Annotated in this window: 41 protein-coding genes, 2 tRNA genes and 2 other RNA genes; 25 read left to right on the forward strand and 20 right to left on the reverse strand. The window is 49.4% G+C overall.

What is annotated here, in order from left to right; translation table 11 throughout:
- Nucleotides 1–447 precede the first annotated feature (447 nt).
- The 3 genes from HMPREF0658_RS05475 to HMPREF0658_RS05485 all read right to left on the reverse strand — a co-directional run bounded on the left by HMPREF0658_RS05475 (nt 448) and on the right by HMPREF0658_RS05485 (nt 3,030).
- Nucleotides 448–834 carry an HU family DNA-binding protein gene (locus HMPREF0658_RS05475; protein WP_006949230.1) on the reverse strand — a complete coding sequence of 129 codons (387 nt, stop codon included), beginning with the start codon at nt 832–834 and terminating at the stop codon, nt 448–450.
- Between the two features lie 266 nt (nt 835–1,100).
- Nucleotides 1,101–2,780 carry a hypothetical protein gene (locus HMPREF0658_RS05480; RefSeq protein WP_006949231.1) on the reverse strand — a complete coding sequence of 560 codons (1,680 nt, stop codon included), beginning with the start codon at nt 2,778–2,780 and terminating at the stop codon, nt 1,101–1,103.
- Nucleotides 2,781–2,799: 19 nt separating this feature from the next.
- Entirely contained in the window at nt 2,800–3,030 is a 231-nt protein-coding gene (locus HMPREF0658_RS05485) for a hypothetical protein (protein ID WP_006949232.1), read from the reverse strand.
- 688 nt (nt 3,031–3,718) lie between these two features.
- Between HMPREF0658_RS05485 and HMPREF0658_RS05490 the strand changes: the two genes are divergently transcribed.
- The 6 genes from HMPREF0658_RS05490 (at nt 3,719) to HMPREF0658_RS05515 (ending at nt 10,616) form a co-directional block, all read left to right on the forward strand.
- Nucleotides 3,719–4,150, forward strand: coding sequence for a plasmid mobilization protein (locus tag HMPREF0658_RS05490; RefSeq protein WP_006949234.1), 432 nt, complete (start codon nt 3,719–3,721; stop codon nt 4,148–4,150).
- Nucleotides 4,134–5,213, forward strand: a complete 1,080-nt coding sequence (locus tag HMPREF0658_RS05495) for a relaxase/mobilization nuclease domain-containing protein (protein WP_006949235.1) — start codon at nt 4,134–4,136, stop codon at nt 5,211–5,213. The genes HMPREF0658_RS05490 and HMPREF0658_RS05495 overlap by 17 nt, the downstream gene beginning before the upstream one ends.
- Before the next feature lie 449 nt (nt 5,214–5,662).
- Entirely contained in the window at nt 5,663–8,269 is a 2,607-nt protein-coding gene (locus tag HMPREF0658_RS05500; protein WP_006949236.1) for a calcium-translocating P-type ATPase, PMCA-type, read from the forward strand.
- The gene (locus HMPREF0658_RS05505) at nt 8,262–8,891 is read left to right on the forward strand and encodes an HAD family hydrolase (protein WP_006949237.1); all 630 of its coding nucleotides are present in this window, start codon (nt 8,262–8,264) and stop codon (nt 8,889–8,891) included. Before HMPREF0658_RS05500 ends, HMPREF0658_RS05505 begins: the two co-directional genes overlap by 8 nt.
- Nucleotides 8,888–9,820: a riboflavin biosynthesis protein RibF gene (gene ribF / locus HMPREF0658_RS05510; RefSeq protein WP_006949238.1), complete on the forward strand. Its 933-nt coding sequence runs from the start codon at nt 8,888–8,890 to the stop codon at nt 9,818–9,820. Before HMPREF0658_RS05505 ends, ribF begins: the two co-directional genes overlap by 4 nt.
- 10 nt (nt 9,821–9,830) lie before the next feature.
- Nucleotides 9,831–10,616, forward strand: coding sequence for a CPBP family intramembrane glutamic endopeptidase (locus HMPREF0658_RS05515; RefSeq protein WP_006949239.1), 786 nt, complete (start codon nt 9,831–9,833; stop codon nt 10,614–10,616).
- Between the two features lie 404 nt (nt 10,617–11,020).
- Here HMPREF0658_RS05515 and HMPREF0658_RS05520 read toward each other — a convergent pair whose 3' ends face one another.
- From HMPREF0658_RS05520 to HMPREF0658_RS05555, 8 genes are read right to left on the reverse strand one after another with little or no spacing between them, the layout of a single operon-like run.
- On the reverse strand, nt 11,021–11,779 hold the full coding sequence (locus HMPREF0658_RS05520; protein WP_006949240.1) for a metal ABC transporter ATP-binding protein: 759 nt from the start codon (nt 11,777–11,779) through the stop codon (nt 11,021–11,023).
- A 3-nt stretch (nt 11,780–11,782) separates the two neighbouring features.
- Nucleotides 11,783–12,613, reverse strand: a complete 831-nt coding sequence (locus tag HMPREF0658_RS11850) for a metal ABC transporter solute-binding protein, Zn/Mn family (protein WP_006949241.1) — start codon at nt 12,611–12,613, stop codon at nt 11,783–11,785.
- 41 nt (nt 12,614–12,654) lie between these two features.
- Nucleotides 12,655–13,107, reverse strand: coding sequence for a YqaA family protein (locus HMPREF0658_RS11855; RefSeq protein WP_006949242.1), 453 nt, complete (start codon nt 13,105–13,107; stop codon nt 12,655–12,657).
- Nucleotides 13,095–14,024, reverse strand: a complete 930-nt coding sequence (locus tag HMPREF0658_RS05535; protein ID WP_006949243.1) for a hypothetical protein — start codon at nt 14,022–14,024, stop codon at nt 13,095–13,097. Before HMPREF0658_RS05535 ends, HMPREF0658_RS11855 begins: the two co-directional genes overlap by 13 nt.
- 47 nt (nt 14,025–14,071) lie before the next feature.
- Complete coding sequence (gene purD / locus HMPREF0658_RS05540) at nt 14,072–15,340, reverse strand: phosphoribosylamine--glycine ligase (RefSeq protein WP_024990850.1); 1,269 nt, start codon at nt 15,338–15,340, stop codon at nt 14,072–14,074.
- Between the two features lie 16 nt (nt 15,341–15,356).
- A complete protein-coding gene (locus tag HMPREF0658_RS05545) occupies nt 15,357–17,552 on the reverse strand; it encodes a S9 family peptidase (RefSeq protein WP_006949245.1) in 2,196 nt (731 codons plus the stop codon).
- Nucleotides 17,542–19,041, reverse strand: a complete 1,500-nt coding sequence (locus HMPREF0658_RS05550; protein WP_139047728.1) for a THUMP domain-containing class I SAM-dependent RNA methyltransferase — start codon at nt 19,039–19,041, stop codon at nt 17,542–17,544. Before HMPREF0658_RS05550 ends, HMPREF0658_RS05545 begins: the two co-directional genes overlap by 11 nt.
- A gap of 28 nt (nt 19,042–19,069) precedes the next feature.
- The gene (locus HMPREF0658_RS05555) at nt 19,070–19,948 is read right to left on the reverse strand and encodes a serine O-acetyltransferase (protein ID WP_244860907.1); all 879 of its coding nucleotides are present in this window, start codon (nt 19,946–19,948) and stop codon (nt 19,070–19,072) included.
- A 283-nt stretch (nt 19,949–20,231) separates the two neighbouring features.
- On the opposite strand from HMPREF0658_RS05555, the gene rnpB reads away from it, so the two are divergent.
- The 7 genes from rnpB (at nt 20,232) to HMPREF0658_RS05580 (ending at nt 23,601) form a co-directional block, all read left to right on the forward strand.
- Nucleotides 20,232–20,603: RNase P RNA component class A (rnpB, locus tag HMPREF0658_RS10725), an RNA gene on the forward strand.
- A gap of 22 nt (nt 20,604–20,625) precedes the next feature.
- A complete protein-coding gene (locus HMPREF0658_RS05560; protein WP_081439466.1) occupies nt 20,626–21,867 on the forward strand; it encodes a YihY/virulence factor BrkB family protein in 1,242 nt (413 codons plus the stop codon).
- A 19-nt stretch (nt 21,868–21,886) separates the two neighbouring features.
- On the forward strand, nt 21,887–22,267 hold the full coding sequence (locus HMPREF0658_RS05565; protein WP_006949248.1) for a hypothetical protein: 381 nt from the start codon (nt 21,887–21,889) through the stop codon (nt 22,265–22,267).
- An 89-nt stretch (nt 22,268–22,356) separates the two neighbouring features.
- On the forward strand, nt 22,357–22,740 hold the full coding sequence (locus HMPREF0658_RS05570; protein ID WP_006949249.1) for a YkvA family protein: 384 nt from the start codon (nt 22,357–22,359) through the stop codon (nt 22,738–22,740).
- Nucleotides 22,741–22,911: 171 nt separating this feature from the next.
- Nucleotides 22,912–23,292 (forward strand): fluoride efflux transporter CrcB, encoded by a 381-nt coding sequence (gene crcB / locus HMPREF0658_RS05575; RefSeq protein WP_006949250.1) that lies wholly within the window; start codon nt 22,912–22,914, stop codon nt 23,290–23,292.
- A 134-nt stretch (nt 23,293–23,426) separates the two neighbouring features.
- An RNA gene (gene ffs / locus HMPREF0658_RS10990) (signal recognition particle sRNA small type) lies at nt 23,427–23,519 on the forward strand.
- 8 nt (nt 23,520–23,527) lie between these two features.
- Nucleotides 23,528–23,601, forward strand: a tRNA-Thr gene (locus HMPREF0658_RS05580).
- A 159-nt stretch (nt 23,602–23,760) separates the two neighbouring features.
- Here the strand turns inward: HMPREF0658_RS05580 and HMPREF0658_RS05585 are convergent.
- A complete protein-coding gene (locus HMPREF0658_RS05585) occupies nt 23,761–26,295 on the reverse strand; it encodes an endonuclease MutS2 (protein ID WP_006949251.1) in 2,535 nt (844 codons plus the stop codon).
- 149 nt (nt 26,296–26,444) lie between these two features.
- Here HMPREF0658_RS05585 and HMPREF0658_RS05590 point away from each other — a divergent pair.
- A tRNA-Ser gene (locus tag HMPREF0658_RS05590) sits at nt 26,445–26,529 on the forward strand.
- A 353-nt stretch (nt 26,530–26,882) separates the two neighbouring features.
- Here the strand turns inward: HMPREF0658_RS05590 and HMPREF0658_RS05595 are convergent.
- Nucleotides 26,883–27,608, reverse strand: coding sequence for an RDD family protein (locus HMPREF0658_RS05595; protein ID WP_006949252.1), 726 nt, complete (start codon nt 27,606–27,608; stop codon nt 26,883–26,885).
- A gap of 102 nt (nt 27,609–27,710) precedes the next feature.
- On the opposite strand from HMPREF0658_RS05595, the gene HMPREF0658_RS05600 reads away from it, so the two are divergent.
- The 11 genes from HMPREF0658_RS05600 (at nt 27,711) to aspA (ending at nt 44,253) form a co-directional block, all read left to right on the forward strand.
- Nucleotides 27,711–28,718, forward strand: a complete 1,008-nt coding sequence (locus HMPREF0658_RS05600) for a stage II sporulation protein M (RefSeq protein WP_006949253.1) — start codon at nt 27,711–27,713, stop codon at nt 28,716–28,718.
- The gene (locus HMPREF0658_RS05605; protein WP_006949254.1) at nt 28,657–29,685 is read left to right on the forward strand and encodes a hypothetical protein; all 1,029 of its coding nucleotides are present in this window, start codon (nt 28,657–28,659) and stop codon (nt 29,683–29,685) included. Before HMPREF0658_RS05600 ends, HMPREF0658_RS05605 begins: the two co-directional genes overlap by 62 nt.
- A gap of 11 nt (nt 29,686–29,696) precedes the next feature.
- Nucleotides 29,697–30,311: a DUF4129 domain-containing protein gene (locus HMPREF0658_RS05610; RefSeq protein WP_006949255.1), complete on the forward strand. Its 615-nt coding sequence runs from the start codon at nt 29,697–29,699 to the stop codon at nt 30,309–30,311.
- The gene (locus HMPREF0658_RS05615) at nt 30,308–31,546 is read left to right on the forward strand and encodes a DUF4350 domain-containing protein (RefSeq protein ID WP_006949256.1); all 1,239 of its coding nucleotides are present in this window, start codon (nt 30,308–30,310) and stop codon (nt 31,544–31,546) included. The genes HMPREF0658_RS05610 and HMPREF0658_RS05615 overlap by 4 nt, the downstream gene beginning before the upstream one ends.
- A gap of 6 nt (nt 31,547–31,552) precedes the next feature.
- The gene (locus tag HMPREF0658_RS05620) at nt 31,553–32,527 is read left to right on the forward strand and encodes an AAA family ATPase (protein WP_006949257.1); all 975 of its coding nucleotides are present in this window, start codon (nt 31,553–31,555) and stop codon (nt 32,525–32,527) included.
- Nucleotides 32,528–32,539: 12 nt separating this feature from the next.
- Complete coding sequence (locus HMPREF0658_RS05625) at nt 32,540–33,850, forward strand: DUF58 domain-containing protein (protein WP_006949258.1); 1,311 nt, start codon at nt 32,540–32,542, stop codon at nt 33,848–33,850.
- A gap of 836 nt (nt 33,851–34,686) precedes the next feature.
- Nucleotides 34,687–37,977 (forward strand): SusC/RagA family TonB-linked outer membrane protein, encoded by a 3,291-nt coding sequence (locus tag HMPREF0658_RS05630; RefSeq protein WP_006949259.1) that lies wholly within the window; start codon nt 34,687–34,689, stop codon nt 37,975–37,977.
- 17 nt (nt 37,978–37,994) lie between these two features.
- Nucleotides 37,995–39,605, forward strand: coding sequence for a RagB/SusD family nutrient uptake outer membrane protein (locus HMPREF0658_RS05635; RefSeq protein WP_006949260.1), 1,611 nt, complete (start codon nt 37,995–37,997; stop codon nt 39,603–39,605).
- 25 nt (nt 39,606–39,630) lie between these two features.
- On the forward strand, nt 39,631–40,461 hold the full coding sequence (locus HMPREF0658_RS05640; RefSeq protein ID WP_006949261.1) for a hypothetical protein: 831 nt from the start codon (nt 39,631–39,633) through the stop codon (nt 40,459–40,461).
- 5 nt (nt 40,462–40,466) lie between these two features.
- Nucleotides 40,467–42,164, forward strand: coding sequence for a C10 family peptidase (locus HMPREF0658_RS05645; RefSeq protein WP_006949262.1), 1,698 nt, complete (start codon nt 40,467–40,469; stop codon nt 42,162–42,164).
- 682 nt (nt 42,165–42,846) lie between these two features.
- Nucleotides 42,847–44,253, forward strand: coding sequence for an aspartate ammonia-lyase (aspA, locus tag HMPREF0658_RS05650; RefSeq protein WP_006949264.1), 1,407 nt, complete (start codon nt 42,847–42,849; stop codon nt 44,251–44,253).
- Between the two features lie 139 nt (nt 44,254–44,392).
- Here aspA and HMPREF0658_RS05655 read toward each other — a convergent pair whose 3' ends face one another.
- From HMPREF0658_RS05655 to nifJ, 7 genes are all read right to left on the reverse strand, one after another.
- Entirely contained in the window at nt 44,393–45,250 is an 858-nt protein-coding gene (locus HMPREF0658_RS05655; RefSeq protein WP_024990845.1) for an enoyl-ACP reductase FabI, read from the reverse strand.
- Nucleotides 45,251–45,366: 116 nt separating this feature from the next.
- Nucleotides 45,367–46,401 carry a YeiH family protein gene (locus HMPREF0658_RS05660; protein WP_006949266.1) on the reverse strand — a complete coding sequence of 345 codons (1,035 nt, stop codon included), beginning with the start codon at nt 46,399–46,401 and terminating at the stop codon, nt 45,367–45,369.
- Between the two features lie 17 nt (nt 46,402–46,418).
- Complete coding sequence (locus HMPREF0658_RS05665; RefSeq protein WP_006949267.1) at nt 46,419–47,105, reverse strand: phosphatase PAP2 family protein; 687 nt, start codon at nt 47,103–47,105, stop codon at nt 46,419–46,421.
- Nucleotides 47,106–47,125: 20 nt separating this feature from the next.
- Nucleotides 47,126–48,961, reverse strand: coding sequence for an LTA synthase family protein (locus tag HMPREF0658_RS05670; protein WP_006949268.1), 1,836 nt, complete (start codon nt 48,959–48,961; stop codon nt 47,126–47,128).
- Nucleotides 48,962–49,465: 504 nt separating this feature from the next.
- Nucleotides 49,466–51,646, reverse strand: a complete 2,181-nt coding sequence (locus HMPREF0658_RS05675; protein ID WP_006949269.1) for a DUF3857 domain-containing protein — start codon at nt 51,644–51,646, stop codon at nt 49,466–49,468.
- Between the two features lie 8 nt (nt 51,647–51,654).
- Nucleotides 51,655–53,490, reverse strand: a complete 1,836-nt coding sequence (locus HMPREF0658_RS05680; protein WP_006949270.1) for a transglutaminase domain-containing protein — start codon at nt 53,488–53,490, stop codon at nt 51,655–51,657.
- 534 nt (nt 53,491–54,024) lie between these two features.
- Nucleotides 54,025–57,597: a pyruvate:ferredoxin (flavodoxin) oxidoreductase gene (gene nifJ, locus HMPREF0658_RS05690; protein ID WP_006949271.1), complete on the reverse strand. Its 3,573-nt coding sequence runs from the start codon at nt 57,595–57,597 to the stop codon at nt 54,025–54,027.
- Nucleotides 57,598–57,671 lie beyond the last annotated feature (74 nt).

A 57,671-nucleotide genomic window follows, 5' to 3' on the forward strand; every position in this document is an offset into this window, starting at 1 on the left:
GAATTAAGATAATATAACGCTAACATGGCGTTTGTTGTTAATTACTGTTTACAGATAGCAACCGTGCGATGTCGCCACAACCCGTTTTCTGGGCAGAAAAGGCAGCGAAAAAGCTACTTGGCAAGCTGTTGGTTTTCAGGGTGTTGGAAAAGCGTTATAAAAAGACCATCTTTTTATCGTAAAGAGACGGTCTTTTTACGATAAGGAGACCGTCTCCTTACACGCAAAAGACCATCTTTTCAGGTTGCGAAGCTTGTTTTTCTCTTTTAGGGGCATTTTCCCGACATTTAAAAAGTTCTAACGCTTATACAGGTATTCCAATTGTTTCGAAAACCGATAACAGGCTACTTGTATATCCCGCCCGCCTTGCGTTGCTCGGCAGCAATACCCCGAAAACGGTTTCGAAGGATTCTGCCCTCGCCCGAAACAACAAGCATAACGCCCATCTTACGGCTTTTTGGGGACTTTCGTTACCTCGTAGGAGGTTTCTTTGAGTTGGTGTTTCAGCTCCACGCCCGGCGTAAAGACGATGCGGGGTTTGATACCTTCGGTGTTAAAAGCTTTTTCGGTGTCCGAGCCTTTCGACGAGAGGGAGAGGCGCACCGTTCCGAACTCGCCCAGCTGAATGCTGAACCCGTCCATCAAATACGCCGGCAGGCGGTCTACGAAATTAGAGAGCACATTCTCAATATCGCCCCGCGTGAGCGACGAACGCCCGGCAATATCTCTTGCCACATCGCGCAACGTCTTGCGACCCGCGTTTACGGCATTGGCATAAAACTTCGACTTTGTTTTGTCTTGCGGATTTTTCCGCTTCACCAATTTTACTTTCATACGCTTTTCCTTTCTTTATTTTTTAGTTGATAAACGTTTTTCTGCTGTCTTTGAGCTGACGGTGTACGGCAGTCGGCATATTTTATTTGCTCATGAAAAAACAGCATACGGTTGCAAGTTTATTTCTTTCCGCTTGCGCAGAAATTTCTTCCCGTAAAGAAAATTATTTTCTCCCGCAAAGAAATAAATTTATATACGGGAAGAAATTTGTATACATACGTATGTGGGTTTTATTATTGTTTAAAACGGGATAGGCAAATTCTATGTTAATAGGCTACGACTGCACGTACTGTGGGAGCTTGACTAACGCCTTGGGTTTTCCAGTTTTTGCCGCCACCGGTCCGTGTCAGACTTGCACGAATGCCATACACAATATAGGCACTGCCATTATTGGTGTTTTCGGTACTTGCCCAATAGTTTGTGCCATTACGTGCTATCGAGCCGCCATCCGCAGCCGCGAAGGCATAATTTATCAAGCTGCCTTTCCACACCCCAAAGGCTTGGCTCTCATTACCAAGCCCTAATTTTACATACACTTGGTGCCAATCGTACATACTTGGTAAATACCATACGCCGTCTCTGTTGAGGTTGGGGGTTAATGTTTTTCCCTTAGGTGTTAGCATGCGCGTTAATTCGTTGCTCGTATAAAACTTACCGGCATGAGCGAATGCGGGATATTTGGTTGGGTTATAGGCTTTGCCGTCGCCATCTTTACTGCCGCTGGCATCCCACGTCCAATGCCTGCCTTGATCGGCTGAGGGGGCAATAGCATCATTCTCATTGTTATACCCTACATCGTTATGCTGTCTTTGCCAATCGGTCTGCCCATACCATGGCGAGGCATAATAGGCATTCCACAAGGCGATGGCTTTTCTGCCCGCCACATCGTACACAAGAGCGATGGGCACATGGTCTTTACGCCCGGCATCGCTTAAATAGCCCGTCTGCCCGTCTTCGTAAAGGTAGAGGTAGCGGGGCATCAGTTTGATACAAACTGTGTATGAACCATTTGCCACAAAGCCGTTTTTAGTGCCTATGTTGAGGGTTTGTGAAAACGATACGGGTTTGCCATAAAGTGTACCGCCACAAGAGAACCTCGTAGTTTGCCCTTTGACGGGTAAATAGTGGTCGTATTCTTTGGCGGTTACAGTATAGAGATCGTCGCTTAATCTGTTATTATGGATGGTTCCACTACTGGTATATGTTTGCTCGATTGTAGGCGTAGGTGCCGGATCAGCAAAGACTGATTCACCGGTAAGAATATCATAGCTCACATTTCGATTTTTCAGGTAGTCCCCTAAGCTTACGCCTGTAACAGACGTTGCATATTCTTGTAACGTTATGAGCTTGGTGCGCACGCGAAAGTCGGCATGCTTCATTTCAAAGGTGAGCGTTTGGTCGGCACCATTAATGGTGATGGTTTTTCTTCCAATCAAACCCTCTGCCGCACCTGTTGGGAAAAGAATAGTAGTGAGCTTGTCGCCGCTATCGGATACCTTTTCATTATAACATATAAAGGTGTAAGTGGCATTCGACACCCAGCTGTATTTGGCTTTGGGACTCGTAATGGTGGTTACGCCGCCTGTAACCTTAAAAGTTATCTGTTGGCTTAACCGCTGGGTGCCTTTGTAGGCAATGATGGTGTAAGTGCCATCAGGAATGGGTTTAGAGGCACGCGTGGCAGTGGGTGCGGGGTCAGGCTCAACGCTGATTTGGGCTTCAAACCCGTTACCGAGGTCTACCACTTCTTCTTTGGGTAATTGTGCTGCACGCGTTTTTTCTACGTCTGCCCCGAAAGGCACTTCGACAAAGTTGAATTTCAACGACCTGGCATTGAGACTTGTGGCGTTTTCTTCTTTTTCTATTTCGCCCGGTATGTCGTTGCTGCAACCAGCCCATAGGGTTGCTGCAAATAGCATTGCTGCAAATGTGATTTGTTTTTTCATACTGATTTCTTTTTATGAGTTAAAAACCGATGTTAATATCGCTTGTTCCTCCATCTTTCTCTTCGTCTTCGTCATAATCGTCCGGTCCTCCTCCCGACATGTCGTCTTTGTTGAAAGGAATAGACGTACAAACGAAACTTACCTGTCCAATAGGTATTACCTCGCATTGCGGAGCGATGTAAGGCAGTTTGCCTTTTAGAGATTGCGCGAGCACGTCGGCAACTTTCTTTTCTTTGAATTGTCTGTTCATAATTATCCTAATTTGGTAATAAATTTGTCAGTATCTTTTCTTTCGCCACGGGGCAAAGGAAACGAAAAAACCTGCAAGGATATTCCGCAGAATACCTTTGCAGGCTATTGTTTTCGTTATATTTTGTATATATTACGCGCGCGTAGGCGCGAACATTAATTATATCTCGCTCTTGTGTGTGTTAGCAAATTATTTGAATCAGCCAAATATAAAGCACTAAAAGATGCAAAGAAACTCGTATTTCCTTGCATTGTGCTTACACCATTATTATATATTGTCGGCTGTTTCACTCTTGCTAATCCTTAACTTGATATTCGCTCGTCTTTACAACTCACGCCGGCAAAGGTAATTATTTTATTTTAAACAGACAAATAAAATGTAAAATTCGACAGTTACCGAAATTGAAATGGCATCGATTTTTACTGAACACATTGAACGGTGGGAATGCCACGAACGCAGTTAATCTTCTGAATGCATAGCATTCATTTTTGGACGACAAAACGCTTTATGCGTAAACGTTTCGTTAGCTGACATTGCAAGACGTCAGTTTGTACCCACAAACAGCGCTTGCTCCCCTCATTCTGTTACCGGGGAGATTAGGCCGTAATCACTTCGTTCTCATCGGTCAGTGTTCAGAAATTAAGCAATAACAAATCATCTACAATGATTAACTTTCAAAGAAACTTATATGGACAGATATAATAGAAAGCCAGCCAAGTGGCAGCAACAGAATAAGGAAGAGCAGAAGATGAACAAGACAGAGTTCATCAAGGTAAGATGCACCTTAGAGGAAAAGCAGCGCATCAAGTCAAAGGCGGAAAGCACAAGACGGAAGTTCTCAGACTACTGCCGTGAAATACTCCTTAATGGCGAAGTGGTTGCCATTCCTAAGATGACGGACAATGAGAGAGAAGCCATTGCCATTCTCCAGCATACGGGCAGGTTCTATGGGCAGATTTCCAACCTTATTAAAGTCAAGGATGAGAGATGGGTACATATTACACAGAACCTTTCGCTATGTGCCAAAGAAGCATTTAAGCGATTTTACGACCCGCATTTTCGTGTGGACGACGAAATATATAAGGTCTTAAATATGTCGAGAGATGATAGGAAAATGTAAGGCGATAGCGCATGGCAGCACGGCTTTGGATTATATTTTCAGAGAGGGAAAGCTCGGTAATCGGCTTGCCTTCCACAATCTTTGCAGCAGAGAACCGAAAGCAATCTATGAGGAAATGAAAGTGGTCAGCGATTATAACAGTCGTTGCAGAAACAAGTTCCTCCGCATTGAAATCGGTATAGCACCTCAGGATGAGAAGAAACTACCCGTATCTGAACTCATGCGGATAGCCCATCTGTTTGCCAAACAAATGGGACTTAACAACCACCAATGGGTAGCAGTAACGCACAAGGACACCGATAACAGGCATATCCATATCATTGCCAACCGCATCAGCCTGTATGGGGAGGTCTATGACACCACTTTTGTAAGCAACAGGGCAGCAAGAGTGGCGGAGGAAATAAGTCGCTCGAAAGGCTTGACCATTGCAAAGGAAGTAAAGGCTGAAAGGATGTATCAGAAAGCAAAATCCAATCCTACGAGAGAGCAAACGAAGCAGCAGGTACAAAAGATTTGCTACACCTTGCTTGAAAAGTATAAAGGAACAGGCATCACAGGGCATTCAATGTTTCTTTACGACCTAAATAAGAACGACATCGCCATAGAGCGCATGAAGAACAAGCAGGGCAAAGTATATGGTTTGAAGTTCTCATACGGGGAACATACGTTCAAAGCTTCCGAAATCGGCAGAGAGTTCGGATACCACTCTTTGCAAAAGAACTTTGAAGCAGGCAATAAAGCCGAAACAAAGGAGATAATGACAAAAGCTCAAATAATGGCGCACGAGCAGGAAAAGAGCAAACCCCAACCGGATACAGCCTATCAACTTGTTCCTCCCAGTCGTTCATACATACCGCCTACAAAAACAAACGAAAGTTCATCTATTGCACAAGCCGTAGGAAATGTAGCAAGCACAGCCTTGAATGCAGCCGAAGAAATGATTTCGGGAGCAGGTGGACTTATCAATCCACAGACACATGGCGATGATTATGCTGAGACGGTATGGCAACGAAAACTCAGAAACCAAGCCAAGAAAAAGAAGAAACGAGGAAGAGGAATATAACCATTCTCCTCATTTTTCAATCTTTCCAAACAACAGATGACGCAAAAGAGTGAAAATCTTATCAAAAACGCTTGTTATTCAAAGCAAATGATTATCTTTGCAAATAGAATAACAAGCGTTCTTTGTTGATGTAGAAATATGCGATAGAAAGTACTTCGCTCGTTTCCAAATCGTTACCTGTTTAGTTTTTACAGCGAGGTAACTTCTTCTTTCTCAATTAGATACGTTTTAGAAATCATCTTGACTTGTATAACAAATTATACAAACGTGTATAACATTATTGGCTACATGCAGTTCTCATCCGACACCGCTTTCGCCCTCTCCCATCCGCATTCCCGACACTTCTTAACAAGAACGCTGCAAGCAGCTGCACCCTATTAGTTAAATAATATTGATTGCCCCGTTTTCCTTACCCTTTTCGCTACCTTTGCACCCAAAACAAAAACAGCATGAGTACTGAAACGAGAGCACCTGAAATACAACTCGACGGGCTGACCGAAACGCAGGTGAAAGAGAGTAGGATACAACACGGTGAAAACCTTCTGACACCTCCGCCGCACACATCGCTATGGCGGTTATATATAGAAAAGTTTCGCGACCCCATTATTCGCATCCTATTGGTAGCGGCTTTCGTATCGCTCATCTTTGCTTTTATCGAAGGACAATATGCCGAAACCATCGGCATTTTCCTTGCCATCATCCTCGCCACATCCATTGGCTTTTATTTCGAACGCGATGCTGCCCGCAAGTTCAATGTACTGACGGCATTGGGCGAAGAGGAGCCGGTGAAGGTGAGACGCAACGGCGTGATGTGCGAAATACCGAGACATGAGGTGGGCGTAGGTGATGTAGTCATCGTTGAGGTGGGCGATGAGATTCCCGCCGATGGTGAACTCTTACTCTCTACAGACCTACAGATAGACGAATCTTCGCTTACGGGCGAACCTATCATTACGAAGCACGCCGACCCTCAACACGTGGCACACGAGGCGGCCTATCCCGAAGATACGGTGCTCAGGTCTACGATGGTGATGAACGGTAGCGGCACATTCCGCGTCACAGCGGTGGGCAATGCGACGGAGATAGGCCAGGTGGCGCGGCATTCGACAGAAGCAACCGGCACGCAGACACCGCTCAACAGGCAGCTCGACAGATTGGCCAAACTCATCAGTAAAATCGGTGTCAGCGTAGCCGTAGTAGTATTCGTGGGCTTCCTTGCACACGATGTGCTGACCAATCCGTTGTGGCAGGGAGACAACTACTTGCGCATGGCAGAAACGGTGCTCAGGTATTTCATGATGTCTGTTACGCTTATTGTCATGGCGGTACCCGAGGGATTGCCTATGGCGGTGACGTTGAGCCTTGCGCTGAACATGCGACGTATGCTCAAGAGCAACAATCTGGTGCGTAAACTTCACGCCTGCGAGACGATGGGAGCTGTGACCGTTATCTGCACAGACAAGACAGGTACACTGACGCAGAACCGTATGCAGGTGCATGAAATGCTCCGTTACGAGGACAACGACGAACTGCTCTCACGTGCTATCGCAATGAATACCACAGCGCATATCGACGGCAACGACGCAACACACGGCATCGGAAATCCTACGGAAGTAGCGCTTTTGCTGTGGATGCAGTGCGAAGGGCACGACACGGAACGGCTTCGCGCCGAAAGCAACATACTCGACAGATTGCCATTCTCCACACAAAACAAGTTCATGGCTACGGTGGCAGACGTTGGCGGTAAGCCTTATCTCTTTGTAAAAGGTGCTCCGGAAATCGTGACGACATATTGCCGGCTGACAGACGCAGAGCAAACCGACGTAACAACACAGCTGCGGAGTTTCCAAAACAAAGCAATGCGCACATTGGCCTTTGCTTATAAACCATTGGATAGTGCACCCGTATCAACCGACAATATTCTCTCCATCATGCAAGGGCTCACGCTTCAGGCTGTAGCTGCCATCGAAGACCCTGTACGCGAAGATGTGCCGGGGGCTGTGAAGCAGTGCACCGATGCAGGCATAGAAATCAAAATGGTGACAGGCGACACGTCGGCCACGGCAATAGAGATTGCCCGACGCATCGGCATCTGGGACGAAACAACTCCCGATGAGGCGCAGATTACGGGTAGCGACTTTGCAGCCTTGAGCGACAAGGAGGCCTTCGACCGCGTGAAAATTATCCGCGTAATGTCCCGTGCACGTCCTACCGACAAACAACGCTTAGTGGAAATGCTGCAAAAGCATGGTGAGGTGGTGGCCGTAACAGGCGATGGAACGAACGATGCACCGGCTTTGCACCACGCCCATGTGGGCTTATCGCTCGGAACAGGCACGAGCGTAGCGAAAGATGCTTCAGACATGACCTTGCTCGACGACTCCTTCCGCAGCATCGAAAACGCCGTGTTGTGGGGCAGATCGCTGTATAAGAATATCCAACGGTTCCTCGTCTTCCAACTCATCGTCAACGTATCGGCACTTCTGTTAGTGCTGGCCGGCTCATTCATCGGCACGGAGATGCCCCTCACCGTGACCCAGATACTGTGGGTAAACTTAATTATGGACACGTTTGCAGCCATGGCCTTGGCCTCATTGCCACCCTCTCGCGAGGTGATGATAGAGAAACCGCGCAATAAAGACGAGTTCATCATCACCCGACCGATGCTCAACAGTATCATCGGTATCGGCCTTTGCTTCGCTGCGGTGTTGTTCTCAATGCTCGCATGTTGCCAAAATGCAGTCGCCGACACAAAGGTTCACCAGCTCACCCTCTTCTTCACGACCTTCGTGATGCTGCAATTTTGGAACCTGCTCAACGCTAAAACACTTGGTTCCACCCATTCCGCTTTTCATCATTTCTGGTGGAATCGCGGCCTACTCCTTGTCCTTTTCTTCATTTTAGCGGGACAATGGATCATCGTAACCTTTGGCGGCGAGATGTTCCGCACCGTGCCTTTGTCGCTTTCCGAATGGGTCATCATCATCGCATCCACATCCGCCGTACTGTGGATTGGCGAACTCTATCGCTGGATAAAAAGACTTCGCCATGCTTGATAAAACTGTCCGCAACATCGTGTTCGACTTCGGTTGCGTGCTCGTAGACCTCGACAAAGCGCGTTGTCTCGAAGCTTTCGACCGCTTGGGAGCCCACGCCTTGGCGCAATACGTGAACGAATGCCGACAGGAAGACCTCTTCCGCGAACTCGAATTGGGACATACCACGCCTGAAGAATTCTGCAACGAGGCGCGGCGGAAAGCCCACATCACGGCTACCGACCAGCAACTCTGCGACGCATGGTGCGCTTTGCTCGTGGGAATTCCCGTGCGCCGCATCCAAGCACTTCTGCATTTGCGCCACCACTACCGATTGGCCGTGCTCAGCAACACCAATATCATCCATTGGAAGCAGGCCGTGGACGACTTCTTTCCTTACCGTGGCATGAACGTAAGCGATTATTTCGACCACATCTTCCTTTCTTTTGAGATGCACAAGACGAAACCCGACCGCGCCATCTTCGAGCAAATGCTCCATGAAGCCGATATGGAAGCCGGCGAAACACTTTTCATCGACGATTCGGAAGCCAACTGTGCCGCAGCCCGAAGCATCGGCATCCACACCTTGCATGTATCGCACGGCGACGAGTGGCTCGACCTGCTGAAAGACGAACTCAAATGAAAATCATCCACTTCAACGAACAGATGCCACCCCAGACGCGACCTGCCATGGCTACGATAGGCTTCTTCGACGGCGTACACACCGGCCATCGCTTCCTCATCGACGAGTTGGCACGACAGGCACACGCAGAGAAGATGGACGCAATGGTGGTTACCTTCGACCGACACCCAAGGGAAGTGCTGCACAGCGATTACCAACCGCGCCTGCTCTCCTCGCTCGACGAGAAATTAGAGTTGATGACCCACACCGAAGCAGATACTTGCGCCGTGCTCGCCTTTACGCCCGAGATGGCAGCTCGCTCGGCGTTCGACTTCATGCGCACCGTGTTGCGCGACAAACTCTGCGTGAAACGCCTCTTTATCGGCTACGACAACCGCTTCGGGCACAACCGCTCCGAGGGCTTTGCCGACTATCTCGCGTATGGTCGCCGCCTGCATATCGATGTGAAAGAGAGTACCGCCTTCACGCTTGGCGACATCCGTGTCAGCTCCTCCGCTATCCGTTCGTTGCTCAATGAGGGAGATGTTATCACGTCCAACCGCTGCTTGGGTTATGCCTACACACTCTCCGGAACCGTGGTCGGCGGCTTTCGTGAAGGCAGAAAGATAGGCTTTCCCACCGCCAACCTGCACCCGTTCGATGCTCGCAAGCTCATTCCCCACGACGGGGTCTATGCCGTGGAAGCCACCGTTGAGGGCTTCGACCGCGCAATGCCCGCCATGATGAACATCGGCCGACGACCTACTTACGGTTCGTTCGATCGCTCGCTCGAAGTACACATCCTTGACTTTCATGCTGACATCTACGACAGAAAAATGTCCGTAGCATTCGTTCAACGGCTCAGAGACGAACAAACTTTTGCCGACCCCGCAGCCCTCGCCGCGCAACTCACCCGCGATGAAGCCGCCACCCGTGCCCTCCTAACATAGAGAATCTATTATGAAACAAGCCATTCAATATCTCGTAGCCTTTGTGCTCATACAAGTAGTTGCTGCACTTGGATGTCGTGGCGCGTGGATGCTATTCAACCATGGTTCCACCGACCTCACACCCACGCAAATCATCGTGATTTCCTCCCTTTCGAGCCTGTCCGCCATCGCGCTGTTTACATGGCGGCGATGGTACGACCGCTCACGTGCCTACCTGCAATCGCGCCCATGGAGTGTCGTCTTTTGGTGTGTTCTGCTCGCACTCGGCACACTGCTGCCCTCGCAGTGGCTTGCCGAACAGATGCCGGAATCATGGATGAAAAATCTATATGAGAATGAGTTCGATATGGTGCTGCGCCATCCTTTCGGGTATGTAACTGTAGGACTGCTGGCTTCCGTAGCCGAGGAAATCGTGTTCCGAGGCGCTATTCTGCGCGCGTTGCTCTCCTCTTTCAACCATCGCTGGGCGGGTATCGTCCTCTCGTCTCTGCTCTTCGCCATTATCCACGGCAATCCCGCACAGATGCCCCACGCCTTTCTGGCCGGCCTCATCTTAGGGTGGATGTACAGCAAGACGCGTAGCATCGTACCCGGCATCGTGTTTCATTGGACGAACAACACAGCCGCCTATATACTCTACAACCTCATTCCCAACGCGGCCGATGCCCGATTATCCGACTTCTTCGGTGACAACAAATTCTCACTGTATCTATCGCTCGCTTTCTCTTGCCTCATCTTCTTACCAGCCCTTTTCCAACTTTACCTGAGGATGAAGCCGGCCGATGCGCCGAAGTAATCTTTTGCTGTCCGCTAACTTTCTTTTCATCCGTTGTAAGATGATTTTTATAACAGCGAATTTTTTGCTGTTACATCCGCACATGATTTTATAACAGCGGATTTTCCGCTGTTACATCTGCACTTCATTTTATAACGGCGGATTTTCCGCTGTTACATCTGCACTTCATTTTATAACGGCGGAATCTCCGCCGTTACATCCGCACTTCATTTTATAACAGAAAAATTTTCGCTGTTACATCTGCAATTGAAAATGTAACAGAAAATTTTATTTTGTTACTTTTGCAATAAAAAACACGAAAGAAATCAATCTATGCCTGCGCCACCGATAAATAAAGGTTGATAGAAACGTTCATCACTTCTTACCGAACAGCCATATAAAAGTATAAGAGTGATCATTCGGCGTCAATCACTATGTTTTTTTAGTACTCTGTGCGGCATATCGCCGTGCGTAAGCAGTTCCATGGGGCAACCGAAATGCTTTTCTATCCACGTGCTGTCTATTTCCATACTCGGATGGTAGTGGAGCGTCTCGTTTACACAGGCCACGTTTTTCACGCTCTGGAGCACCATGCCCACATCGTGGCTTACCATGATAATGGCGCAACGGCTGTTGATGCGTGTCAGCATACGATACATCTGGTCTTGCGAACGCTTATCGATATAGGTATCCGGCTCGTCGAGCACCACGACTTCGGGATGCGAAACGATGGCTCGGGAGAGGAGTACGCGTTGCAGCTGCCCACCGCTCAGGGTTCCGATGGGTCGGCGTTCTAAACCGTCGAGTTCCATCTCGTGCAGTGTTTCGCGCACTTGCGCGTGTTGGGCTTGTGTGTAAGGACGCAGGAAACGCTTCTGTCGGGTGAGACCGGAGAGCACCACCTCATAGACGGAGATAGGGAACTTGCGGTCGATCGCAGTATATTGAGGCAGATAACCCATGGTGAGCGTGTCGACAGGGCTGCCGTCGCGAAAATAGGAAACCGTGCCGCTGCGGGGTTTCATCAATCCTAAGAGAATGCGTACGAGCGTGGTTTTACCCCCGCCATTCGGCCCGATGATGCCGAGGAAATCACGCTCAAAGACATCGAGCGATACGTCTCGCAGAACGGTCTTTCCGTCGTATCCCGCCATCACATGGGCAATGCTGATAATGGGCTTCATGAGTTACTTTAGTTTCTTTGCTATCGTCGTCATCTCCTGCTCCCAATTGTAATTCAGCACGTCTATCTCTTGCTGTTCCGCTCCTGTACTTTGAGCTATGACGGCGGTGTTTCTGTTGCTGAATTGCTTTTGAACAAAGATGGTCTTTACTCGCTTCAGCCGTGCTTCGGCAATGAGCGCACGCAATTGAGCTGCGGATGGTTCACGTCCTTCCTCTTCGATGGGCAATTGGGTGAGTGAATAGTCGCGGGCGAAATACGTGAGCGCGGGATGATAAATCATAAAGACGGTGCTCTTGTCTTTGGTCAGCATTTCGCGCACCCGTGTGTCGGTAGCCGCTATTCGGGCGAGGAACGTCTCGAGGTTGGCCTTGTAAAAGAGACTGTCGCGGGCATCGATGTCCACCACAGCTTTGTAAATATTGCGTGCGATGATGGCGGCATTGACCGTACTCATCCATACGTGTGGGTCGGGAATGCCGTCGCACGTTCTCACGGGTATGATGCCGTCGGACGAATCGATGACAATGGTATGGGGAGCATTGCTCTCGAGCCGCTTCATCCATGTGCGTTCAAAACCGATGTTGCCCACCTTTATATACAGGTCGCTATGAGAGAGGGCTATCATCTGTTGCGGGGTGGGCTCGTAGGTTTCGGGATTGCTGCCGCGGGGCACCATTGTTCGCACTTCAAAACGTTTGCCGGTAATCTGTTCGGTGAAGTATTTCAATGGTTCGATGGTCACGGTAATGATGCGCTTATCTCCTTTTTTGTTGCCGCCGCAAGCAGCCAACAGCAGGAGCAAAAGCAATAGGGGAAGAATTTTCTTTGTCATATTCGGGTGTATTATCGAAGTAATCGTAATGTTGTTGGTTACTAAAAGAGTTGTGCCACGCTGTAGACGAGCAGCACATATCTTAGGAATTTACCCGCTGTCATGCTCACCATCGAGATGAGCACATTGGCACGCATGAGTCCGAGCATGATGGTGATGGCGCTGCCGATGATGGGCAGGAAAGCAAAGAAGCCCATCCAAGCACCATGACCGGCCATAAACCGTTCGGCACGTGCCAGACTTTGTTGGCTCACTCGCAAGTATTTCTCTATCCATACGAGATTTCCCATGCGTCCGACACCATAGTTGAACATGCCACCGGCCATATTTCCCACCGTGGCATACAAGATGAGCGTCCATGGATGCAGACCTGCTGCCAGCAACCCAAGTATCACCGCCTCGCTGCTAAACGGCAGAAAGCTACCCGCAAGGAAAGCGGAAATCAACATGCCGGCATATCCGTAGCTCGTAAGAAGGTCTATCAATACGTCCATAAATTGAAAAGTGTGAGCAGAAAGGCTGATGCCGAGAGCACGAAAAACATGATGTTCGACAATCGTGTGTGGCTTAATGCCAAATAATGGGCTATCAACGGCGCGGTATTCACTGTCAGGAGTGCCATCAGCTGCTTGTAATGGGCGGGTTGCAAAATGATGAACGCAATGCAGGCGAACTCTATGATGACGAACAAATCATAGAGTATGCGGGTGCGTATCTTGTCGTGTATCCGCGTGACAAAGAAATGTATCGTGCCGAGCAGGCCTAACAGCGCTATGAAAGCAAAGGTAACGACTTGCAGAAGCGGCATGTCGGCAATGTCAGAAAGCGGCTGGAACACGGCTAAAGCTGCGAAATGGTCGGTCAGCAGCTGCATATCGTCTTGATAAAAGCAATAGGCAGCCACAAACCAATAGGGCATCATCAACCCAAGCACTGAAGCCCAGAACGTTCGCGCACTGAAAGATTGTAGATTGAAAGCCAGCAACAGCCACAACACAGGTACGAAAAAGAGGAGATGAACGAAAGCAGTGCTGCCAATACCGATACACAAGAATGCGTAGAACACACGGCCGGCGGCCTGTTTGTCTTGATAAACCGTGAAGACCAACATATAGAAAGCTGCCCAACAAAGTTGCAGCACGCAGCATGAAATGTCGTGAAAAATCATGCCCGTAGCAACTGTCAAGACGAGGAACGAACAGGAAACCATACGGCTGTAGGTGTGGATAAGCGCGTTCTTGTTGTTCAGTTCCACCATTATATATGTCGTAACGACCATGAGACCGAACTCTATCCAGAGTTTATCGGTCAGCAATCCGCCAACAATCCATACCAAAGCGGCATAGAGGACGGTAACGGGGAGAGCCAAACGGCTCCCGGCTATCCTGTTTTGTAATCTCTTTCCTGTCATTCATTGCCGGCATTTACCGGAGTTACAGCCCGTTTCCGAGCGTTTGTTTAAAGATCTTGCCCTATATCAGAACGGAAATAGCTATCAGTGAAATGTATTTTCCGAGCTTCTTTGAAAGCAGTCTTCAGGGCTTCATCCTTGTCTTTCCCGTAGGCGCAAACTGCCAAAACGCGACCACCGGCAGTAACGATTGCGCCGTCTCTTACTGCCGTTCCCGAATGGAAGACAATGGCATCTTTTATATCATCGAGTCCTTCGATGGGATAACCCTTGGCATATTGCTGCGGATAACCTCCGCTCACAAGCATCACACACACGGCAGCACGGTCGTCGAAAACTACCTCGCGCCTGTCTAAGTCCTCCGAAACGACTCCTTCAAAGAGGTCTACGAGGTCACTTTTAAGCCGCAACATCACGCTTTCCGTTTCGGGATCACCCATCCGACAGTTGTATTCTATCACCATGGGATTACCCTCCACATTGATAAGGCCGAAAAATATAAAACCTTGGTAGTCGATTTCCTCCTCGGCAAGGCCGTTTATCGTGGGACGGATAATGCGGTCTTCCACCTTTTGCATCCACGTTTCTGTAGCGAAAGGGACGGGCGAGATACTGCCCATTCCTCCCGTGTTCAGTCCCGTATCATGCTCTCCGATGCGTTTATAGTCTTTTGCTTCGGGCAAAATACGGTAGTTCTTGCCGTCTGTAAGCACGAAAACGGAACATTCGATGCCGGTGAGGAACTCTTCGATCACCACATTTTCCGATGCGTGGCCAAACATTCCATCCAACATTTGCTGCAATTCTGTCTGGGCTTCTTTCAGCGTTGGCACGATGAGCACTCCCTTTCCGGCACACAGGCCGTCGGCTTTAAGCACATAAGGAGGCTTCAGCGTTTCGAGAAAGCTGAGCCCTTCGGAGAGCGTTGCTTTGTTAAACGTGCGATATTGGGCAGTAGGAATACCGTGGCGGCTCATAAATGCTTTGGCGAAATCTTTGCTTCCTTCGAGCAAAGCCCCCTTTCCGGAGGGAGCAATAACGGCTATCTCGGCCGTGCGGGCATCGCTTCTGAATGAATCTTTTATGCCATTCACCAGCGGGTCTTCAGGCCCCACGACAACCATGTCTATCTTTTCCTCGACGGCAAAGTCTTTCAGGCGTTCAAAATCATTCACGCCGATGTCTACGTTTGTACCCAACTGCGCTGTTCCGGCATTGCCCGGCGCAATGAAAAGGCATTCCGTTCGGGGACTCTGGCTGATTTTCCAAGCCAAGGCATGTTCCCGTCCACCGCTTCCTAATAGTAATATCCTCATATAAAACAAGATGCCTTTATTTCAAATAGTCCTCGAAATACTGTGTGATACGCTCATGCAGATGTACGCTTTGATGTCCTCTCATATTGTGAGGCTCACCCGGGTACACGAAGAAGTCGGGTTGCGTACCGGCCTCTATGCAGGCTTTGAGGAATGAAAGGCAATGCTGGGGTACGACCACGGGGTCATTCATGCCGGTAATTATCTGCAATTTCCCTTTCAGGTTCTTGGCTTTCGGCATCAGAGAACTTTCTGCGTAACCCTCAGGGTTGCTTTGCGGCGTATCCATATACCGTTCTCCATACATGGCCTCATACCATTTCCAATCAACGACAGGACCTCCTGCCACACCCACTTTAAAGACATCGGGATACGTAGTCATGAGGTTTGTGGTCATAAAGCCGCCGAAGCTCCATCCGTGTACGCCCAAACGGGTACTATCTACATAGGGGAGAGACTTCAAGTACTCAACGCCCTTCATTTGGTCTTTCATCTCTTCTATACCGAGATGCCTGAAAGTAGCCTGCTCAAAGGCACGACCTCGGTCGGAAGAGCCGCGGTTATCGAGTATGAAAACGATATAACCTTTCTGTGCCATATAGGGTTCCCAGCCGCGAGACATGAAGTGCCAACGTGCCTCTACATTACGCGTACCCGGTCCACCGTAAACATATATGACAGTAGGATACTTTTTCGAGGGGTCGAAGTCTGCGGGTTTCACCATTCGATAGTAAAGGTCTGTCACACCATCGGCCGCTTTCAGCACGCCGGAGCTGAACTGCGGTACCTGATACCCTATCCATGGGTCTTTTGCCGCAAAGTATTCAACGGTTTTTCCCGTAGCGGTGGCCACAATATTTATCTGTCGGGGCACTTCGGGAGAAGAGTAAACATCGTACAGATAAGCACCACTTGCACTCAAAGCGGCGGCATGACTGCCTCCCGCCCCTCTGGTGGCAAGATGACATCCCTCACCATTGTCGAGCAGAACGCGTTTCCCCGTTTCGACATTTACTGCATAAACATTGTTCTGTATGGGATTTCTTTCGGTAGATAAGATAATTGCGCTCTTGGTTTTAGTATTGAAACCGAGCAAATCGAGCACAACCCACGCTCCTTGGGTAAGTTGCCTTTCCTCTTTCGCCTCATTGCCTTTGAGGGAGAAGAGATACAGGTGATTGTAGCCGTCTCTCTCGGTTTGGAGGATAAAGCGACTGCTGTCCCAAGGCAGAAACGTAATAGGATTGAGCGGATGCACATACTTCTCGTGTTTCTCCGTATAGAGGGTAGCGATTTTCCGACCGTCGGTTACACTGTAGGCATCCAGCGTATATACGTTTTGGTCTCTGTTTATCTCAATAAGATAAATGGTTTTGGCATCGGGTGCCCAAGAGATATTAGTAAAATACCTGTCCGTAGGGTCTCCCGTTTGCAGGTAAACGGTTTTTCCGCTCTTCATATCATAAATACCTACGCTCACCTTGTGGGTGGTCTCTCCTGCCATCGGATACTTCGTAGGCGCTGCTGTTGCAATGCGGGTATCGATGTCTACAAGCGGATAATCAGTCACCATGCTTTGGTCCATGCGGTAAAACGCGAGTTTAGAACCGTCGCTGCTCCAGAACGTACCTTTATAAATACCGAACTCATCGCGGTGTACGCTCTGCGCATACACGATTTCCCGACTGCCGTCGGTTGTGAGTTGATGGGTTTTCCCCGCAGCATCGGTCACAAAGAGGTTGTCGTTTCTCACAAAGGCCACAGCCCTGCTTGCAGCATTCCACTCGGCATGTTGCTCATCCGCGCTGCTCTGCCGCCATACTCTCTTTTTGCTTTTAAAGTCTATCAGCATGCGTTCCTTGCCGTTGTCCACAAGTACCAACGGTTTTCCCGCATACGGAAACAGTGTATAATATAGGCTTCTCACCTTCGTTTGGTCATCTGTTCCTGCCCAGCGGTTCAATGCGTCGAGCGTGAAAAGCGTTTTTTCTTTGCCCGATGCTTTGTCGATGAGCGTGCATTTGTCTGCATCTTGTCTCACGAGTTCATCCCCCCACCATGTAGCATAGCGGTTTTCGGGAATCATGTTGCGGTAATTCGTACCACCGAAATTGAGGTCTTCGAGTGTGAAGAGTTTGTTTTGAGCTGTTGTCATCAGTGCAATGTTGGCTAAAAAAGCCATTAACAAAATACGAACACGATTAGTCTTCATGGTTGAATCTTTTATTTTTGAGTTTAAAGTCTTTCATTTTTCTGTCTCTCGTTTCCTTGCCGAACGGCTTTCGTCCCTTATCGTTCCGCCGAGTGAAACGGTCGCCTTTCTCGTTGGTTGGTTCTCTGCGGTCGCGCGGGAACTTTCCTTTGAAGTTGCGACGCGACGGTTTTTCCTCGAAAGCATCGATTCTCCTGCGGTGGAAAGTAAAGGAGCGGATATCGCCCTCCTCATTTTCCTGCTCCTCGTCAAGCCGTTTCTTAAACTCCCGATTCTTCTTAAAGCGGTGTTTCTCGGCCATTTTTTCTTTCTCTTCTTCTGTCTTTACGATACCTCCCTCACTGCGGAAGTCTCTCATTTTTCCGTCGAAGATGGCGTATTTCCTAAACTCGCACTCCAGCGAACCATTGTAAAGCGGTATCTTGATGGAAGGTTTGAGGCCTATCTGGTCGAAACATTCCTCACGATAGCTGAGTATCCACGCTTCATTACCCGTGAAAGCATGCTTCAACCGCTCGCCTATCATGCGGTAAGTTCCTAAAAGATCGGGTGTAGAAATGCGTTCTCCGTAGGGCGGATTGGTCACCATGATACTCTTTTCTGCCGGCCTCTCGAAGTTTTTAAAGTCTGCTTGCTCCACGGTGATGTAGGCCGACAGGCCTGCTGCCTTTATGTTGGTGCGGGCAGTATTCACGGCTTTCATATCTATATCGTAACCGTAGATATGGTGTGGAAACACTCTTTCCTGCGAATCATCGTTGTAAATGCGGTCGAAAAGATCACGATCGAAGTCCGGCCACTTCTCGAATGCGTATTCTTTCCGAAAGACGCCCGGGTTCATATTCAGTGCGATGAGGGCTGCTTCGATAAGCAATGTACCCGACCCGCATAAGGGGTCGATGAAGTCGGTGTCTGCTTTCCACTCCGTCATGAGTATCATTCCGGCGGCCAACACTTCGTTCAACGGGGCTTCCACTGACTCCTGACGGTATCCGCGACGATGAAGTGACTCGCCGCTGGAATCCAACGACAGAGTGCAAGCATCTTCCGCAATGTGTATATTCAAACGCATGTCGGGATTGGAAACCGATATATTGGGGCGAATGCCGTGCTTTTCGCGAAACCAATCTACGATAGCGTCTTTCACCTTATAGGTAACGAAGCGCGAATTGCGAAACTCCTCGGAGTAAACCACCGAATCTACGGAAAACGTTTTCTTAACATCAAGATATTGCTCCCAATCTATTTTCTGCACCTCTTCATACACATCATCGGCCGAAAGGGCTTTAAAATGCTTGATAGGCTTTAGTATTCTGATGGCTGTATGCAGTTGAAAATTGGCACGATACATGAGTTCGTTGTCGCCGGAGAACGACACCATGCGCCGTCCTATTTTCACATTGTTTGCTCCAAGCTGCGTGAGCTCCTGTGCCAAAACGGGTTCCAGTCCCATAAAAGTTTTGGCGATGAGTTCAAATTCCATGTTTATGATGTTTCTGTTTGATTCTATTGGTTTCTCAATCTTTCTTATATCGCTTTGTGTTGGGTTTCATATCTTCCGTTACCCATATATTGGCACCCACGATACTGCCCTCTCCTATTGTGACGCGCCCTAAGACAGTAGCATTGGAATACACCACTACGTTGTCTTCGAGAATGGGATGGCGCGGTATGCCCTTTATGGGATTACCCGCTGCATCCAGAGGAAAACTCTTGGCACCGAGCGTCACTCCTTGGTAGAGTTTTACGTGATGGCCGATGATACACGTAGCACCGATGACGACACCCGTGCCGTGATCGATGGTAAAATGATGGCCGATAACGGCCGAAGGGTGGATATCGATACCCGTTTCGCTATGCGCCATCTCAGTCATCATGCGCGGAATAAGAGGTACTCCCATGGTATCAAGCTCGTGGGCAAGCCGATAGTTGATGAGTGCCTTTATCACCGGATAGCACGAAATGATTTCTCCGAAGTTCTCGGCAGCAGGGTCTCCGTTGTAGGCCGCTTCTACATCGGTGGCCAATATGCGACGTATCTCCGGCAAACGGGCTATCGTCTGCGTGGCCATCGCTTGGGCTTTGTCTCCCACAGCAGAGAGATGACCGGACGTTTCCTCCTCGCAGGTGTCAGCAAAGCATAACCCTGCCAGAATCTGGTCTGCCAGCAAACGGTGCAACCGTTCTATACTCACGCCAATATGGTAGCGCATGGTCTTTCTGCTTACCGATGATTTACCGTAATACCCGGGAAAGATGATAGCCCGTGAAAGGTCTATGATTTCTCCCAAGACACGGCTCGAGGGCAGCGGATATCCGTCTTTGTGTTGATGGAAAAGCCCTTCTAATTGTTCCGGCTCCGAGAGCTCGTTCACCGTTTGCGTGAAAATCTGCATGAAATGGGTGGTACTCATCACTGCGCACTACATATTATTATGTGTTGCAAAGTTACGCTTTTTCATGGAAACTCCGCATTTTTTCCGCAGAAAAACATACATAAGTCCCACTAAGACAAAAACTAAATTTTCAAACACCAAAATGCGAATTCTACGATAGAATATATTTTTTACACTTGTTGGTTGACTCTACAGTAAAACAAACTTGCACTTGTTTCGGGGTTTTCCGCGTCTATACATGGTTCTTTTTAGAGAATAATCCGTATCTTTGCATCCCATGAAGGCAGTGTTTCGGCTTGTCGCCGGCATCATGACGGTGCGGGAGGAAAGTCCGGGCAGCATAGGGTACTCCACTTCCTAATATAGAAGCTATTGGCGACAGTAGGCTCAGGCAGAAGAGAACGACCGCTCCGCAAGGAGTAAGGGTGAGAAGGCGGTGTAAGAGACCACCGGCTGATGGGTGATCATCAGGCCGTGCCGGCTGGAGGCTGCAAGTTCGCGTAAACCATCGTTTGAGGGCGACCCGTCCGAACTTCCCGATGGAGGGTAGAATGCTGGAGCTGCGGGGTGACTCGCAGCGTAGAGAAATGACAAGCCGTGAGGCATTGGAAACGGTGTCTCATGACAGAACCCGGCTTACAGAGGCACTGCTTTCATTTTTATTTATCTCATTACTTATGAAAGAAAAAGTGATCAGCATCCTTAAAGCCTTATGGCAAGACTTCACTGCCAAGCGGGTGATGGATGCCGTGGGTACGCTTACATATTCCACCCTGCTGGCTATCGTGCCCATTCTGGCCGTGGTCTTCGCTATAGCACGTGGCTTCGGATATTCCAAATACATCGAATCGTGGTTCCGAGAAACATTGGCAAGCCAGCCGCAAGCTGCCGAAGCTATCATCGGTTTCGTTAATTCCTATCTCGTACACACCAAAAGCGGGCTCTTCCTTGGTATCGGTTTGCTGTTCATGTTATGGACAGTGCTCATCCTGACACGCAACATCGAACAGACATTCAACGACATCTGGCAAGTAAAGAAGCCGCGGAGCATCGTCCGCACACTCACCGACTACATTGCCATGTTCTTTCTTGTACCTATCGTCATCGTTGTAACGTCGGGGCTTTCGCTCGTCATGGCAACTCTTGGCGGTGAGGTGGGAGATTATTTTGTCCTTGGACCGGTGATGCGCATCGTGGTTTTCCTCATGCCCTATGTGCTGATGTCGGCCGTCTTTGTCATCCTCTATGTCTTCATGCCCAATACCAAAGTGAAGTTTAAGAGTGCGCTCTTGCCGGGGATTGTGGCCGGTGTGGCCATGCAACTGCTGCAACTCTTCTATATTCACTCTCAGCTATGGGTGTCGGGTTATAATGCCATCTACGGGTCTTTTGCAGCCTTACCGCTGTTCATGCTTTGGGTACAGGCCTCATGGACTATCTGTTTGATGGGCGCAGAACTCACCTATACCAACCAAAACCTCGAAGACTTCGCTTTCAATGCCGATGCTTCCAAACTGAGCCATCGAGCACGCGTGATGATGAGCGTACTGCTGATGAGTCTCATCTGTAAACGTTTTGCTGAAGGGCGACGCCCCTATACAGCCCTTGAACTGAAAATGGAAACGGGTATTCCCATCCGAATCGTCAGCGATTTGCTCTATGATTTGGTACAGGTAAAACTCCTTTCTGAAACCCGCTATGATGAGAACGACGATGACTGCCGCTGCTTTCAACCCGCAGAAAGTATCAACCATCTCAGCGTGGGCACTGTAGTCGATAGGCTTGAAAGCAAAGGCGTATGGAGTATGCACCTCGACTTACACCACGAGATAGGGGCTAAAGTGAATTGGCCGGCCGTATATCTCCGTCGAAAGATGTATCTCAAAGACCTTGACAAATTCCTACTCAAAGATTTATAAACCTCAACCTCATACACCTATGAACGAAGATTTGGAATACATCATTACCGACCGCATGGCACGCTACAGCGAAATGCAGGGATTCCCTCAACCGGAGGCTTTCGACTTGGATAAAGAGACGATAGAAGATTACATCACTGCCAAGCAGTCTATCCTTACCGACGGCGAAGAGCGACGTAAGAAACTGCTCATTCCCGCAGTACTGCTTATCATGCCGACCATTGTTATGTCGGCTTTCAGCAGTTCTATGAAAGCATTCTTCGCTGCCCTTGCTGCAGGCCTCATCCTTGCATGTTTATATTGGTACGGTATGCAATGGAGGGATGCATATCGCCTGCGCCGACTCTATCAACCCGATATTGAACGATTTATTGCTGCCGTATTGGCATACGAGCCATAAGCAAGACGTACTTTTTCTGTACATTGCCGCATGGCATTTCAATCTTTTTCGTATCTTTGCAACCAATATATCATCTAAAAATAGAAAATATGGAATTACCCGATTTCATGTCTTATAGCAATAAGTTCACACAGAACGGATTTGTAGAGAAAATCTCCACCATAGCCAAACGAGCCGGCGCAAAACTCATCTACGCAGCACTGATTCTCTACTATACACTCGATAGCAAACAAGTACCTCTGAAAGACAAAGCCATCATCATCGGTGCACTGGGCTACCTCATCAGTCCACTCGATGTCATGCCCGACGCAATACCTATTGTGGGACTTGGAGACGACCTTGCCGTTTTAATATATGTACTGAAGAAAGTTTGGGGCGAAGTGTCAGAGGAAGTAAAAGAAAAAGCCAAGGCAAAACTCAATCAATGGTTCGACGCAGACGAAATCAAGGAGATCGACTCGCTATTCGATTGACCATCACTACTGCAACGCTTTCCCACAGCAACGGAAAATCTGATACATAGTAGCAATATTTTCCGTCTTCTTTTCTCCAATCCGCAGTTTGCACTATTGAGAAAGGATGAAAAAGGCAGACACGTCTCACCCTCTTTATCACAAAGACAGTCCCTTGTTGCTTTTCCATAGATGATACGAACAGCATTTTTTATCGCACTGGGTGGTGCCCTTGGGAGTATGGCACGTTACTTTCTATCCAAGCTACTGCAAACAACCACATGGATAGATTTCCCGTTCGGCACGTGGGCAGTAAACCTCTTAGGCTGCTTTCTTATTGGTCTACTGACTGAAGCGGCCGGTCACTACATTCTTCCCAATACCGATTTCAAACTCTTCCTCACAGTGGGCTTTTGCGGAGGCTTTACCACTTTCAGTACATTTACAATCGAATTGTTATCTCTTCTCAGAACAGGCAATGTGCTATCCGCCGCTTTCTATGCCGGCAGCAGTGTTTTTCTCGGTCTTCTGGCTGCATATATCGGCATACAAGTCGTCCGATTTTTCTCATAATGAAGTTTTTCTCATCCCTGCAAGACCTCCTTATCTTACTTTTCAAGAGCAAAAAATAAGTTAAAAATAATCGGTTTTTACCCCTCCCCCACTCGCTTATCGACTATTATTCGTACCTTTGCACCACTAAAAACGGGCAAGTCTTACACGGCCAGCTCCCTGTGAATCCTCCAGGACGGGAACGTAGCAAAGGTAACAGGTTGTAGCGGTGCGATGTAAGTAGCTTGCCCACCCCGCCTCTTTAGCTCAGTTGGCCAGAGCACGTGATTTGTAATCTCGGGGTCGTTGGTTCGAATCCGACAAGAGGCTCACTCAAGAAATAAACCGGCACTTACAAGTACCGGTTTATTTCTTTCTTTGTAAATATACTCTTTCCCTCATGATGCGATAAGCGTCTTGCATTCATTTCTTTAAACAACACCCAATATTCCCTTTACCTACACTTAGATAACTCTCTCTTAATACCTGTTATCCAATATCTGCCACAGTAATTCCCGCTCCGCCGAACTGCACGTGTTCGTCTTTATAAGCCGTGATATTGGGTACAGATGAGAGATATTGGCGGATGAGTTGCCTAAGAATGCCGTTGCCCTTTCCATGCAAAATACGTACACGGGGCACACCCACGAGGATGGCATCATCTATAAAATGCATCACGGCATGTAGGGCTTCATCACCACGCATACCCCTTACATCAAGGTCTTGTTTAAAGTTTTTCGTCCTATCATCTATCGTCCGACGAGTCATTCGCCCCTCAGTACGCACAGACGGTTGTACCTCTGCTAACGGAGCAGAAAGTTTTTCCAGCCTGTCGGCTTTCATCCGTGTGCGCATACCGCCAAAGATAACAGTCGCCGAGCTTCCCTCCAAAGCCTCCACCGTACCCTGTGTAGACGTTCCTTTCATACGTACCGCATCGCCTACACAGAGGAGTTCTGTTTTATTTTCCACCTTTTCTGTTCCCCGAGAGACAATCCTTTCCGAATCGCCTTGCATCGTTTTCTCTCTCTTCCGTTGCTCACGACGCTCCTTCCGTTGTCGAATCTGCTCCATCTTACGAGCTATTTTTTCGTCGTTAGCCATGCTGTCAAAGGTCTGCACCTCATCGCGAAACGCCTGCAACCCCTCTCTGATACGCCGCGTCTCCTCTTTTTCGGCTTGAGCTTCACGAATGGCACGAATGGCATTTTCTATCTTCCGATTACTCTCCTGCAACAGTTCTTCGGCCTGTTCCTTGGCTTTTTGCAGAATCTCCCTGCGACTTTTCTCTATCTCGGCTACATTGTATTCATAGCGTTCGATAACTTTCTCCATCTGCTTCTCGTGCCGATGTATGTTCTGTCGCTTGTTTTCCCAGTATCGCTTGTCGCGCACAATGTCTTGCAAGTACTTGTCGCTCTGAATGTAATCAGACCCCACCAACTCCGAAGCCTCTGCTATCACTTCTTCGGGAATACCTGTTTTGCGGGCTATCTCTATGGCAAAGCTACTGCCGGGGCGACCTATCTGTAACTGAAAGAGAGCTTTCATCTCCTTTCTGTCATAGAGCATGGCGGCGTTTACCACACCTTCGTGAGCATCGGCAAAATGTTTTAGATTCTGATAATGGGTGGTAATGACACCGAAAGCATGCTTTTTACAGAACTGACGGAGCACGGCTTCGGCAATGGCACCGCCTATCTGCGGTTCCGTACCTGTGCCGAACTCGTCGATAAGCAACAGGGTATGAGCATCGGCCTGCCGCATCATGGTTTTCATATGAAGCAAATGACTCGAATACGTGCTGAGGTCGTTCTCTATGCTCTGCTCGTCGCCGATGTCTATCATAAGACTTTCAAATACGCCCGCCGAAGAACGGTCGCCCACGGAAATAGATAGTCCGCACTGCAACATATACTGCAAGAGTGCCACCGTTTTGAGACAGACCGACTTTCCGCCTGCATTAGGCCCGGAAATGATGAGAATGCGCTGCGCCTCGGTTAAGGCTATATCGAGTGGTACTACTGCCTTTCCCTGCTTGTGAAGCGACTGTTGCAACAACGGATGTATGGCTCCCGTCCAATCTATGTAAGGCCGTGCCTGCACTTGGGGTTCCCATGCGCCTGTCGCCTCTGCCCAACGTACCTTCGCCTGTACAAGGTCTATACGTGCCAAAAGCCGATACGAGGTCAACATTTCTTCAGTATGGGGACGCACAAGGGCAGTAAACGCTTTGAGAATACGTATGATTTCTCGCCGTTCTTCTGCTTCTAATTCCCGTATGCGGTTGTTGGCTTCCACCACTTCAGCCGGTTCTATAAAGACGGTATGTCCCGAGGCTGACTCATCGTGCACAATTCCCTTGATGCGCTTCTTCATGGCGGGCGCCACGGGAATCACCAGCCTACCGTCTCGCAGCGTAGGGGTCACGTTTTTCTCGACCAATCCTTCGCTCTGTGCCAACCGCAGAATGCCGGTCAAAGTTCGTGCTACACTGCCCTCAGCCTTAGTCAATTCACGGCGCACAGCCATGAGTTCGGGCGACGCATCATCGCGTATCTTCCCATATTTATCGAGCATCCCGTCAATGCGCTGTATGATAAGGGGGAATGTCACCACACCTTCTGTCATACGGTGCAGTGCCGGATAAGGATAAACAGGCGTAGTGTCTCCGGGTTCTACCCCATCGGTGCGGTTGAGATACTGTACGATTTGTCGGATAGCATCCAGCGAGCGACGCAAATCAAACACCTCGTTTTCTTCCAGATAAGTACCTTCCAAGCGGATGCGTACAAGCGATTCGCGCACATCAAAGAAACCGTGAAGAGGGAAATCACCGGCTTCTTGCTGCACAAGTCGAAACTCTTTCACTTGTTTCAACCATTCGTTGATGGTATCGGCATTGGCAGAAAACGCCATGCGGTCTACCCTTTCGCGCCCCAACGGCGAAAGGCAGCGCTCGCGCAACAGTTTTCTTATTTCATCAAAGCCTATCTTTGCTTCAAAATTATCCGGATAAATCATGCTGCAAAAGTACGCTAACTTAGCGTAAAAAACAAAATTATGAAACGCCAATGCTTAAAAAACAGATAAATTATTTGTAGGTATCAAAAAAACAGTGTACCTTTGCAACCGCTTTCGATGGACGTTCCGACGTCCTCTGCCGTCAGCAAGGAAAGGTGGTAGAGTGGTCGATTACAGTAGTCTTGAAAACTACCGTACCGAGAGGTACCGGGGGTTCGAATCCCTCCCTTTCCGCTTTCAAAGGTGCAAGTTATACGGCTTGCACCTTTTTTGCTTTCTTTCGTCAGAAAAGCAGCAGGGCGGGAAAGGGATGGAAAATAAAAGAAAAGCCGTCCGCCCCACAACGATGAGAGGCGAGAAACACACTCCCTAAAAGGCTGAAGGAGAACTGCGGTTTCCCTATCTGTAAGCCACTGAATAACAGGAAGATACCCTGTTAATGGAGAGAGCTATACTCTGAGCGTGTAAAAGGATAGCTTTGAGCCGGTAAAAGCATAGCTCTGACAAAGTGGAAGCATAGCTTTGAGAAAGAGGGAGGAAAGCGGTTACGGAAACAGCGGTACACAACGGATGTGACAAAGCTTTGCTCAAACCATTTCCATGGCGAAATATTGATAGTCGCGCAACAGTGTTTCAAGAAAAGAGGCCTTGTCCTCTGTGTTGTCGTCGATGCCCAACGTCTCTCTCACCTTATCATATAAAAGGGCGATGCGACGGTCTTTGTCGTGCTCGTTGGAGGCCAATGTACGCGAAATAATATTGGCCTGTTCCAAAGAAAGGTTTTCGGCCTGACGGTAACGGGGTGTATAGTTGTGCGAAAGATAATCGTATTCGTCAAGACTAATGGCTATTTTTTTGTAACTGTTGAGCTTTACAACCATCGTACCGGCAGCCAAATCTCCCAATCGCTGGTGCCTTTCGGTAAGAAGAATCACCAGTGCTCCTGCGTATGAAAACACAGGGCCATCAATCGGACGCAACAGCCAACGCAACAGATAGCTGCCCACACTGGGGGTGGAACCATCGACTTTGACTACCCGTATCTTCATGATGCGCTTGCCCGGGGTCTGCCCCTCGTTGAATGTTTCGCAGAGAAAAGGGTAACCAAGGGCAGGAAGCACGAGCAAAAAGACAAGCAACCATGTGCTATCGGGCAGGTTCGACGGGAGGAAGCTAAACAAAGTAAGCAGAGAAACGCCGTAGAGCACAACAACAACCATGTCTATGAAGTAGGCGATAGCCCGTTCTCCGAGGCTTGCCGGCGTTTGTTCTATACGTACAAACTGCCCCGTGATGATGCTGTTGTCTGCCATTCGTTCAAGAGATATTTTACAATTTGCTTGCAAATATAGGCCATTTTTTCTATTTTTGCGACTGATTTCAAGCAAATCTTTTTATCGCCTGCGGGCACCGGAATGAAAGAAGTAACGTTTATAAGGCACAACATAGACAAGTGGAAGAGCATGGAGCTAACGTTAGAAACTGTGGACACGCAGTCTCCCGACACACTTGCCGACCTATATACGGAGCTTACCGCCGACCTCGCTTTTGCCCAAACACACTACCCTTCCTCACGCATTACGCTCTATCTCAACAACATGGCCTACGCACTGCATGGCTCCATTTACAAGAACAAGCGTGAAAAGTGGTCGCGTCTCATTACGTTTTGGACGCACGAAGTGCCGCTTACCATGTATGAAGCAAGGAAATATATGTTAATTTCTTTGCTTGTGTTTCTTGCAGGTATTGCTATCGGCGTGATTTCTACAATGGGCGATGCAGAATTTCCTCGCATTATCTTGGGCGATAACTATGTGGACATGACACTGGAAAACATCCGGCAGGGACATCCTATGGCCGTTTACGACGGCACACCGGAAGACATGATGTTCTTTGGCATTACCATTCATAATGTAATGGTTTCGTTTCAGATATTCGCTTTCGGCCTCCTTACGTGTTTCGGCACGGGCTTCTTTTTGCTTTACAACGGCATCATGGTGGGTGCTTTCGAGACTTTCTTCTATCAACACGAACTGTTGGGCGAGTCGGCTCTCGCTATTTTCCTACATGGAACGCTGGAACTTTCGGCCATTGTCATCAGTGGCAGTGCCGGATTTGCTTTGGGATGGGGTTGGCTTTTCCCAGGTACTTACTCGCGGGGAGAATCCTTCCGCCGAGGTGCACGTCAGGGTCTGCACATCATTGTGGGTGTGGTACCGGTGTTTATCGTGGCCGGCTTCATAGAAAGCATCATCACCCGACATACCGAGATACACGATGCCATAAGGTTGAGCATCATCCTCTGCTCATTGGCATTCGTACTTTTCTACTATATTTATTTACCAAAAAAACGTTATCTACATGCAAACGAACAAACCAAAAGTGCAGCTTTACGTGAAGAGAGACTTCGGACAGAAATTTGAAGCCACACTGCGTTTCATCAGAGAAAACTACCGTATACTGCTGAAATACTTCACCTATTTCATTCTTCCCGTATGCCTTGTGCAGGGATTGACGTTGGACAACGTCTTCTCCCGTGCTTTCACGATGGGCGCAAACAGTGCATCCACAGACAACGAGATAACCGGATTGCTGAACAACTACATCGGATTAATGGTTTATTACATCGGTTACGCGCTGATAACTGTTATCGGCACACTGCTGCTATTTTCCGTTTTGTTCGGCATGAAACAACTGTATTTAGAGCGTGAAAACAGGTTGCAAGGCATCACTTGGGCTGATTTGAGACCTTTTTTCATGCAGAATCTGCGGCGAATGCTGCGGCTGATGCTGGCAGGCCTTGTGATAGGAGGAGTTGCTACAATCCTATGGGTGGGCATCTCGATACTGTTGGTATATATCAGTCCGTTGCTGATAGGGATTGTGGTGTTGCTTATGATTGCTTTTGTGCTGCTTTTCGTGCCGCTCGTATTGTGGACTCCTATCTATCTTTTTGAACCTATCGGGGTGTTCGAGGCTCTTAAGAAAGCCATGAAATTAGGTATGAAACGCTGGGGCAGCATTCTTGTCTTCGTCTTTGTGCTCAACATGGTTACCTCCATTCTTCAGGGTATCACTACCATGCCTTGGTATATTGCTGCCATTGTAAAGATGTTTTTCAATATCAGTCATGCAGATGACGGGTCATTTATCAACTCGCCCGTATTCAGTTTCTTTACCTATCTGCTGGCCATCGTGCAGACTTACGGCCTTTATCTCTCCATCGCCATCCTTATGGTAGGCACGTTCTACCTTTATGGAGATGTCATAGAAACAGCAGAAAACAGAAGTGTAGATGCCGACATCGACAAGTTTGAGACCTTGGGCGACGACCACCAAGACGACCCGATGCCCATACCCGAAGACATCAAAGACTTCGACAAGCTCTGAACCACTGACCTATGGATGCCTCCATCGTAGATACGCTCGTCGTTGACACTGCCCGAATCCATGCCTTTCGCACAGATTCGGACTTCGATTACAGTCGCGAGCTCGTGCCCACAGACACGGGAATTGCAGATTGGATTTTGAAAGAAATAGGAGACATCATAGATACGCTCTTCAACAACGAGTTTACTCATCAGTACGGAGTCCTCTTCTGGACACTCCTCGGCTTGGTTCTCCTTGCGTTGGTGGCACTGTTTATCTATGTGAAACGGCCGGGACTATTCGGTCGCAACAAGCGCAACGAACAGGCATACGACGTGACCGAAGACACCATCTATGGCATCGATTTCCCACAATCCATCGCTGCGGCCTTGGAACGGGGCGATTACAATGAGGCCGCCCGTCTGATTTATTTGCATACACTGAAAGGCCTGAGCGATGCAGGGCGCATCGTCTGGCAGCCATTCAAGACCCCTACGCAGTACACTTATGAGATAAAACGGGACGATTTCTCACGACTCACAGCGCTCTTCATACGTGTGAGATACGGAAACTTTGCTGCCGACGAGGCCGTATGCGAGGAAATGCAGACGCTGTGGGCAGCTATCATGAAAGGAGAGACGGCATGAAAGGGAGCAGAATCTTTATCCTCGTCATCGTGGCGTTCCTCGCCGTCATGTTCATGGTACAGCTTTCACTGGGCAAGAAGTTCGTATGGCAACCTACTTTCAGTCATACCGACAAACAGCCGTTCGGTGCCTACGTGTTCGACACTATCATGGCAAGCACCATGAAGCAAGGTTATACGGTGACACAAAAGACGTTCTATCAATTAGAACATCAATACAGCCATCGCCGACAAGGCTACTTGATGGTTTCACAAAATGGCAGTCTCACCCGAACAGAAGCCCTATCTATTCTCAGAATGGCCGAACGGGGAGACAAAGTGATGCTGGCGGTATCGGGATATGAACTTGGAAAGATAACAGACACATTGAACCTCAGCGTAGGTTACGAGCAATTCGACTTCCAACGGCTGAAAGACAACGTCATCGAACGGGAAAATTCCGACACCATTCAATGGATGGGCGACGACAAACGCTATACCCGGGCGCAATACTACATCAACTCTGCCCTGTCGGGGTCTTGTGTTTCGCTGGACACTATACCGACAGAGGTACTCGGAATGCAAACGGGGAACGACGAGGAAGACACCCCCTGTTCGTACATCATGGCAGCATCCATGAAGTGGGGGAAGGGCAATATCATACTGATTCCCACGCCGTTGCTGTTTACCAACTACTCCATTCTTGAACCCTCGTCCACGTATTACGTGCACAGACTGATGTCGCAGTTCGGTGCTTTGCCTGTTGTCCGCGTGGAACGGCAAACGGAGGAAGAGGCAGCGATGCAGACCTCTCCCCTTACCTACTTTCTCTCACAACCGCCGTTGCAGTGGGGCATCTGCCTTTCCCTGCTCCTTATCATTGTCTTCATGGTGTTTACGGCACGGAGAAAGCAACGCATCATACCCGTCATATCCCCGCCGAAAAACCGCAGCCTCGATTTTATCAAACTCATCGGCACGCTCTATCACAGGCAGGATATGCACACAGACTTAGTAAGAAAGAAATATATCTACTTCTCTGAGGAGATTCGTAAACAGTTGGGTATTGACATCAATGACACCGATGCCGATGCCCGCAACATGCGCATACTATCGGCACAAACAGGAAAAGATGCCGAAACATTGCACGAAGAGATACGACAGTTGCGCTTCATCGCCCATTTCGACCACGAAATAGCCCTCAAAGAAATGAAAGAATACATTGACCAAATGAACGAAATCATTAACAAGCTATAGAGAATTATGGAAGAAAACGTAGAAACTCGCACAGACCTATCACAGTTTGCGCAGAAAGTAAAGGATATAAAAGCCGCCATCGCCGATGTCATTGTGGGACAAAACGAGGCCGTAGACCTGCTCCTCACAGCCATACTTGCCGACGGACATATACTGATAGAGGGTGTGCCCGGGGTGGCAAAGACACTGCTCGCACGTCTTGTCTCGCAACTCATCGACGCCCGATTCAGCCGCATTCAGTTCACCCCCGACCTCATGCCGAGCGACGTTCTCGGCACTACGGTCTTCAACATGCAGACCTCTCACTTCGACTTTCACAAGGGGCCTATCTTCGCCGACATAGTGCTTGTAGACGAAATCAACCGTGCGCCGGCCAAAACTCAGGCCGCTCTCTTTGAAGTAATGGAAGAGCGACAGGCTACCATCGATGGCAACACCCACAAGATGGGCGACCTCTATACCATCATTGCCACACAAAACCCCGTAGAACAGGAGGGTACTTACAAGCTGCCCGAGGCGCAACTCGACCGTTTTCTCATGAAACTCACCATGGGATACCCCTCCCTTGAGGAAGAAATAACCATTCTCGAACGTCACCATGCTGATGCCCGCATCGCAAAACCCGTCAACCTGCAACCCGTGATTGCCCGCGATGAACTGCTCGATATGCGCCGGCTGGTAGATAAAGTCTTTGTTGAACCCACGCTCTTGCAGTATATCGCCGCCATCGTACAGCAGACCCGCACAAGCAAAGCTGTGTATTTAGGTGCATCGCCCCGTGCTTCGGTGGCTATGCTGCGAGCTTCCAAAGCCTTTGCTTTGCTACAAGGACGAGACTTTATCACACCCGAAGACATCAAAATCGTTACGCCGCCCATACTGCAACACCGTCTCATCCTCACCGCAGAGGCAGAGATGGAGGGCTACACACCGCTGAAAGTAACGCAACGACTGATAGACAAAGTGGAAGTTCCTCAATAGCATCCGCCTGCAATGTATCTTACCCGTCGTTTCTATCTGGCTGCAACCGCCGTTGTACTCACCGTCTTCTCCGGCTACGCCTATGCCCCGTTGTTCAACTTAGGGCGTATCATGCTGTGCCTGCTTATCATCGGCACGGCGGCCGATACCATTCTGCTCTATGCCCGACGAGGTATCGAGGCCTGGCGGCAATGCTCCGACCGCTTTTCCAATGGCGACGAAAACCCCGTGAACCTGCGGGTGGAGAGCAGCTATCCCTTTACCGCACGATTAGAAGTGACCGACGAGATACCCCACATCTTCCAACGGCGGGACATCCGCTTTATGCTCTCGCTCCAACCCAACGAGGGAAAGAACGTGAACTACACCCTACGTCCCACCCAACGGGGGGTCTACGGATTCGGACTCATCCGCGTCTTCGTCTCCACTCCTCTGGGATGGGTGCAACGACGCATTACCTGCGGAGAGCCAAAAGACGTAAAAGTATATCCCTCCTACATGATGTTGCGGCAATATGAACTGTTGGCTATCAGCAACAATCTGACCGAGATGGGTATTAAGCGCATACGACGGGTAGGCAACAACACCGAGTTCGAACATATCAAGGAATACGTGAAAGGCGACGATTACCGCACCATCAATTGGAAAGCCTCGGCACGACGACACCAACTCATGGTAAACGTCTATCAAGATGAACGCTCACAACGCATCTACAACATCATAGACAAAGGTCGTGTCATGCAGCAAGCATTCCGCGGCATCACCCTTTTCGACTACGCCATCAACGCATCGCTGGTGCTCTCCTTTGTGGCCATCAACAAAGAAGACCGCGCCGGACTCATCACCTTCAACGAACGGTTCGACAATATGGTGCCGGCCTCCCGACGGCCGCACCAGATGCAGATGCTCCTCGAAGCCCTTTATGCCCAACAGACCACCTTCGGGGAATCCGATTTCTCCGCCCTTTGCATTCAGGTCGACAAGCAAGTCACCAAGCGCAGCTTGCTCGTGCTCTACACCAACTTCACAGGCACGACCAGCCTCAACCGGCAATTGTCCTATCTCATACGGCTTAACCGCCGCCATCGCCTGCTCGTTGTATTCTTTGAAGATGCAGAACTGAAAGCGTATGCACTATCCCATCCCGTCAATACGGAAGACTACTATCGGCACGTGATAGCCGATAAATTCAGATATGAGCAACGACTCATCGTCAGCATACTTCAACGCTATGGCATACAAAGTCTCCTTACCACACCCGAAAACCTAAGCGTAGATGTCATCAACAAATACTTAGAGATGAAAGCACGCCACATGTTCTAAACATCCCCCATCACCTTTTCCCGTCTTGCCCTAACAAAGATACAGAATAAACACTCTTAATGGCAAGCATTGAAGATGGTTTTCAAAGGGCTGTTTCATCGAGATGCTCTTATCTCAAAATTACGTTTCCTGATAAATCAATTTGCAGAAGTCTCTATATGAGAACTTGAGATAAGAGTATTTGAAGTATCAATCCTAACAGGGAGACTGACCACAGGCAGGGGTGAAGCAACGGGCTTACCCCTGCCTGTATTCTATTACACCTCCAACGCTCTGCTTTATTCCCCTTTTTACCAAGCCGTTGCCTTAGGCTGACATATTGCGCGCCTACAACACTTGCCTTCAATCATTAAAGGATATGATTTGTTACGAGAAAGGTTGCCGACCCATCCACATACAAACGCCACCCGTACATAGGACAAGCGCCATCTGTTTCACGAAGAAACAGCATCTGTATGGGGGATGAATGCCGACTTCTCAGTTGTTACTTTACGACCTTGAAAACTTTCAATCCAGAACTTTTGAGCATCAAATACTGAGAAACTCTCACAAAAACGGGGCGAAAAGTGATAAATGCAAACCACTGAAAAATCACCAATCAGAAAGTTTTGACGATTCCACCCCATCCTTTTACACGTAGAATGTATTTTTATTCTGTAAAATTTTAGGAAAAAGATTCGTTAATATAAAACAAATGCAGTACTTTTGTCGCGATTCTATGGGAAGTCGGGCGACTTTTACCATGAATAGGCCTATCAAGGTCTCTACACACATGCATCAATAAAAACGAATACATTGGTTATTAGCGACATAAATTATTAGTAAAAACTTAAATCATGAATCCTAAACAAAAGGAACTTCTATTATGTATTGCATTGTTGGCTCCGGCCTCTGCAAGCATGATGCCGGCGTGGGGATTGACCCTACCGCCCATGGCATCGCCTATTGAGGCCACGCAACCGCATGAACGGGTGGCCACCGGTATCGTGGAAGACGAGCATGGTGAGCCCATTATTGGTGCCACGGTGCAGGTAATCGGTACGGGTACGGGTACCATTACCGACATCAACGGCCGGTTTCGTCTCGTAATGCCTGCCGGTAAAACTCAGATTCGCGTGAGCTATGTGGGTATGGAATCACAAGACCTTCAGGCTAAAGAGAATCTGAAAATCATGTTGAAATCTGTAGCCAAAGGCCTCGACGAGGTGATTGTAGTAGCTTACGGAACGAGTAAGAAGTCAGCTTTTACAGGCTCGGCTGCCGTAGTAGACAGTAAAGAGATTGGCAAGGTTCAGGCCACCAATCCGTTGGATGCTATGAAAGGTAAAGCTGCCGGCGTGCAGATGGTGCAGGCATCGGGGCAGCCGGGTATCGGTTCTCCCACTATCCGTGTGAGAGGTATCAGTTCCATTAATGCCGGTAACGGACCTCTCATCATTGTTGACGGTTCTCCCTACGACGGTAATCTCAACATGATTAACCCCTTGGACATAGAAAGCGAGACGGTGCTCAAGGATGCCGCTTCGGCAGCGCTCTATGGTGCACGCGGTGCCAATGGTGTGATACTTATCACTACCAAGAGCGGTAAACGCGACCATTCCTCCATCTCTTTCGATGCCAAGTGGGGGCAGAACTCCCGTCAGTTGCCCGACTATAATTACATCGACCATCCTGCCGCCTATTATGAAATGTGGTACAAGGGACTTTACAACTATGCCATGGATAAACTTGGCTACAGTGCCGACAATGCTCTTGTATTCGCCAATGAGAAACTGACGGGTAACGATGCCTATGGTTTGGGGTATAATATTTACACCGTACCGCAGCACGAATTGCTCATCGGCCGTAACGGAAAGCTCAATCCTCGTGCTACATTGGGTAATACGGTGACCGGTAAAGACGGAAAGACCTACATGCTGTACCCCGACGATTGGACAGATGCCACCTTCCGTAATAGTCTCAGAGAGGAATATTCGCTGACCACAAACTACGGTACGCCTACGACAACCTTTTATATGTCTACCTCGTATCTGAAGATGAACGGTATCTCCTTGGGGTCTGACTATCGACGCATATCCGCCCGTTTCAAGGGCGATGCCCAAGTAAAGCCATGGCTGAAGCTCTTTGGTAATGTCAGTTATGCCAATTATAAGGCCAACTCACTACGCGACGATGGTAACTCGGCATCACCTTCCAATGTGTTCGCATTGACAAAGGTGGCACCCATCTATCCGCTCTACTTCCGCGATGCACAGGGAAATATACTCTACGACCAGCGGACGGGACTGCCGCTCTACGACTATGGTGATGGAGCAACCCTGCCTAATGTCAGGGCTTATATGAATCGTTCCAATCCGCTGTCGGATAATCAATTGGACAACAATGGTGCTAACGGCAACACTTTCAACGGAGCGGGCAATGCTGAAATCCGATTCCTCAAGGATTTCCGTCTGTCACTCAACAACACCGTATTCTGGGGAGACTATCGCGGTACTACCACCTATAATCCGTGGTATGGGCAAAATGCCTCGCAGAAAGGGCATGTGTATAAAAAACATGACCGCACGCTTACCTATACGTTGCAGCAGCTGTTGAATTGGCATCGCGGTTTTGGCAAACACGATGTAGAGGTCATGCTCGGTCATGAGTACTTCCGCTATCGCTACTATAACCTGAATGGCGACAAATTGAAGACATTCTCGTATCAAACAACCGAGCTGAACGGTGCCATACAAGTAGGTAACGCCTATTCTTATATGAACGAATACAATACAGAAGGTTACTTCGGGCGGGCACAATATAACTATGACAATCGCTATTTTGGCTCATTGTCGTTCCGCCGCGATGCCTCTTCGCGTTTCGACCCTGCCCATCGTTGGGGTAATTTCTGGTCGTTTGGCGGTGCATGGATGATAAACAAGGAGAATTGGTTGGTGGCTCCATGGGTAGACCAACTCAAGTTGAAACTCTCTTACGGCGAGCAGGGCAACGACAACATTGGTAATTTCCGCTATATTACCTATTATAATATAGAAAACTCCAACGGCAATGTTTCGCTTACACCTGCGTCACTTGGCAATGCCAATATCACATGGGAAAAGGGTGGAAACTTCAATGTGGGCGTGGAATTTTCGCTTTTCCATGAGCGTTTAGGTGGCGATATAGAGTACTTCTATCGTAAAACCTCCGATATGCTTTCGTGGTTCACACTGCCCGGTTCTTTCGGTTTCAAAGGCTATTGGGCTAATGTGGGTGATATGCGTAACAGCGGTGTTGAGCTGGAACTGCACGGCGACATCATCCGTACTAAGGATATCACATGGACAATGAGAGGCAACATCACGACTTACAAGAATAAGATAACACACCTGTCTCCCGCAGTAAAACGCTCCGTACTCGACGGCGTAGAAGGCTATAACAACGGCGATTACTTCTATGGTGAGGGACTGCCCATCTATTCGTGGCGCATGTTCCGTTATGCAGGTGTAGACCATGAAACGGGTGAAGCCCTTTATTATAAGAATATATATAAATATGACGGACATGGCAATCGCATGAAAGATGCTGCCGGTCACGACATCATAGAAGGCACAACTACGACCAAAAATACCGGTGAAGCGAGTTACTACAACTGTGGAACGGCATTGCCCGATGCCTACGGTGGTTTCGGCACAAGCCTTTCTGCCTATGGCTTCGACTTCTCTATGGATTTTGTCTACCAACTCGGTGGCAAGGCTTACGACAGCGGATATGCTGACGGTATGTCCTTTGCGCGAGGTATGCAGTTTCATGCCGACCTTGAGAAGGCATGGAGTCCTGCAAACAAGGGTTCCAATATCCCGCGTATTCAATATAATGACGTGAATATGGCACGCTTCTCCGACCGTTTCCTCACATCGGCAAGCTATCTCAACCTACAGAATATCACACTGGGATACACGCTGCCTGCACGTCTCATCACCCGCTTTGGGCTACAAAATGTGCGTGTTTATATGTCTGGTGAGAATATCTGGCTATGGTCTAAACGCCAAGGATTCGACCCCAGACAGAGTACCAATGGCGGTAACTCCAGCACACAATATTCACCGCTCCGTACTATTTCAGGCGGTATTTCCATCACATTCTGACCTTTAACGATAATCATATGAAAAGACTGAATATAAGATATTCCGTAGGACTATTGTTCCTTGCTGCACCACTGTTGAGCGGATGTATGAAGGAAGTGTTCCCTACCGACGTGGCAACGACCGACCAATTGGCAAAATCGCCCGACGCCACGGAGTTCCTCGTGAGTGCTATCCCCACCAAGGCCAAATCCGTATATAATTGGGACAAGTCTTATTCTTGGGGACTTGGCGGAATTATGCACATCCGCGATGTGATGACTGAAGACCTGGCCACTCTTTCCAACCGTGATTGGGACTGGTTTTGGTGGTGGTCTGAGTGCACCGATATAGGAGCACCTTGGATGTGTACGCAATACGTATGGGAATGGCATTACCAATATGTACAGGCCACTAATAATGTGATCGGTGCCGTGAACCCCGATGCAGCGACCGATGTGCAGAAAGGATACCTCGGCGTAGCTTATGCTAATCGTGCCATGATATATCTTGATATGGCACGCATGTATGAGTTTTTGCCCAATAAAGTGACAAACGGACGAAATGAGGCCGGCGTTGATGTGACCCATCTCACGGTTCCTATCGTGAAGGCCGGTATGAAAGAGGAGGACGCACGTGAGAATCCGCGTGCCACACGTGAGGAGATGGCAAAGTTCATTGCTGCAGATCTCGATGAAGCAGCCAAATATCTGCCCTTGCTGGTCAGCACACGCAACAAGACGTTCCCCGATATGGCTTGTGTAGAAGGCCTACGTGCACGGTTGGCTATGTGGCTGGAAGACTATCCCGAAGCCGAACGCCATGCCCGTCTGGCTATCAATGCTGCCGGTCTGCATCCCATGTCGAAAGACGACTGTCTGAATGTCGCTACCGGCTTCAATCAGATAGACAAGTGGATGTGGGGTGTTCAGTACACCGACCAAGACGAAGCTCTTGTAGACGAGTGGCTCAACTGGACATCGTGGATGTGTAACGAGACCCGCTACGGATATGCTCGGAAGGGTGCCTTTCAGCTGATTGGAAAGAGTGTATATGACCGCATTTCCAACACCGATTTCCGTAAGTTGGAATGGAAAGCGCCGGAAAGTTCGGCATTATACGACCAAGTACCTTTCCTCAAACCGGCCTACAAACAGAGCCTACCCACCTACGCATCGGTAAAGTTCCGTCCCAATCAGGGCAACGATGAGGCTTTCAAGGTTGGCGAATCCTCGGCTTATCCCATTATGCGTGTCGAAGAGATGTACTTCATAGAGGCAGAAGCAGCTGCTCATCAGGATATTTCCCGTGGGAAACAGCTCATTGAGAACTTCATGAAACAGTATCGTGACCCATCATACACCTGTAGCGCTACTACAACAGATGCCTTGGTAGAGGAGATTGTGTTTCAGAAGCGTATCGAACTATGGGGCGAAGGACAGACCTTCTTTGACATAAAGCGACTTAACTATTCCGTTACGCGCGGTTATACAGGTACCAACTTCGAGCCTACCGAACGCCTCAATACCGATGGACGGCCGGCATGGATGAACTTCGTTATCGTAGACCAAGAAGTGATGTCTAACCCCATCCTCACAGACCATAACAATCCCGACCCCTCCGGTCTCTATACTCCGTGGACGGGACATTGATGAACCAACCCTATAAAGATGACAAATGATGAATTCTATAAAGAGAAAAACAACAGGCATATTGATGCTTGCAACCTTGTTGCTATGTGCTTGTGTAGACGATTATACCTATAGAGGAGCTTCCCTCTCCGGTGAAGGCAATGCTTTCATTGTGGGGAATGCCGTGACAACATTAGGTTTCCGACCCGGCGACCCGCTCACATTTACCGTTACCGTGCAGCGTCCCGACAGCAGCGAGGCCGGTACCGTACATCTCACAACCGGCAGCAGCATTGTTACCGTTCCTGAAGCCATCAGCTTTGCAAAGGGAGAAGGACGCAAGACCGTCACCCTTCCTTTCCAAAGCCAAGAGGCAACGACCGATACGGTGAAGATAAGTGTGGCACCCACCGATGCCTCTAACTACGGCATCACTTCTACGACCTATATCCTTAAGCATTATAAGGTGCATCATGTAGACTACGTTTCGGCATGGTTCGGAAAGACTTGGAACAACCTCGAAATGCTGGAAGCCGGCAATGGAAACTACCGTTTCACCATTCCGCTTACCGATGCCAACGGCAAAGCATTTCAACCTATCGACCTTTACAAACGTGCCGACGGCTCTATCTATGTCTATCCGCAAGACGTATATGCAGCACGCAGCAATAAGGGAGATATAGTGGCATTGCGTGTGGTAGGCAATTGGAAAGGCGATGCCAGCCGACTTTACAGCGATGCCGACATAGCAAAGGTCAGTGCACTTGCCGGAGGTTACAACAGCCATGACGATGCTTTCTACCTGAACTTCGCATGGTATGGACCCAACTATGGCTGGTGGGGATGGAACGATGAGAAATTTTATTTCCTTGATTAGCCAATATGAAGAAGATTCTGATAGCAATGATATGCCTCTTTGCCCTAACAGCAAAGGCGGCAATACGGACAGATAAGGAGATGAGTCAGGCTGCGTGCCAGGCACTCTCCGCCCTCTCCGGTAATGCTTCTCTCGCAAAAGGCATGGGAGAAATACCCTCTGCCGGCATAGAAAAGCTGTATGACGACAGCCAATTGGCCGTGTTCGGGTCGTCAGAAGCGGGTTATGCACTCGTTTCCTACGACGATACATGGCCGGCAGTATTGGCCTGCTCACCCCATGCTTTCCGAGGTGTGAGTGCGCCACTATCATGGTATATGCAGGCAGTGAAGCAGGCGATGGCCTACAGGCAGGCAACTACAGCCACACTTCCCGCAAGTTATGGCTACGCAGCAGCCGTAGAGCCATTCGTTGAAACCCATTGGGGACAAACAAAGCCCTACAATGACCTCTGCCCCACTAACGCCTCGGGCGAGCATTATCTTACGGGATGCGTGGCCACATCCATGGCGCAAATCATGCGCTATTACAGGTATCCCATCCACGGTACCGGCACCAATACCTATGGATTCACCCCTCAAGGCGAAGGCGGTACGGGTTATAACATCAGCGTAGACTTCAGTGCTGCCACCTATGATTGGGAAAATATGATTCCCTCTTATAAGAACGGATATACTCAGCAGCAAGCCCATGCCGTAAGTACCATCATGTATCACTGCGGCGTAGCCGTAAGCATGCAATATTCTATGACGTTCAGCGGCGCTTTCAGCCGTGAGGCTCGCGAGGCCTTCATCAAGTATTTCGGCTACGACAGTGGTGCCAACCTCTGTTCGCGCGACTTCTATTCCGCCAACGAATGGATGCGTATGGTCTATGGAGAACTCAATGCACATCGTCCTATCTACTACACGGGAACAGACAAAAATGCAGGAGGCCATGCCTTTGTGCTCTGCGGATACGATGCGCAGGGGCGCGTATGGGTGAACTGGGGATGGGATGGCAACGACGATGGCTACTTCAATATCGCCCTCCTCAACCCCGGAAGCCAATCATATTCGGCTTATCAAGACATGGTTATCGGCATCAGTCCCCAAAAGGTGATGGAGCATGAATCCCACCTTTGTATGGACCACCCCTTTACCGTGAGCCGTGCAGGCAAGAATATCTCGCTCAATGGAAGCGACATTATCAACCGTGGCGGTGCACCTTTTACAGGGCGCGTAGCTGTAATTATGCAAAAGGGGAACCGGCAAGTGGTGCTCTGCTCTACAGACATCACATCGCCCGTGGCCAACTACGACAGATACTCCGTTTCCTCACTCTATACCGTGCACCCGTTGCCTGCGGATATCGACGACGGAGTGTGGCGCGTATTCATGGGTTCACGCGATAGCGAAGATACCGAATGGCGATTGGTACGACATTGGAACGGCAACGCAAACAACTACAACAGTGCGATGGTTACTATCAGCAACAGGCGCATCACAAACGTATCTCAGGAGCTCGACGACAAATGGTTTACCACCGGCATCACCTCTGCCGACATGGATGTGCCCCTTTCAACACCCATCCGGGTTTACGATGTGCAGGGGCGTCAGTTGCTCACCGCGCCTACCGGCGATTTTAATCCCTCAACCATGCTGCCCGCCCATGGCACCTTTATCGTGAAGCAAGGCAAACGAACATGGAAGATATGCCGATAAACGAGTGGCGTTTATAACCCCTCAAGGGGCAACAGAAGATAGAGGATGTGGCTGCATTGACACATCCTCTTCTATTTTCTCGCCTTCTGTGTGTGCATAGGATGCGTTCCTGTCATACGCGAGTTTGGGATAAGGTTATCTGGACTGTAAGTTCCGACGGGGCGAAAGACCTTAGGCAGGGCGTGGAGTTCGTTGCCTCACCCCTGCCTGTATTCTATCGCACTGACAGCGCTCTACTTTGTTATACCCCTCTTACCCCAAAGCGTTACCTTGGGCTGACATGTTTCGCGCTTGCAGCGCTTGCCTTTCAATTATCAAGGGGTACGATTTGCCGTGGAAAAGGTTGCCGACCTTTCCATGTACAGATGGCGTTTGTCCTATGTACAGGTGGCGTTTGTTCTATGCACAGATGCCGTTTGTACAAGGTCATATATCTCCAACTCGCATAATGACTGTAACTTTACAAAACGACAGATAGCGCAGCTCTTCATGGTTAATTATACTTAATAATTGAACAGAATGGGGTCAACGAGCCTATATTTTATATATATTTGTCATGTCTAATAGCTAAAAACCGATACTGACATCCCAGCACACTTACAATATGATGCCATAGAGGGGCTGGCATGTGCAATATTCAAAGGAAATACACTGACCATCATCATTTAATACAATATAGAAAATGGAAGACAAGAAATTCAGAGTTGAGGCCGACCTATTGGGTGAACTCAACGTTCCCGTCAATGCTTATTATGGCGTGCAGACGCAGAGGGGTATCAACAACTACCAAATTTCCAACGCGAAGATGAGCGACTACCCCGATTATGTGATAGCCATGGCCTATGTAAAACTTGCTGCCGTAGAAGCTAACCACGAGGTTGGACTCATCAACGACGAGATAACCAATGCCATCGCACAGGCTTGCAAAGAGATTATAGACGGCAAGTGGCACGAAGACTTCCCCGTAGACATGGTACAGGGTGGCGCAGGCACCTCGGTAAACATGAATGCCAACGAGGTAATAGCTAACCGTGCATTGGAAATTATGGGGCATAAGCGGGGCGAATATCAGTACTGCTCGCCCAACGACCATGTGAACTGCGCACAGTCTACTAACGATGCCTACCCCACAGCCATCCGCTTGGCCGTGGTACGCATGAACAAAGGATTGGTGGCAAGTCTTACCGACTTGGTGAAAGCTTTCCGCAAGAAAGCCGAAGAATTCAAGGACAATATCAAGATGGGACGCACACAGTTGCAGGATGCCGTGCCCATGACATCGGGTCAGGAGTTCGCTGCATTTGCTAACAACCTCGAAGAAGAGTTGGCTAACTTAGAGTACAATGTAGGCATGCTTCGTGAAATCAATATGGGCGGAACTGCTATCGGTACGGGGCTGAATGCCGTTCCGGGTTATGCCAAAAAGTGTACGGAACGCCTGAGTGCCCTTACCGGCGAACCTCTCGTATTGGCCAAAGACCTCGTGGAAGCTACTCCCGATACCGGCGACTATGTGAGCTATTCGGGTGCACTGAAGCGTCTTGCCGTGAAACTGTCTAAGATATGTAACGACCTGCGCCTGATGGCTTCCGGTCCCCGTTGCGGTCTGCATGAAATCAATCTGCCCCCCATGGCTCCTGGGTCTTCTATCATGCCAGGCAAAGTGAACCCTGTTATCCCCGAAGTAACCAATCAGGTGTGCTTCAAGGTGATAGGCAACGATACCACCATCAATATGGCAGCCGAGGCCGGACAGCTTCAGCTCAACGTGATGGAGCCGATTATTACCGAATGTCTCTTCGAGAGTATCGAGTGGCTTCGTAAGGTGATGAATACACTAAGGGAGAAGTGCATAGAAGGCATTACTGTCAATGCTGCCCACAATATGAACACGGTGAAAAACAGTATCGGTATCGTGACGGCACTGAACCCCTACATCGGCTATAAGAACAGTACGAAAGTGGCTAAAGAATCGCTGGAAACGGGTAAGTCGGTCTACGACATTGTGCTTGAGAAAGGCCTGCTCACCAAGGAGCAACTCGACAGCATGCTCGACCCGAAGAAGATGCTTAACGCACACAATCTCTGAACCCCATCGGGACAGTACTATAGATTAAGAGAAAGAGACCTCCATGCAAGATGGAAGTCTCTTTCTCTTAATTGTGCCCAATCGCCACTGCAACATACTGTTGCGGGTGAAATGGGCAGATAGAATGTCTGTTCGAAAATTATCCGTAGATAATTTTGCCGTTCTCGTCTTCGTAAGGGGCGAGGTCTTTGCTGTACTGATTCATGGCACGCAAGCTCATACCCATATTCGAGAAACCACCGTCGTGGAAGAGTGTCTGCATAGTTACCTTACGGGTAAGGTCGCTAAAGAGTGTCACACAATAGTCAGCGCATTCGCCAGCAGTGGCATTACCGAGCGGCGACATCTTATCGGCAAAGTCCATCATGTTATCAATGTCCTTGATACCCTTGCCGGCTGTGGTCTCTGTAGGTGACTGTGAGATGGTATTGATACGCACATGCTTCTCGCGTCCGTATATATATCCGAAGCTACGGGCTATACTCTCGAGCAGACTTTTCGCGTCAGCCATGTCATTATAACCGAAGAACGTGCGATGGGAAGCGATATAAGTGAGGGCTACCACTGATCCATATTCAGCGATAGCATCGATCTTCTTGGCTGCCTGCAACATCTTATGAAACGATATAGCTGATATATCCAGCGTCTTGTTCAGCCAATTGTAGTCAAGGTCGTCGTAGGTGCGACGCTTGCGCACGTTGGGACTCATACCGATGGAGTGGAGCACGAAATCTATCTTTCCCCCAAGCTGTTCCTGCGCCTGAGTGAATACGTTTTCCAAATCCTCGTAGTTCGTAGCATCTGCAGCGATGACCGGTGCGTCTATCTTCTTGGCAAGTTCGTCGAGTTCGCCCATACGCAAGGCCATCTCGGTGTTACTCAATGCAATCTTCGCACCCTCTTCGACACAGCGTTCAGCTACTTTCCATGCTATGGACAAGTTGTTTAGTGCACCGAAAATGATGCCACGCTTACCTTCTAATAAATGATATGCCATATTGATTTGTTTAGTTTTCATCGGCAAAAGTACATATTTTATGGCAGATAAGCAAGAAAAGAATCATAAATCGGTGGCGCAGAGAATGGAAACGAAGCGGCATCGAATCGCCGTACTTACGTCATAACGGGGAGCAAATATTTGACAATGCAATAGCCGCCGCCTATGAGCCAGCCATACAGCAATGCCGCCAAGAGGAATGGTTTTGCGCCTGCTTTCTTGAATTTATCGATACTTGTTTCTGCTCCCAATGCCGTCATGGCCATGGTGAGTAGGAATGTGTCGAGGGTATTGATGCCCGAAACGAGGGTATCGGGTAGGAAGTTGAAAGAGTTGAAAGTAATAACAACTAAGAATAAGATGGCAAACCAAGGTATGGAGATGCCTTTGCGCTGGGTCTGCTCTGCCTCACTGCCTTGCGGATTGTGAGCAACAAACCAACTGACAATTAGCAATACGGGCACAAGCATCATCACTCTGATCATCTTCACAATGATGGCCGGGTCGGACACGGTCTTACCCATCACGTTGCCCGCTCCTACTACGTGTGCCACCTCGTGCACCGTAGACCCCGTCATGATGCCCATCTCTTCGGGTGTCAGTGCGAAGAAGCCGTTGTGATAGAGTACAGGGTAAAGAAACATAGACAGCGTTCCGAAGATAACCACTGTCGATACGGCGACGGCTGTCTTATAGGGCTTGGCATGAATAGCCCCCTCTGTGCCCAACACGGCTGCCGCTCCGCAGATGGCGCTGCCTACCGACGTTAGCAGGGCGATGCTACGGTCGAGCCGGAGCAGTCGGCCGAGGCCGATACCGCCAAGCACGGTTGTGCATACGATGATGGCATCGGCCACGATGGCCGGCATGCCTACGGCTGTGACGTCTTGTAGCGTCAGTCGGAATCCATACAGGATAATGCCGATGCGCAGAATACGTTTCGCACAGAACGTGATACCGGGCACCCACGTTTCGGGTAGGTTATTGCGCAGGCTGTTGGCATAGAGCATGCCCAAGAGGATGCCGATAATCATCGGACTGATGGAGAGTTGTGTAGCCCACGTCATATCACCGAGGTAGAATGCGGCCAGCGAGAAGAGGGCTATCAACAGGATTCCGTGGAGCATACTGCTCCGTTTCTCATTCAGCATAGTACGAATATTTTAGTTTATATCCACTGCATGTAGTCGCAGAGGCTGTAGACAAAGATACAGAAGATGGTGAGCAGCCCCACGATAACGGGGAGATAGACATGCCGCACGTCGTCGGGGTGTTGGTGTTTTGTGAGTAACAGGAAGACTTTGTAAACCACTGTAGCACATACAAACCCTAACAGTGCACCTACGAGCAAGTCGCCCGGATAGTGTACGCCGAGGTATACGCGCGTCCAACACATCAGCAGTGACCAAAGCACAGTGAAGAATGTGAGCCAGTGGCGACGGTAAATGTAGGCCACAAAACACGTGAATCCCCATCCGTTGGCGGCGTGTGCAGAGGGGAAGCCATATTCTCCGCCACGGTAATCGTTTACCACGTGCACCATGTGTGATATGGGGTTGTCGAGGTTACTGGGGCGTAAGCGCCCTACATAGGGGCGGATGAGTGTAGAGCAGATTTGGTCTGACAAGGCAATGATAGCTATGGCTGTGAGCAGGCAACCGAGCGCTACACGCCATGAGAAGGTGCGCACGAGCACATAGAAAAAGCTCATGTAGAGGGGTACCCACACGAACTTGGCACTATAGATATACATGAACTCGTCCCAGAATGTGGAATGGACTTGGTTGATGTGCAGCAGTACGAAAGTGTCCCACTTGATGAGTTCTCCTAAGAGGGTGAGGAAGAGGCTTTCCATGGATAGAAATGTTGTTGCTGTTATCGGTGGGCGATGTCGTCGTAGAGCGTTTGCAGATAGGCTTGCCCCTTGCGAAGGTTGGTGCCTTTGTGCGCTCCGTTGTCTACTACGATGCGTCCGGATTGGTTGTCGAAGATGAGTTGATTGTCGTCGGTTACGAGACCGAAAGCGTCGGGAATGGTAAAGAATGCGAAATGGGGTGACGAGGCATCGGTCATATCCTTACTGAAGAGGAAGGCTTTGTGGGAGACGCCGAGCTGTGCAAGTAGGGTGGCAGCGATGTCTTGTTGCGACCCGATGACATCGAGGCGGCAGGGCTTTTTCACGGCACCCCCCGATAGGATGAGCGGTATCTGGAAACGTTCGAGCGACAGGTTGTCGATGTTTTCAGGATAAGCCCCCAAATGGTCGGGCACCAATACGAGGAGCGTATTCTTCCATGCGGGTAATCGGCACAGTTCGGCCACGAAGCGTCCTACGCAATCATCGGTATAGGCGAAAGCATTGAGGCGAATGTCGGACAGTCGTTTGTAGGGCACATCAAACGGCTCATGGCTGCTGGAAGTCTGTAGCACGCGGAGCATGGGTTTATCGGTGTGGTCTGCTCGTATGTCGTCAAGCAGACGGCGGAACACCAGATGGTCGGCTACACCCCATTTACTCATACGCGAAGAGAGGGGAAAATCCGTATCTGAGATGATGTCTTGGAAACCTGAAGACACGAGATATGAGCGCATGTTGGTGAAGTCTGCGTCGCCGCCGTAGAAATAGCGTGTATTGTAGCCGACACGGCGTAGACTTTGAGCTATTGACGGTAGCGATGCTGTCTTGTGTGGATACTTCATGATGCTCATAGTCGGTTGGGCAGGGTACCCGCTCAAAACGGCTACCAGACCGCGGTCGGTGCGGAAACTGTTGGCATAAAAACGGGTGAAGAGTACGCCTTTGCGCGCTATGCGGTCGAGGTTGACCGCCACATCTGTGCGACCTCCTAACTCACCCATGAGCTTTGAGGAGAAACTTTCAAGGATGACGATGACCACATTGGGGCGTGTTGTATTCAGTAAGCACAGCCGTTTGGGGGGTATGTTGGGAGTTGCGATGCTGCGGTCTTGCATGTCGCGGAATATTTTCTGCGCCTCATCGGCGGGCATGAAGCGGTATTGCTCGGCGAAGTTCTCCTGATGGGAAACCGATTCAAAGAAGCTGAAGAGCGGGTTTACAGCAGCATGGTTCAGCCTCATGTTATCGCTGAAAAACGCTTTACCCGTGTTGTTGGTGCCTACGGTAACACCTCCTCTGATGGGAATAAACAGCAAACCTGTGAGCAGCAACAGCATGAAAGTGGCACCCCATCGTTTGAAATCTGTGCGGATAGGCCTGAAACAAGCCCTCATGATGCGGTAAATGAGGTAGGCATAGAGGGCGAAAGCACCCACACCGAGCAGAATATATCCGATACTTACACTGGCAAAGGCGGCTTTTGGCGAAGAAAATAAGTAGAAGAGGGGGGTGGAATCAAGGGGGAATCCCCAATATTCGTAGAGGGCGAGATTGGCTACAAAGGCGAGAGAAATGAGTGTGGCTGCTATTCCGAAATAGATTCTTGCGACCTTATAAAGCCAAGGGCGTTCCGTCCAGACAGACAGCAGTAGGAAAAGGCCGGGGAATACGGTGAGATAAGCAGCCATGGAGAGGTCTAATACAAGGCCGTGGGCTACCACGTTGAGCCAGTTTGCTACCGGTATTCCAGCAAAAAAAGAGGGGTACAGCGCCATGAACAAAGGCTTTTGTATGGCAAAAAGCAGTACCCACAGGCCATAGAGTGTGAAGAATCTGATGACTCTGCCTTTCATATCTGTCCGTCTGTGATGTTGTACTGTTCGTGTTTATTGTCTGATGCAAAGGTAGTTAAAATCTTATAAATATCCAAGGAACATCAGAAAACTTTGTCGATTTTATCTCATCTGTCCTATGAAAGGATGAGGGAGAAATACCCAAAACTTTCCAATTCGTGGTTTTTCAATGGCGTGAATTTATCACTTTTCACCCCCGTTTTTGTGAGAGTTTCTCGGTATTTGATGCTCAAAAGTTCGAGATTATAAGTTTTAAGGGTCGTAAAGTTACGATTGATAAGTCGGCATTCATACCGCGTACAGATGGCGTTTGTACCATGTACAGATACGGTTTGTACAAGGCAAGGTCGGCAACCTTTCTTGCAGCAAACGACATCTATTGTCGGACTCTTTTGCCCCTCAGCGCTTCTGTATAGGCTCTTATGACCGGTTAGGGGTAAAAGAACGCCCGTTATAACGGTGGTTATACGGGCGTTCTGTGTGGATAGGACGGTATGAGGTGAGTTATTTTTTCAGCACCACTTGCCGTGCAGTGTAGGCGTAGCATGCATCTACGATATCAAGCAATGCCTGCCAATTGGCGACCGGTTCGTTTTTGTGGTCGTAGCGTTTCACGACGTGGAGGAGGAGTTTGCCCCCTTCGCTCTTAGCTGTGGCCATGAAAGCACCGGCAGCATTCTGTACATTCGTATTGAGCTTCTGCAATCCTTCGGCCGACACTTTGTAACCTGCGGGCAGGTCTACGGCAATATTCCATTCCGTTTGTCGGGCGCACATCCTGTTGATATCGGCATCGCGCTTGCGGTCGTTTCCCTCTATTTTCTGTACGTCGCCGATGAGTTTGCCCACGGAGAGCACGATGTTGCTGCCAGCTTTTTTCACCAAACCATCGAGCGTATAGCGCATATTGTAGACGAATGCGGCACTGTCGGGGCTGTTGCCGATGGTTACAATCTTATAGGAGAGCAACTCTTTGGCATCTTCACCCTGATAGTATTTGATTTCTTTCTTGAAGTCGTCTATCTGTTGCTTGCGCACTTCCTTGAGCGATGCCTCTCTCGACCTCGTGGCGCGCTTACCCAAGGTGGTAGCCAAGTCTTTGTCTTCCTTCATGCGTTGCTTGTAGGAGTCAAACAGGTTGTCGGGTGTGCAGAGGTCGGTCTGCCAGAGTTCTTTCAATGCACCCGATTGTGACTCTGTGCGGTCGATGGTCACCTCTGTTCCATTGAGGGTTACGCGGATGTCGGCCACGTCGCGGTTGTCTGATGCTTTGCTCACGGGCAGGGTGATGGTTTGGTATTTCCCGTCTTCAAAGGGCTTTTTCTCGTCAATACTCAGGATAGCCTTTTTACCTTGGAACTCGGAGGGAATCTCACCGGGCACGACAGAAACGGGGCCGTAACCAAAGTAGTATTTCTCGCTGTTGCGGAGTTTCACGAACCAACGTGTATGGAGCCAGTAGGTGAGTTTATCGACGTCGGCCTCGTTGTCGTCGGTCGTGATACCAAACACGGCAGGAATGCCGGCATCTTTCAGCAGGGTGTAGTATTGCAGGGCGACACGTGTGTCGCGGTAGTAGTTGAACCAGTACTTCAGATGATAGAAATACACGAGGTCGTAGATATAGTCTGCGCGCTTTGTCTCGTCGGGTATATCCTTTTTGGCTTGCTTAGCGAGTTTCTTCAGCTCGGGGAAGTCGCCATATTTATAGACGGGATAACGGATGCCGATAAGCCTCCATACATCTCTTTGAATGAGCTTCGGGTCGGGATTGGCCGTAATTCCTTTCTTCTTCGCACAGTCAGGGCGCTGTTCGCCTTCCACCTTGCAGATAGCTGCCAATAGGATACCCGGGGTTTGCAGTGTTTCATCATACCAGAGCGAAGGTGTGCATTTCTCTTGATTCAACATCTCTGCATCGAGCACGTAGTTACCTTCTTTATCGGTCGATTCCGTTACTTTCGGTGCACCGTTCAGGGAGCGATACAACACGGTAAAGTCTTTGTCGATATCGCAGTGCAGACGATTCCACAATACGGGATAGTCTTCTTTGAACTTGAAAAAGAACGGGTCGTAGTTGTGTTCTGCGAACTCGTCGCTTTCGTAGACAAACACATCAATAGCATCGCCCACTTCCAATCCGGGCACGGCCAGCTTCTGTCGTTCCTGTTTGTCTTTCTTTCCTTCGGTGGCCGACACATAGTCGTCGGTGCTGATTTCCTTGATGGTACCGTCGGGTTTGACGATACGCACACCGAGCACCACTTTCCCCTTCTCGCGCCATCCGTTGTTGCTGTAGCCGGTTGTCGTGGTACGGTAGTCGAACTCTGAAAATCGTTTTAACGCTACGTCATCGTTGATATAGATGAGTACGCGATGGAGGTCGTTGCAATAGAGTTTCCGCAGTTTGAACGATTGGCCTTGACGCATCAGCGTTCCCCAACTGAACTTTGCCGAGCGTACCATCTCTACGTCTCGGTAGTTGGCCAAAATGATGGCCGATTCGGTTTTGTACTTTGCCGGACAGTCATGTTTCTTGAACTGGGGCATATCCATTGCCCAGATACGTTTGCGGGTAGCATCGGCAAACTCCTTGTAGTCTTTCTTGCTGTCGGCCGATGTATGCTCCACGGCAGCAAACAACAACAGTATCGCCCATGCGATACGACATAAAACCTTTTTCATATTTTTCTTTATTTCTTGGTCAGTATAATCTGTTCATTGCAGGCATCGTTCCAGCGGTGTAGGGCATCGTTCCATGCGACCATCTTGCTCCGTGGTATGAGCCTGTCGGTAATCTGCATCACGCGACGGAATGTTATCTTTCCGTTCTTGTGTGTGAAAGTGCAACTGAAGATGCCCTGTGGCAGTTGCAGCCGGAAATTCTTCGGGCACTGCACCTTGTAGCTGGCGGGTACGGTGAGGGTTACTTCGCGGATGATATTGCAGCGCACGGGCAGCATGTAGTCGTTTACTCGGCGAGTGGTGTCAATGCGATTGGAGAATAGTTCGTTGTGGGGATTCATCTCGATGTACACATCGCCGTCCAACTGTTGCACGCTGACGCGGTTCTCCACCTCAGCCTCGGCCGATGCCCAGCGTGTCTTGCGGTCGTCGCAAGTCCATCGGGCATGGGTGATGTTCAGCGTGTGGTCGTCGTTGTTCATCGTGTTGGCCAACATCACCGCCTTATCTTTGGTCTCTGCTTTCTCGTGTGTGCGCATATACCATTCTTTCATGTCGCCGCACCATGCGTCGGTGACAGTGCCTTTGAGCATGAACTCGCCGTTGCCGGCCGGTGCTAAGCGGTAGTGATAAGTCAGACTGTCGGTCGAGGTATGGGCATCGAGTGTGGGCAATGTCATCAGTTTGCAGTTCTCTCCGTCTTCCACCACGGCCTGCCGGCCTTGTATGGCGCCGGGCACATAGCCCACGGGGATGTATCTGCACGTGGCGTCGAGCCAATAGGTTTTCCCGCCATGGAAGAGGGCGCAAATCATGTGGTTGGTGGCTGCGAGGGTAGGGATGTCGCTCATGTTGAACGCCACGTCGTCGGTGCCGATATCCACCAACCGTGCATCGAAGTGTTGTGCCTGCAGCAGCGTGGCCAACAACAACGACATGCCTTTGCAATCGCCGTAGCGTTTCCGCACCACTTCTGCCGGACGGTCGGGCTGATGGCCGGTGATGCCGGCCTCGAATGCCACATAGCGGATGTTCTTCTGCACCCATTCATAAGTGGCGCGTATGCGGTCGAGGTCGGTCTTGCATCCCGCATTGATTTCTTTCAGAATGGCGTCCTGTTCGGGGATGCTGCGGTCGCATCGGGTCAGCGAGTTCGACCATCTGTACATGTCTTTGTAGTCGTCGAACGACCCCGTGATGAGGATATGGGGATAGATGCGCTCCGAGGTGGGTTGGGAAGCGTCGGAATGGGTGCGGTCGAGGTCGGTTATCGTGTAGGTAAACACAGAGTCGGAGCCTTCTGCACGCCGCGATATTTGGATGTGGGGCGTGAAGTTTCGCTCATGCAGACGGAAGCGCGACATCGTTTGCGGGATGCGGAAAACGACCGTCTTGCGCCGCACGCGGTAAGGCTCGGCCAGCATCACGCGCGTAAAGTAACGTACATCCTTGAACGTGCGCTGGAAACGCACCTCCTCCGTCTTGTTCTTCCGTGCCAGATAAACGCTGTAATAACACACTTTCGTGTCGTCGTAAAACACGTTTTCCGGTGTCACAATGCGGTATTGGGCGCGTCCTTTCCCGTAGGAGTTGTCGAGCGAAATAAACTCGCCGTAGAGTGCGCCCGGATAGATGGTCACCGGCCGGTCGGTGAGTGCGCGGTATTCTACCGTCTCTTTGTTTTTTACGATGGGGTGACCGTCTTTCATAGAAAATACATACTCGTCGGTGGCTTCGCTGATTTCCACGTCGTCTTCGTCATCGGCCGAGGCCGTAAGCATAGTGAAGGGGCATATCAGCACCAGCCCCGTCAGAGAGAAAATCTTTATCAAATGTTTCATCATTGATAGGTTAAACTTGATTCAATAATGGATGCAAAGGTACAAAAAAAATGATAAGAATGAAATTTATCGTGATTTACGGCTTTTCCTTGCAAGAGGTACGCCGCATTTAAATACAAATAGGCTAAGGCTCCGAATAAAGAATTCTCTTCGGAAAGGAGGTTCGACAGAGGCACAGAAGTGCAAACGAACCATGCGGAAGTGTTAAAAAAGAGGGCGAAAAAGGGCAAGAAAATACGCCTTTGTAACTGATTGATAATGAATCTGTTGTAGGGACGAAAAATTTGGTGCGCATCTCGTTCAAACTTTCTGCGCAGAAAGTTTAAACTTGGTGCGCAGAAAGTTTGGCCGACAACCGCATCTTTTTCGGCCAAGATTTAACAGATTTGTTACGAAACCTTAAAAACGAAAGGTCGCACGGGGTAAAAGGGTGAGAGCATCAGCAACGGAGATTCATGGTGAAGCGGGTATAAAAAACAACGGAGGAGGTTTCATCACGAGACCTCCTCCGCCCAATTTGGCAAATAAACCATGAGCTTACGCTCGCAGTTCTTCTTCTGTACTCCAGTCTTCTTTCGACTTTCTCACATAACTCTTATAACGCAACTTGGCCATCTGCTCGGCTGCGTCGAATATTTCTTGCGCCTCGTTGGGGAATGCTTTCTTGACAGAGAGGTAGCGCACCTCGCCAAGCAAGAAGTCTTGGAACTTAGACCAATCCGGTGCTTTGGAATCGAGTATGAAGGGATTTTTGCCCTCATCGGCCAATGCGGGGTTGTAGCGCCACAGGTGCCAATAACCACATTCCACGGCTTTGCTTTGCTCGGCCTGGCTCTTGCCCATACCGCCTTTCACTTTCAACCCGTGGTTGATACAGGGAGAATAGGCGATAACGAGCGATGGGCCGGGGTAGGCTTCGGCCTCGCGGATGGCTTTCAGCGTCTGGTTGTTGTCAGCGCCCATGGCTATCTGTGCCACGTACACATAACCGTAGGTCGTGGCCATCAGTCCCAAATCTTTTTTACGGATGCGTTTGCCCTGTGCGGCGAATTGTGCGATGGCACCGAGCGGCGTGGATTTGGAACTTTGTCCGCCGGTGTTGGAATAAACCTCGGTATCGAGCACGAGGATGTTTACGTCTTCTCCGCTGGCGATAACGTGGTCGAGACCGCCGTAGCCTATGTCGTAGGAAGCGCCGTCGCCACCGATAATCCACTGCGAACGCTTCACGAGATAATGGTCGAGGGTCTTGAGCTCGGCGCAAACGGGGCAGCCTTTCTCAGCGCCGGCAGCGATGAGCGGTTTGAGCTCGCGTGCGGCCTGCTTGCTTTCCTCTGCGTTATCTTTTGCGTCTATCCATTTCTGTGCAGCCTGTTTGAAATCTTCTGGTGTGTTGCTTTCTGCCATCAGGTCGTTCAACAGCTTCTCGATGCGCTCACGCATCTTCTTGTTTCCGATGGCCATACCCATGCCAAATTCGCAGAAGTCCTCAAAGAGGGAGTTGTCGAATGCGGGACCGTGCCCCTCTTCATTCGTGCAATAAGGCGTGGAAGGGATGGAGGCTGAATAAATGGAGGAACAGCCCGTAGCGTTGGAAATCATCTCGCGGTCACCGAAGAGCTGGGAGATGAGCTTCACGTAGGGTGTCTCGCCACAGCCGGAACAAGCTCCTGAGAACTGAAAGAGCGGCGTAGCAAACTGCGTGTTCTTGGGGTTGGCATTGATGTCTACCAAGTCTTGCTTGCTCTTCACATTCTTGATGAGGTAATCCCAACGATCGGCCTCTTCGTTGTAGCCGGCAAAGGGTTTCATTTCGAGCGCCTTTCCATTCTTGTTGCCCGGACATACATCGGCGCAGTTGCCGCAGCCAACGCAGTCCATCACGCTCACCTGAATGCGGAAATGCATGCCTTTGAGCTGCTTGGGTGCTTTCATTTCGAGCGTCTCGCCTTTGAACTTGCCGTACTCTTCTTCATCGAGCACGAAGGGGCGTATACAAGCGTGCGGACAAACGTAAGAACATTTGTTGCACTGAATGCAGTTGTCGGCCATCCATTCGGGAGCGAAAGCCTCGACGCCGCGCTTCTCATAGGCAGCAGTACCTGTCTGCCATGTGCCGTCTACGGTGCCGTACTTCACGAAGTCGGAAACCTTCAGCAAGTCGCCGGCCTGCGCATTGATAGGCCGAACAAGTTCGCGAACGAATGCGGGAGTATCGTCAGCCACCTCGGCATCGTCTTCCAAATCAGCCCAAGCCGGATCTATTGTCAATTGGTGGTATTGGTCGCCGCGGTCAACTGCCTGATAGTTCTTGTCTATCACATCCTGTCCTTTGTTTCCATAGGACTTCACGATGAATGCTTTCATCTGTTCTACGGCCAAATCCACAGGTATTACTTTCGTGATGCGGAAGAAAGCCGACTGCAGAATAGTGTTGGTTCGGTTGCCAAGGCCTATCTCCTGCGCAATCTTGGTCGCGTTGATATAATAAACGGTGATATTGTTCTTGGCAAAGAGACGCTTTACTTTCTTCGGAATAAAGTTGATCAGTTCTTCTCCGTCGAAAATGGTATTGAGCAGGAATGTGCCGTTCTGCTGCAAACCACGCGTCACGTCATACATATGCAGATAGGCCTGAACGTGGCAGGCCACGAAGTTCGGTGTCTTCACCAGATAGGTAGACCGAATCGGAGAATCGCCGAAACGAAGATGCGAGCAAGTGAAACCGCCAGACTTCTTCGAGTCGTAAGAGAAATAAGCCTGGCAATGCTTGTCGGTATTGTCGCCGATAATCTTTACCGAGTTCTTGTTGGCACCCACTGTGCCATCGGCTCCAAGGCCATAGAACTTAGCTTCAAAAGTGCCGGCACTACCCAAGGGCAGCTCTTCGAGCAGGGGCAACGACGTAAACGTCACGTCATCGACGATACCCACAGTAAAGTGGTTCTTCGGCATGGTTAGCTTTAAGTTGTCGAACACGGAGATAATATGCATCGGCGTTGTGTCATTAGAGCCCAATCCGTAACGTCCGCCCACGATAAGCGGCCGGTCTTCCACGTCGTAATAGGCCGATTTCACGTCTAAATACAACGGCTCGCCCTCTGCACCGGGTTCTTTTGTTCGGTCGAGTACAGCAATGCGCTTCACGGTCTTCGGAACCGAAGCCAACAAGTGCTTCACGGAGAACGGACGGTAGAGATGCACGGAAATCATACCCACTTTCTCTCCCTTACCGTTCAGGTAGTCGATGGCCTCGCGGGCAGCCTCCGTTGCCGAACCCATAAGAATAATCATACGGTCGGCATCCTCTGCTCCGTAATACGAGAAGAGGTGGTATTCCCTGCCTGTAATCTTGCTTATCTTGCCTAAATAGTCTTCCACTATCTCCGGAATCCTGTCGTAGTATTCATTGCAGGCTTCGCGATGGGTGAAAAATGTTTCGGGGTTTTCGGCTGTTCCGCGTGTTGTGGGTCGTTCGGGAGACAGTGCACGGTCGCGGAATCGCTTAATGTCCGACTCGTCCACCAGCGGGCGGATGTCGTCTTGCGTCAAGCATTCTATCTTCTGGTACTCATGAGATGTACGGAAACCGTCGAAGAAGTTCATAAACGGTACCGAAGTCTTCAGTGTTGCAAGGTGAGCAACGGCCGAAAGGTCCATCACCTCTTGTACAGAGCCTTCGCAGAGCATGGCGAATCCTGTCTGACGTGCAGACATCACATCCTGATGGTCTCCGAAGATACACAGTGCATGGCTGGCCAATGTACGTGCAGACACATGGAAAACACAGGGCAGCAATTCGCCGGCAATCTTATACATGTTGGGTATCATCAGCAACAGTCCTTGCGAGGCAGTAAAGGTGGTTGTGAGTGCACCGGCTTGCAGAGAACCGTGCACGGCACCGGCTGCGCCGCCTTCCGATTGCATTTCCTGTACCATCACCGTTTGTCCCCAAAGGTTTTTCTGTCCCCGTGCAGCCCATTCGTCCACGTGTTCCGCCATCGGCGACGACGGAGTAATAGGGTAAATGGCAGCTACTTCGCTAAACATGTAGCTGATATGTGCGGCTGCCTGATTACCGTCACAAGTGATAAACTTTTTTTCTTTCATATCCTAAATAGAAATAAATTAATAAACTTTGTTCGTGTAAATATATATTATATAGTCTGTTTTTGTTTCGTTGG

The organism is Hoylesella marshii DSM 16973 = JCM 13450 (genome assembly GCF_000146675.1).
Taxonomy (GTDB): domain Bacteria; phylum Bacteroidota; class Bacteroidia; order Bacteroidales; family Bacteroidaceae; genus Prevotella; species Prevotella marshii.

Excerpts from the sequence above, each read along its gene's own strand:
- HMPREF0658_RS05475 (WP_006949230.1), bottom strand. The coding sequence starts at position 834 with ATGAAAGTAAAATTGGTGAAGCGGAAAAATCCGCAAGACAAAACAAAG.
- HMPREF0658_RS05480 (WP_006949231.1), bottom strand. The coding sequence starts at position 2,780 with ATGAAAAAACAAATCACATTTGCAGCAATGCTATTTGCAGCAACCCTA.
- HMPREF0658_RS05485 (WP_006949232.1), bottom strand. The coding sequence starts at position 3,030 with ATGAACAGACAATTCAAAGAAAAGAAAGTTGCCGACGTGCTCGCGCAA.
- HMPREF0658_RS05490 (WP_006949234.1), top strand. The coding sequence starts at position 3,719 with ATGGACAGATATAATAGAAAGCCAGCCAAGTGGCAGCAACAGAATAAG.
- HMPREF0658_RS05495 (WP_006949235.1), top strand. The coding sequence starts at position 4,134 with ATGATAGGAAAATGTAAGGCGATAGCGCATGGCAGCACGGCTTTGGAT.
- HMPREF0658_RS05500 (WP_006949236.1), top strand. The coding sequence starts at position 5,663 with ATGAGTACTGAAACGAGAGCACCTGAAATACAACTCGACGGGCTGACC.
- HMPREF0658_RS05505 (WP_006949237.1), top strand. The coding sequence starts at position 8,262 with ATGCTTGATAAAACTGTCCGCAACATCGTGTTCGACTTCGGTTGCGTG.
- ribF (WP_006949238.1), top strand. The coding sequence starts at position 8,888 with ATGAAAATCATCCACTTCAACGAACAGATGCCACCCCAGACGCGACCT.
- HMPREF0658_RS05515 (WP_006949239.1), top strand. The coding sequence starts at position 9,831 with ATGAAACAAGCCATTCAATATCTCGTAGCCTTTGTGCTCATACAAGTA.
- HMPREF0658_RS05520 (WP_006949240.1), bottom strand. The coding sequence starts at position 11,779 with ATGAAGCCCATTATCAGCATTGCCCATGTGATGGCGGGATACGACGGA.
- HMPREF0658_RS11850 (WP_006949241.1), bottom strand. The coding sequence starts at position 12,613 with ATGACAAAGAAAATTCTTCCCCTATTGCTTTTGCTCCTGCTGTTGGCT.
- HMPREF0658_RS11855 (WP_006949242.1), bottom strand. The coding sequence starts at position 13,107 with ATGGACGTATTGATAGACCTTCTTACGAGCTACGGATATGCCGGCATG.
- HMPREF0658_RS05535 (WP_006949243.1), bottom strand. The coding sequence starts at position 14,024 with ATGACAGGAAAGAGATTACAAAACAGGATAGCCGGGAGCCGTTTGGCT.
- purD (WP_024990850.1), bottom strand. The coding sequence starts at position 15,340 with ATGAGGATATTACTATTAGGAAGCGGTGGACGGGAACATGCCTTGGCT.
- HMPREF0658_RS05545 (WP_006949245.1), bottom strand. The coding sequence starts at position 17,552 with ATGAAGACTAATCGTGTTCGTATTTTGTTAATGGCTTTTTTAGCCAAC.
- HMPREF0658_RS05555 (WP_244860907.1), bottom strand. The coding sequence starts at position 19,948 with ATGCAGATTTTCACGCAAACGGTGAACGAGCTCTCGGAGCCGGAACAA.
- HMPREF0658_RS05560 (WP_081439466.1), top strand. The coding sequence starts at position 20,626 with ATGAAAGAAAAAGTGATCAGCATCCTTAAAGCCTTATGGCAAGACTTC.
- HMPREF0658_RS05565 (WP_006949248.1), top strand. The coding sequence starts at position 21,887 with ATGAACGAAGATTTGGAATACATCATTACCGACCGCATGGCACGCTAC.
- HMPREF0658_RS05570 (WP_006949249.1), top strand. The coding sequence starts at position 22,357 with ATGGAATTACCCGATTTCATGTCTTATAGCAATAAGTTCACACAGAAC.
- crcB (WP_006949250.1), top strand. The coding sequence starts at position 22,912 with ATGATACGAACAGCATTTTTTATCGCACTGGGTGGTGCCCTTGGGAGT.
- HMPREF0658_RS05585 (WP_006949251.1), bottom strand. The coding sequence starts at position 26,295 with ATGATTTATCCGGATAATTTTGAAGCAAAGATAGGCTTTGATGAAATA.
- HMPREF0658_RS05595 (WP_006949252.1), bottom strand. The coding sequence starts at position 27,608 with ATGGCAGACAACAGCATCATCACGGGGCAGTTTGTACGTATAGAACAA.
- HMPREF0658_RS05600 (WP_006949253.1), top strand. The coding sequence starts at position 27,711 with ATGAAAGAAGTAACGTTTATAAGGCACAACATAGACAAGTGGAAGAGC.
- HMPREF0658_RS05605 (WP_006949254.1), top strand. The coding sequence starts at position 28,657 with ATGCAAACGAACAAACCAAAAGTGCAGCTTTACGTGAAGAGAGACTTC.
- HMPREF0658_RS05610 (WP_006949255.1), top strand. The coding sequence starts at position 29,697 with ATGGATGCCTCCATCGTAGATACGCTCGTCGTTGACACTGCCCGAATC.
- HMPREF0658_RS05615 (WP_006949256.1), top strand. The coding sequence starts at position 30,308 with ATGAAAGGGAGCAGAATCTTTATCCTCGTCATCGTGGCGTTCCTCGCC.
- HMPREF0658_RS05620 (WP_006949257.1), top strand. The coding sequence starts at position 31,553 with ATGGAAGAAAACGTAGAAACTCGCACAGACCTATCACAGTTTGCGCAG.
- HMPREF0658_RS05625 (WP_006949258.1), top strand. The coding sequence starts at position 32,540 with ATGTATCTTACCCGTCGTTTCTATCTGGCTGCAACCGCCGTTGTACTC.
- HMPREF0658_RS05630 (WP_006949259.1), top strand. The coding sequence starts at position 34,687 with ATGAATCCTAAACAAAAGGAACTTCTATTATGTATTGCATTGTTGGCT.
- HMPREF0658_RS05635 (WP_006949260.1), top strand. The coding sequence starts at position 37,995 with ATGAAAAGACTGAATATAAGATATTCCGTAGGACTATTGTTCCTTGCT.
- HMPREF0658_RS05640 (WP_006949261.1), top strand. The coding sequence starts at position 39,631 with ATGATGAATTCTATAAAGAGAAAAACAACAGGCATATTGATGCTTGCA.
- HMPREF0658_RS05645 (WP_006949262.1), top strand. The coding sequence starts at position 40,467 with ATGAAGAAGATTCTGATAGCAATGATATGCCTCTTTGCCCTAACAGCA.
- aspA (WP_006949264.1), top strand. The coding sequence starts at position 42,847 with ATGGAAGACAAGAAATTCAGAGTTGAGGCCGACCTATTGGGTGAACTC.
- HMPREF0658_RS05655 (WP_024990845.1), bottom strand. The coding sequence starts at position 45,250 with ATGGCATATCATTTATTAGAAGGTAAGCGTGGCATCATTTTCGGTGCA.
- HMPREF0658_RS05660 (WP_006949266.1), bottom strand. The coding sequence starts at position 46,401 with ATGCTGAATGAGAAACGGAGCAGTATGCTCCACGGAATCCTGTTGATA.
- HMPREF0658_RS05665 (WP_006949267.1), bottom strand. The coding sequence starts at position 47,105 with ATGGAAAGCCTCTTCCTCACCCTCTTAGGAGAACTCATCAAGTGGGAC.
- HMPREF0658_RS05670 (WP_006949268.1), bottom strand. The coding sequence starts at position 48,961 with ATGAAAGGCAGAGTCATCAGATTCTTCACACTCTATGGCCTGTGGGTA.
- HMPREF0658_RS05675 (WP_006949269.1), bottom strand. The coding sequence starts at position 51,646 with ATGAAAAAGGTTTTATGTCGTATCGCATGGGCGATACTGTTGTTGTTT.
- HMPREF0658_RS05680 (WP_006949270.1), bottom strand. The coding sequence starts at position 53,490 with ATGATGAAACATTTGATAAAGATTTTCTCTCTGACGGGGCTGGTGCTG.
- nifJ (WP_006949271.1), bottom strand. The coding sequence starts at position 57,597 with ATGAAAGAAAAAAAGTTTATCACTTGTGACGGTAATCAGGCAGCCGCA.